This is a genomic window from Streptomyces sp. NPDC046716 (assembly GCF_040645755.1).
Taxonomy (GTDB): Bacteria; Actinomycetota; Actinomycetes; order Streptomycetales; family Streptomycetaceae; genus Streptomyces.
The window spans coordinates 109,929-154,534 of sequence record NZ_JBEYYU010000011.1 but is presented as its reverse complement, the minus strand read 5'-3'; the positions used below and the strand labels follow the sequence as shown (position 1 = coordinate 154,534).

Annotated in this window: 42 protein-coding genes and 2 tRNA genes (1 of these 44 only partly in view); 11 read left to right on the top strand and 33 right to left on the bottom strand. The window is 70.7% G+C overall.

Annotated elements, in window-relative coordinates:
- Positions 1 to 151 precede the first annotated feature (151 nt).
- Positions 152 to 1,414, bottom strand: coding sequence for a histidine--tRNA ligase (hisS, locus tag ABZ930_RS11690; RefSeq protein ID WP_361545332.1), 1,263 nt, complete (start codon positions 1,412 to 1,414; stop codon positions 152 to 154).
- A gap of 12 nt (positions 1,415 to 1,426) precedes the next feature.
- Entirely contained in the window at positions 1,427 to 2,137 is a 711-nt protein-coding gene (locus tag ABZ930_RS11685; protein WP_361545329.1) for an MBL fold metallo-hydrolase, read from the bottom strand.
- Between the two features lie 166 nt (positions 2,138 to 2,303).
- On the opposite strand from ABZ930_RS11685, the gene ABZ930_RS11680 reads away from it, so the two are divergent.
- Both ABZ930_RS11680 and ABZ930_RS11675 read left to right on the top strand, forming a co-directional pair.
- Positions 2,304 to 3,095 carry a peptidylprolyl isomerase gene (locus ABZ930_RS11680; RefSeq protein ID WP_361545326.1) on the top strand — a complete coding sequence of 264 codons (792 nt, stop codon included), beginning with the start codon at positions 2,304 to 2,306 and terminating at the stop codon, positions 3,093 to 3,095.
- Positions 3,096 to 3,231: 136 nt separating this feature from the next.
- Positions 3,232 to 4,464, top strand: a complete 1,233-nt coding sequence (locus tag ABZ930_RS11675; protein ID WP_361545324.1) for a DUF349 domain-containing protein — start codon at positions 3,232 to 3,234, stop codon at positions 4,462 to 4,464.
- A 293-nt stretch (positions 4,465 to 4,757) separates the two neighbouring features.
- Here the strand turns inward: ABZ930_RS11675 and ABZ930_RS11670 are convergent, their stop codons facing one another.
- The 15 genes from ABZ930_RS11670 to pgsA all read right to left on the bottom strand — a co-directional run bounded on the left by ABZ930_RS11670 (position 4,758) and on the right by pgsA (position 20,336).
- Positions 4,758 to 7,286, bottom strand: coding sequence for a RelA/SpoT family protein (locus ABZ930_RS11670; protein ID WP_361545321.1), 2,529 nt, complete (start codon positions 7,284 to 7,286; stop codon positions 4,758 to 4,760).
- Positions 7,287 to 7,456: 170 nt separating this feature from the next.
- Positions 7,457 to 7,996 carry an adenine phosphoribosyltransferase gene (locus ABZ930_RS11665; protein ID WP_361545318.1) on the bottom strand — a complete coding sequence of 180 codons (540 nt, stop codon included), beginning with the start codon at positions 7,994 to 7,996 and terminating at the stop codon, positions 7,457 to 7,459.
- Between the two features lie 155 nt (positions 7,997 to 8,151).
- Positions 8,152 to 9,285: a protein translocase subunit SecF gene (secF, locus tag ABZ930_RS11660; RefSeq protein WP_361545315.1), complete on the bottom strand. Its 1,134-nt coding sequence runs from the start codon at positions 9,283 to 9,285 to the stop codon at positions 8,152 to 8,154.
- Position 9,286: 1 nt separating this feature from the next.
- Complete coding sequence (secD, locus tag ABZ930_RS11655) at positions 9,287 to 11,053, bottom strand: protein translocase subunit SecD (protein ID WP_361545367.1); 1,767 nt, start codon at positions 11,051 to 11,053, stop codon at positions 9,287 to 9,289.
- A 142-nt stretch (positions 11,054 to 11,195) separates the two neighbouring features.
- A complete protein-coding gene (yajC, locus tag ABZ930_RS11650) occupies positions 11,196 to 11,705 on the bottom strand; it encodes a preprotein translocase subunit YajC (protein WP_361545312.1) in 510 nt (169 codons plus the stop codon).
- A 174-nt stretch (positions 11,706 to 11,879) separates the two neighbouring features.
- A complete protein-coding gene (gene ruvB / locus ABZ930_RS11645) occupies positions 11,880 to 12,959 on the bottom strand; it encodes a Holliday junction branch migration DNA helicase RuvB (protein WP_361545309.1) in 1,080 nt (359 codons plus the stop codon).
- A gap of 35 nt (positions 12,960 to 12,994) precedes the next feature.
- The gene (gene ruvA / locus ABZ930_RS11640) at positions 12,995 to 13,606 is read right to left on the bottom strand and encodes a Holliday junction branch migration protein RuvA (RefSeq protein ID WP_361545306.1); all 612 of its coding nucleotides are present in this window, start codon (positions 13,604 to 13,606) and stop codon (positions 12,995 to 12,997) included.
- Complete coding sequence (gene ruvC / locus ABZ930_RS11635; RefSeq protein WP_361545303.1) at positions 13,603 to 14,133, bottom strand: crossover junction endodeoxyribonuclease RuvC; 531 nt, start codon at positions 14,131 to 14,133, stop codon at positions 13,603 to 13,605. The genes ruvA and ruvC overlap by 4 nt, the downstream gene beginning before the upstream one ends.
- A gap of 104 nt (positions 14,134 to 14,237) precedes the next feature.
- A complete protein-coding gene (locus tag ABZ930_RS11630; protein ID WP_361545300.1) occupies positions 14,238 to 14,990 on the bottom strand; it encodes a YebC/PmpR family DNA-binding transcriptional regulator in 753 nt (250 codons plus the stop codon).
- Positions 14,991 to 15,064: 74 nt separating this feature from the next.
- Positions 15,065 to 15,688, bottom strand: coding sequence for a pyridoxal 5'-phosphate synthase glutaminase subunit PdxT (gene pdxT / locus ABZ930_RS11625; RefSeq protein ID WP_361545297.1), 624 nt, complete (start codon positions 15,686 to 15,688; stop codon positions 15,065 to 15,067).
- A complete protein-coding gene (pdxS, locus tag ABZ930_RS11620) occupies positions 15,688 to 16,536 on the bottom strand; it encodes a pyridoxal 5'-phosphate synthase lyase subunit PdxS (protein WP_361545364.1) in 849 nt (282 codons plus the stop codon). Before pdxS ends, pdxT begins: the two co-directional genes overlap by 1 nt.
- A gap of 207 nt (positions 16,537 to 16,743) precedes the next feature.
- The gene (locus ABZ930_RS11615; RefSeq protein ID WP_361545294.1) at positions 16,744 to 17,289 is read right to left on the bottom strand and encodes a hypothetical protein; all 546 of its coding nucleotides are present in this window, start codon (positions 17,287 to 17,289) and stop codon (positions 16,744 to 16,746) included.
- A gap of 313 nt (positions 17,290 to 17,602) precedes the next feature.
- Entirely contained in the window at positions 17,603 to 18,766 is a 1,164-nt protein-coding gene (locus tag ABZ930_RS11610; protein ID WP_361545291.1) for a glycosyltransferase family 4 protein, read from the bottom strand.
- A complete protein-coding gene (locus tag ABZ930_RS11605) occupies positions 18,763 to 19,677 on the bottom strand; it encodes a phosphatidylinositol mannoside acyltransferase (RefSeq protein WP_361545289.1) in 915 nt (304 codons plus the stop codon). The genes ABZ930_RS11610 and ABZ930_RS11605 overlap by 4 nt, the downstream gene beginning before the upstream one ends.
- Complete coding sequence (gene pgsA / locus ABZ930_RS11600; protein ID WP_361545286.1) at positions 19,674 to 20,336, bottom strand: phosphatidylinositol phosphate synthase; 663 nt, start codon at positions 20,334 to 20,336, stop codon at positions 19,674 to 19,676. Before pgsA ends, ABZ930_RS11605 begins: the two co-directional genes overlap by 4 nt.
- Before the next feature lie 271 nt (positions 20,337 to 20,607).
- On the opposite strand from pgsA, the gene ABZ930_RS11595 reads away from it, so the two are divergent.
- Positions 20,608 to 22,818 carry an elongation factor G-like protein EF-G2 gene (locus ABZ930_RS11595; RefSeq protein ID WP_361545283.1) on the top strand — a complete coding sequence of 737 codons (2,211 nt, stop codon included), beginning with the start codon at positions 20,608 to 20,610 and terminating at the stop codon, positions 22,816 to 22,818.
- Between the two features lie 168 nt (positions 22,819 to 22,986).
- Positions 22,987 to 24,735, top strand: coding sequence for a hypothetical protein (locus ABZ930_RS11590; protein ID WP_361545280.1), 1,749 nt, complete (start codon positions 22,987 to 22,989; stop codon positions 24,733 to 24,735).
- Here the strand turns inward: ABZ930_RS11590 and ABZ930_RS11585 are convergent.
- Entirely contained in the window at positions 24,680 to 25,435 is a 756-nt protein-coding gene (locus ABZ930_RS11585) for a hypothetical protein (RefSeq protein WP_361545277.1), read from the bottom strand. The genes ABZ930_RS11590 and ABZ930_RS11585 overlap by 56 nt on opposite strands.
- Before the next feature lie 49 nt (positions 25,436 to 25,484).
- On the opposite strand from ABZ930_RS11585, the gene ABZ930_RS11580 reads away from it, so the two are divergent.
- The gene (locus ABZ930_RS11580) at positions 25,485 to 27,047 is read left to right on the top strand and encodes a PLP-dependent aminotransferase family protein (RefSeq protein WP_361545274.1); all 1,563 of its coding nucleotides are present in this window, start codon (positions 25,485 to 25,487) and stop codon (positions 27,045 to 27,047) included.
- Positions 27,048 to 27,112: 65 nt separating this feature from the next.
- Here the strand turns inward: ABZ930_RS11580 and ABZ930_RS11575 are convergent, their stop codons facing one another.
- Positions 27,113 to 27,676 (bottom strand): HIT domain-containing protein, encoded by a 564-nt coding sequence (locus tag ABZ930_RS11575; protein WP_361545271.1) that lies wholly within the window; start codon positions 27,674 to 27,676, stop codon positions 27,113 to 27,115.
- Between the two features lie 67 nt (positions 27,677 to 27,743).
- Between ABZ930_RS11575 and ABZ930_RS11570 the strand changes: the two genes are divergently transcribed.
- Positions 27,744 to 28,424, top strand: a complete 681-nt coding sequence (locus tag ABZ930_RS11570; RefSeq protein ID WP_361545268.1) for a potassium channel family protein — start codon at positions 27,744 to 27,746, stop codon at positions 28,422 to 28,424.
- Positions 28,425 to 28,427: 3 nt separating this feature from the next.
- Here ABZ930_RS11570 and thrS read toward each other — a convergent pair whose 3' ends face one another.
- Complete coding sequence (gene thrS / locus ABZ930_RS11565) at positions 28,428 to 30,407, bottom strand: threonine--tRNA ligase (protein ID WP_361545265.1); 1,980 nt, start codon at positions 30,405 to 30,407, stop codon at positions 28,428 to 28,430.
- A 144-nt stretch (positions 30,408 to 30,551) separates the two neighbouring features.
- On the opposite strand from thrS, the gene ABZ930_RS11560 reads away from it, so the two are divergent.
- Positions 30,552 to 31,082, top strand: coding sequence for a DinB family protein (locus tag ABZ930_RS11560; protein WP_361545262.1), 531 nt, complete (start codon positions 30,552 to 30,554; stop codon positions 31,080 to 31,082).
- Here the strand turns inward: ABZ930_RS11560 and ABZ930_RS11555 are convergent.
- Both ABZ930_RS11555 and ABZ930_RS11550 read right to left on the bottom strand, forming a co-directional pair.
- Positions 31,079 to 32,296: a hypothetical protein gene (locus tag ABZ930_RS11555; protein WP_361545259.1), complete on the bottom strand. Its 1,218-nt coding sequence runs from the start codon at positions 32,294 to 32,296 to the stop codon at positions 31,079 to 31,081. The two genes, ABZ930_RS11560 and ABZ930_RS11555, sit on opposite strands and share 4 nt — an antisense overlap.
- Before the next feature lie 35 nt (positions 32,297 to 32,331).
- Complete coding sequence (locus tag ABZ930_RS11550; RefSeq protein WP_361545256.1) at positions 32,332 to 32,898, bottom strand: DUF4365 domain-containing protein; 567 nt, start codon at positions 32,896 to 32,898, stop codon at positions 32,332 to 32,334.
- 214 nt (positions 32,899 to 33,112) lie between these two features.
- Between ABZ930_RS11550 and ABZ930_RS11545 the strand changes: the two genes are divergently transcribed.
- Entirely contained in the window at positions 33,113 to 33,838 is a 726-nt protein-coding gene (locus tag ABZ930_RS11545; RefSeq protein WP_361545253.1) for a 3'-5' exonuclease, read from the top strand.
- 120 nt (positions 33,839 to 33,958) lie between these two features.
- Here ABZ930_RS11545 and ABZ930_RS11540 read toward each other — a convergent pair.
- The 9 genes from ABZ930_RS11540 to ABZ930_RS11500 form a co-directional block, all read right to left on the bottom strand.
- A tRNA-Val gene (locus ABZ930_RS11540) sits at positions 33,959 to 34,030 on the bottom strand.
- A 39-nt stretch (positions 34,031 to 34,069) separates the two neighbouring features.
- Entirely contained in the window at positions 34,070 to 34,519 is a 450-nt protein-coding gene (locus ABZ930_RS11535; protein WP_361545250.1) for an SRPBCC family protein, read from the bottom strand.
- 18 nt (positions 34,520 to 34,537) lie between these two features.
- A complete protein-coding gene (locus ABZ930_RS11530) occupies positions 34,538 to 37,303 on the bottom strand; it encodes a Tat pathway signal sequence domain protein (protein ID WP_361545247.1) in 2,766 nt (921 codons plus the stop codon).
- Between the two features lie 65 nt (positions 37,304 to 37,368).
- Positions 37,369 to 37,953: a hypothetical protein gene (locus ABZ930_RS11525; RefSeq protein ID WP_361545245.1), complete on the bottom strand. Its 585-nt coding sequence runs from the start codon at positions 37,951 to 37,953 to the stop codon at positions 37,369 to 37,371.
- A complete protein-coding gene (locus ABZ930_RS11520; protein ID WP_361545242.1) occupies positions 37,950 to 38,822 on the bottom strand; it encodes a carbohydrate ABC transporter permease in 873 nt (290 codons plus the stop codon). Before ABZ930_RS11520 ends, ABZ930_RS11525 begins: the two co-directional genes overlap by 4 nt.
- On the bottom strand, positions 38,819 to 39,793 hold the full coding sequence (locus ABZ930_RS11515) for a sugar ABC transporter permease (RefSeq protein ID WP_361545239.1): 975 nt from the start codon (positions 39,791 to 39,793) through the stop codon (positions 38,819 to 38,821). Before ABZ930_RS11515 ends, ABZ930_RS11520 begins: the two co-directional genes overlap by 4 nt.
- 14 nt (positions 39,794 to 39,807) lie before the next feature.
- Positions 39,808 to 41,097, bottom strand: a complete 1,290-nt coding sequence (locus ABZ930_RS11510) for an extracellular solute-binding protein (protein WP_361545236.1) — start codon at positions 41,095 to 41,097, stop codon at positions 39,808 to 39,810.
- Between the two features lie 245 nt (positions 41,098 to 41,342).
- Positions 41,343 to 41,414: transfer RNA gene (locus tag ABZ930_RS11505), tRNA-Val, on the bottom strand.
- A gap of 74 nt (positions 41,415 to 41,488) precedes the next feature.
- Entirely contained in the window at positions 41,489 to 41,932 is a 444-nt protein-coding gene (locus tag ABZ930_RS11500; protein WP_361545233.1) for a TIGR02611 family protein, read from the bottom strand.
- A gap of 190 nt (positions 41,933 to 42,122) precedes the next feature.
- On the opposite strand from ABZ930_RS11500, the gene ABZ930_RS11495 reads away from it, so the two are divergent.
- Positions 42,123 to 42,536, top strand: a complete 414-nt coding sequence (locus ABZ930_RS11495; RefSeq protein WP_004002642.1) for an SsgA family sporulation/cell division regulator — start codon at positions 42,123 to 42,125, stop codon at positions 42,534 to 42,536.
- Positions 42,537 to 42,789: 253 nt separating this feature from the next.
- Complete coding sequence (locus tag ABZ930_RS11490; protein ID WP_361545230.1) at positions 42,790 to 43,353, top strand: CGNR zinc finger domain-containing protein; 564 nt, start codon at positions 42,790 to 42,792, stop codon at positions 43,351 to 43,353.
- 18 nt (positions 43,354 to 43,371) lie between these two features.
- Here the strand turns inward: ABZ930_RS11490 and ABZ930_RS11485 are convergent, their stop codons facing one another.
- On the bottom strand, positions 43,372 to 43,572 hold the full coding sequence (locus ABZ930_RS11485) for a hypothetical protein (protein WP_361545228.1): 201 nt from the start codon (positions 43,570 to 43,572) through the stop codon (positions 43,372 to 43,374).
- A 131-nt stretch (positions 43,573 to 43,703) separates the two neighbouring features.
- Positions 43,704 to 44,153 (bottom strand): hypothetical protein, encoded by a 450-nt coding sequence (locus ABZ930_RS11480; RefSeq protein WP_361545225.1) that lies wholly within the window; start codon positions 44,151 to 44,153, stop codon positions 43,704 to 43,706.
- 177 nt (positions 44,154 to 44,330) lie between these two features.
- Here ABZ930_RS11480 and ABZ930_RS11475 point away from each other — a divergent pair, with 177 nt between their 5' ends.
- Positions 44,331 to 44,606, top strand: the 5' portion of a protein-coding gene (locus ABZ930_RS11475; RefSeq protein ID WP_361545222.1) for a DsbA family protein. 228 nt of this gene lie beyond the right edge of the window; 276 of the gene's 504 nt are visible here — the first part of the coding sequence; the start codon lies at positions 44,331 to 44,333; its stop codon lies beyond the right edge, outside the window.

Genomic DNA, 44,606 nt, shown 5'->3' with positions numbered 1-44,606 from the left:
CTGAACCTGGCGTTGATCGTCTTCAGCGGCTTCGCGCTGGTCGACGCCGCAATCCGGCCGGTGGCCTCTTCTCGCGCAGTTCCCCGCGCCCCTGAAGCGAGCTCCGCTCGCCCAGGGGCGCGACCAGCCCCCACCGGCCGTCAGCCGAACGTCAGGCCAACTTGGTGCGGAGAACCTCGACGACCTGGTCCACCGCGACAGCGGACTGGTCGCCGGACTCCATGTCCTTGAGCTGCACCACACCCTCGGCGAGATCCCGCTCGCCCGCGACGAGCGTGAAGCGCGCGCCGCTGCGGTTGGCGTTCTTCATGGCGCCCTTGAGCCCCTTGCCGCCGAACGAGAAGTCCGCCGAGATCCCGGCCCGGCGCAGCTCGGTCACCTTGGAGAACAGGACGCGGCGCGCCTCGTCGCCCAGCGGGACCGCGAACACGCTGGTCGTGGACGGGAGTCGAAGCTCCACACCCTCGGCCTCCAGGGCCAGGACCGTACGGTCGACGCCCAGCGCCCAGCCGACGGACGGCAGCGATGGGCCGCCGATCATCTCAGAGAGGCCGTCGTAACGGCCGCCGCCGCCCACCGCGGACTGCGAGCCGAGTCCGTCGTGGACGAACTCGAAGGTCGTCCGGGTGTAGTAGTCGAGCCCGCGGACCAGCTTCTCGTCGTCCTCGAAGGCGACGCCCTCGGCGACGAGCAGCTCGCGCACCTGCTCGTGGTACGCCTTGCACGCGTCGCACAGGTAGTCGCGCAGCGAGGGCGCGCCGACGAGCTGCTTCTGGACGTCGGCCCGCTTGTCGTCGAGGACGCGCAGCGGGTTGATCTCCGCGCGGCGCAGCGTCTCCTCGTCGAGGTCGAGGCCGCGCAGGAAGGTCTGCAGCGCCTCCCGGTACACCGGGCGGCACTCCTTGTCGCCCAGCGAGTTCAGCAGGATGCGGAAGTTCCGCAGGCCGAGCGAGCGGTACGCCTGGTCGGCCAGGATGATCAGCTCGGCGTCCAGGGCCGGGTCCTCGGCGCCGATCGCCTCGGCGCCGACCTGCGAGAAGTGCCTGTACCGGCCCTTCTGGGGGCGCTCGTAGCGGTAGTAGGAGCCCGAGTACCAGAGCTTGACGGGGAGGTTGCCCGCCTTGTGGAGGTTGGCCTCCAGCGCGGCGCGCAGCACGGAGGCGGTGCCCTCGGGGCGCAGGGCGAGCCTGTCGCCGCCCTTGGTCTCGAAGGCGTACATCTCCTTGGTCACGATGTCGGTGGACTCACCGACACCGCGCGCGAACAGTTCGACGTTCTCGAAGCCGGGCGTCTCGATGTAGCCGTAGCCGGAGTTGCGCAGCGGCGTGGAGATCGCGTCACGCACCGCGAGGTACGTCGCGGAGTCCGGCGGCAGCAGGTCGTACGTGCCCTTGGGGGCCTGAAAGGTGCTCACGGGAAGTCTTCGTCACATTCCTCGTCGGGGAGCCTCGGTGGAGGATCCCTGGCCGGCGGCCACCTGCCGCAGATACGGGTTGGTGGCGCGCTCCTGGCCGATGGTCGTCTGGGAGCCGTGTCCGGAGAGCACCACGGTCGAGTCGTCGAGCGGCAGGCACACGCGGGCCAGCGATTCGAGCATGTCGTCCATGGAGCCACCGGGAAGGTCGGTGCGTCCGATGGAGCCGGCGAAGAGCAGATCGCCCGAGAAGAACACCGACGGGACGTCCGCGGTCTCGGGCATCTGGAAGGTCACCGACCCCTTGGTATGGCCGGGGGCGTGCGCGACGCCGAAGTCGAGTCCGGCCAGCTCCAGCCGGGCGCCGTCGGAGAGCGTCCGCACGTCGTCGGGCTCCCCCACCGTGAGCTCGCCCATGAGCGGCATGCCGATGGTGCGGCCGATGCCCTTCTCCGGGTCGCTCATCATGTAGCGGTCCTCGGGGTGGATCCAGGCCGGGACGTCGTGCGCCCCGCACACTGGGACGACCGAGGCGACATGGTCGATGTGGCCGTGCGTGAGGACGACCGCGACCGGCTTCAGCCGGTGCTTCCTGAGCGCTTCCTCGACTCCCTCGGCGGCCTGGTGGCCCGGGTCGATGATCACGCACTCCTCACCCGCGGCGGGGGCAACCAGGTAACAGTTGGTGCCCCAGGCCCCGGCGGGGAACCCGGCAATCAGCACGATCGTCCTTCATGTGTCGTCGGAAGTGCCGTCGGAACGCGGAAATACAGCAAGACGGCAGATGAGAGCCTACCGGCGCTGCCGATTCCACAGCGAACCCATATACGGTACGGGGCACAATCAAGGGCCCAGTCATGGTCATACACACGTACGAGGAGAAGATCCGGTGGTCAGCAAGGATCAGCGGCAGCGTCAGCTCGCCCGGGAGAAGTTCCTGCGCCAGCAGCAGCGGCGCGAGGCCGCGCGACGCAAGGCGCGCACCCGCAACACCGTGATCGCCTCCGTGCTCGCGGTGGCCGTCCTGGGCACCGGTGGCGCGTACGCCGCCGGAGCCTTCAGCGGTGACGGCAAGAAGGACACCGCGGGCTCCGAGGCGAGCCCCAGCCCGAGCGCCTCCTCCACGGAGAAGCCCGAGCCGAAGATGGCCATCGACAAGAAGGCCACGTACACGATGGCGATGAAGACGAGCCAGGGCGACGTGAAGATCGCCATGGACGCGGCCAAGACGCCGCACACCGTCAACTCGTTCAAGCACCTCGCCGACAAGAAGTTCTTCGACAACACGAAGTGCCACCGGCTCACCACGTCCGGCATCTTCGTGCTGCAGTGCGGCGACCCGGAGGGCACCGGCGCGGGCGGCCCCGGCTACACGATCCCGGACGAGAACCTGGACGGGCTCGGCAAGGCGGGCAAGGACGGCTCGGTCACCTACCCCGCGGGCACGGTCGCGATGGCGAACACGGGCCAGTCGCACACCGGCGGCAGCCAGTTCTTCCTCGTCTACAAGGACAGCAAGCTGCCGCCGTCGTACACGCCGTTCGGCAAGATCGACGCGGCGGGGCTCAAGGCCGTGCAGGCCGTCGCGAAGGGCGGGGTGGCCGCCGGCGGACAGAGCGAGACCGATGGTGCACCGAAGAAGACCGTCAAGGTCAAGACTGTGACAGTGGAGAAGGGCTGACCTGTTCGCTGCCAAATTTCGGTCGCGCGGGATGCGGACAGCATCCCCGCCGGTCGCCTATGTTGGCCGTGACGAAACTGTGGACGATGCCCGGGGGCCCACGAGCCTCCCGCAGGCATCATGTGGAGGAGGCGCTGTGAGCAGCGACCCGTGGGGCCGCGTCGACGAGACGGGGACCGTGTACGTGCGTTCGGCCGATGGCACAGAGCGTGAGGTCGGTTCGTGGCAGGCCGGTTCTCCCGACGAGGCCCTTGCCTACTTCAAGCGCAAGTACGACGGTCTGGTCGTCGAGATCGGGCTCCTCGAGCGCCGGGTGCAGACAACGGACCTGTCCGCCAAGGACGCCATGACGGCGATCGGGCACCTGCGGGACCAGGTCACCGACGCGCACGCGATCGGCGACCTGGACGCGCTCGGCAAGCGGCTCGACAAGCTGGTCGAGTCGGTCGAGTCGCGCCGTGAGGAGCGCAAGGCACAGAAGGCCAAGCAGTCCGACGAGGCGCGGCACTCCAAGGAGGCGCTGGTCGTCGAGGCGGAGGAGCTGGCCCAGTCCGAGCAGTGGCGGGCGGCCGGTGAGCGGCTGCGCGCGCTGGTGGACACCTGGAAGGGTCTGCCGCGTCTGGACCGCAAGTCGGACGACGAGCTGTGGCACCGCTTCTCGCACGCCCGCTCGGCGTTCTCCAAGCGCCGCAAGGCCCACTTCGCTTCGCTGGACGCGCAGCGCGAGGAGGCCCGCAAGGCGAAGGAGAAGTTGGTCGCCGAGGCGGAGGCGCTGTCGAACTCGCAGGACTGGGGCGCGACCGCGGCCCGGTACCGCGAGCTGATGACGGACTGGAAGGCCGCGGGGCGCGCGCAGCGCGAGCACGAGGACGATCTGTGGAACCGCTTCCGCGGCGCCCAGGACGTGTTCTTCGCGGCCCGCAGCTCGGTCTTCGCGGAGCGTGACGCGGAGCAGGGCGAGAACCTCAAGCTCAAGGAGGAGCTGGCAGCCGAGGCCGAGAAGCTGCTCCCGATCGAGGACCTGAAGGCGGCCCGCGCCGCGTTCCGCTCGATCAACGAGCGCTGGGAGGCCATCGGCCACGTTCCGCGCGACGCCCGCCCGAAGGTCGAGGGGCGGATGCACGCCGTGGAGCGTGCCCTCCAGGAGTCGGAGGAGGCCGAGTGGCGGCGGACGAACCCGGAGGCGCGGGCGCGTGCCGCGGGTCTGACGGGGCAGCTTCAGGCCGCCGTCGACACGCTCCGGGGCCAGATCGAGCAGGCCCGCGCCCAGGGCAACAACGCCAAGGCCGACAAGCTCCAGCGGGAGCTCGACGGGCGTCAGGCGCTGCTGGACTCGGCGCTGAAGGGTCTCCAGGAGTTCGGCGGCTGACGCTCCGCTGACAGCTGGTAGTAGAGCGGCCCCGGGTTGATCCCGGGGCCGTTCTTCGTTTGGCACCGCAGCCTTGGGCAATCTGCCGCCATGGGCGGCAGGGTGGGCAAGGCGGCACCCCGGCGCCGGGCAGGCGCTCCAAGGGGCGGCCAGTACAGCGCCGTTCGCGGGTGCGCCCCGGTGGGGGCTGGTCGCGCAGTTCCCCGCGCCCCTGTCGGGGCTCGGGTGGAGCCGCACATCGATACCAAGCCCGCGCGCCCCCTGGCGGGGCGCGTCTCACCGGCGATGACCAGCTAGGGGCGCCGCGCCGAAGTCACCCGGTAGACGTCGTAGACGCCCTCCACGCCCCGGACCGCCTTCAGGACATGGCCCAGGTGCTTCGGGTCGCCCATCTCGAACGTGAAGCGGGACGTGGCCACCCGGTCGCGGGACGTCTGGACGGCCGCGGACAGGATGTTCACGTGCTGGTCGGAGAGGACCCGGGTCACGTCCGACAGCAGCCGGGACCGGTCCAGGGCCTCGACCTGGATGGCGACCAGGAAGACCGAGGACTGGGTCGGCGCCCACTCGACCTCGAGGATGCGCTCGGGCTCACGGGACAGCGAGTCCACGTTGACGCAGTCGCTGCGGTGAACCGATACGCCGCTGCCGCGCGTCACGAACCCGATGATCGGGTCACCGGGCACCGGCGTGCAGCACCGGGCCAGCTTCACCCAGACGTCGTCGACGCCCTTGACCACGACGCCCGGATCGGCGTTGGACCGGCGCTTGGAGCGGCCGCGCGAGGGCGGTGCGCTCTCGGCGATGTCCTCGTTGGCCGCCTCCTCGCCGCCGAGCGCCTGGACCAGCTTCTGCACGACGGACTGCGCCGTGACATGGCCCTCGCCGATCGCCGCGTAGAGCGAAGAGATGTCCGGGTAGCGCATCTCGTGCGCGAGCGTGACGAGCGAGTCACCGGTCAGGATCCGCTGGATCGGCAGGTTCTGCTTGCGCATGGCCCGCGCGATGGCGTCCTTGCCCTGCTCGATGGCCTCGTCGCGGCGCTCCTTGGAGAACCAGCCGCGGATCTTGTTGCGGGCCCGCGGCGACTTGACGAAGCCGAGCCAGTCGCGCGAGGGGCCGGCGCCGGATGCCTTGGAGGTGAAGACCTCCACCAGGTCGCCGTTGTCCAGCGTGGATTCCAGGGGCACGAGGCGTCCGTTGACGCGTGCTCCTATGGTCCGGTGGCCGACCTCCGTGTGGACCGCGTACGCGAAGTCCACCGGGGTGGCCCCGGCCGGCAGCGCTATGACGTCGCCCTTCGGCGTGAAGACGAAGACCTCGTTGCGCGACAGGTCGAAGCGCAGGGACTCCAGGAACTCGCCCGGGTCCTCGGTCTCCTTCTGCCAGTCGAGCAGCTGGCGCAGCCACGCCATGTCGTTGAGGTGGTCGTCCTTGCCGGTCGACTTGGGCGCGTCCGAGCGCACCTTGGAGGCGCCGGCGACGGCCTCCTGCTTGTACTTCCAGTGCGCGGCGATGCCGTACTCGGCGCGGCGGTGCATGTCGAACGTACGGATCTGGAGCTCGACGGGCTTGCCGTTCGGGCCGATCACCGTCGTGTGCAGCGACTGGTACATGTTGAACTTGGGCATCGCGATGTAGTCCTTGAACCGCCCCGGAACCGGGTTCCAGCGGGCGTGGACGGTGCCCAGTGCCGCGTAGCAGTCGCGGACCGTGTCGACGAGGACGCGGATGCCCACCAGGTCGTAGATCTCCGCGAAGTCCCGGCCGCGGACGATCATCTTCTGGTAGACGCTGTAGTAGTGCTTCGGGCGGCCGGTGACGGTCGCCTTGATGCGGGCCGCGCGCAGGTCGGACTGCACCTCGTCGGTCACTATGGCCAGGTACTCGTCGCGCTTGGGCGCGCGCTCGGCCACGAGCCGCACGATCTCGTCGTACATCTTGGGGTAGAGGATCGCGAAGGCGAGGTCCTCCAGCTCCCACTTGATGGTGTTCATGCCCAGGCGGTGGGCGAGCGGCGCGTAGATCTCCAGGGTCTCGCGCGCCTTCTTCTCCTGCTTCTCGCGCTTGAGGTACCGCATGGTGCGCATGTTGTGCAGGCGGTCGGCGAGCTTGATCACGAGGACGCGCGGGTCCTTCGCCATCGCCACGACCATCTTGCGGACCGTCTCGGCCTGCGCGGCCTCGCCGAACTTGACCTTGTCCAGCTTGGTGACGCCGTCGACGAGCAGGGCGACCTGGTCGCCGAAGTCCCGCTTGAGGGTGTCCAGGCCGTACTCGGTGTCCTCGACGGTGTCGTGCAGCAGTCCGGCCATCAGCGTCGCCGGGTCCATGCCCAGCTCGGCGAGGATCGTCGTCACGGCGAGCGGGTGCGTGATGTACGGGTCGCCGCTCTTGCGCTTCTGGCCGCGGTGCCAGCGCTCGGCGACCTGGTAGGCGCGCTCGATCTGGCGCAGCGTCGAGGTCTCGATCTTGGAGTCGTTGCTGCGCACGATCCGCAGCAGCGGCTCCAGGACGGGGTTGTACGGGTTCGAGCGCTGGACGCCGAGGCGCGCCAGGCGGGCCCGGACGCGGTTGGAGGACCCGGAGCGGGACGCCGGCTGGTTCGCGGCGGCACGGATGACGGGCGGCGGCGTGGCGCGCGGCTGCTCGGCGGCGGGCTCGGGGCGTGGCGACTCGGCCGCCTTGGTTCCGGGCGGCGGTGCGGGCTTCGCGCCGTTCACGGACGGGCCGCCGGTCGCGGACGTGCCGGATCCAGCCCCGCCCTGGGCAGCCTCGTGGTCGGTCGTGGCGGCGGTGAGTGGCTTGGCCTCGTCTGGCAACGGCGCTCCTCGTGCGCGACGGGTCCCCCGTTCAGGTCCCGGAGAGCCCATGGTATCGATCCGGCGCCCACCGAACATATTCGGCCGGTGGTGCAGCCTTGTACTGGAGAAACACCAGAGGCGGGCCCCGGATTCCTCCGGGCCCGCCCCGACGGCTGCGCGCAGCGGTCTCAGACCACCAGCAGGGTGTCGAGCGGGGCGCCCCGCAGCGCGGGCTCCAGGCGCGCGCGGCCGGGCAGGAAGCCCAGTTCCATGAGGACGGCGACGCCCGCGACCGAGGCGCCCGCGCGGCGGATGAGGTGCAGGGCGGCTTCCGCGGTGCCGCCGGTGGCCAGAACGTCGTCGATGACCATGACGCGGTCGTCGGCGCTGAGGTCCTCGGCGTGCACCTCGATCTCGGCGGTCCCGTACTCCAGCGCGTAGGACTGCGAGAGCGTCGCTCCGGGCAGCTTGCCCGCCTTGCGTACGGGGACGAAGCCGAGACCTGCGCGGATGGCGACCGGGGCGCCGAGGATGAAGCCGCGCGCCTCCAGGCCGACGACCTTGGTGGCGCCGTGCCGGACGCAGAGCTCGGCGAGCGCGTCGGTGAGGGCGGTGAACGCCGACGGGTCCGCGAGGAGCGGGGTGATGTCCTTGAAGAGGACGCCGGGCTCCGGGTAGTCCTGCACATCGCGGATGCGGCTGAGGAGCAGCTCCTTGATGTCGGTCATGTCTGCACCTCAGCGAGTCGTCGATGGAGTTGGCCGCGCCCGTTTTCGGTGGGTCCGCGCGGTCGTCAACCCTAGCAGTGGTCCCTGTCCGGAAATGACGCGGGCGCCAGGAGCGTCGCAGCTCCTGGCGCCCGTGCGCGTACCTGACCGGGAGGTCAGCGGCGCTTGCCCGAGGGGCGGCCGCGGCCTCGGTTGCGGGCCGGCTGGTTGCGCGGACCCGCACCGGCGGGGGCGGTGTCCTCCGGCTCGTCCTGTGCCAGCGGGTCCTCGGCCTGGTGGCCGACGACGGAGCCGGCCGGCTCCGCCTCCGCCTTGGCCGCGGCGGCGGCCCGCTTGGCGAGCACCCGCTTCTTGAGGGCCTTCATCTTCGGGTCGCGCTCCTTGAGGTCGGCGACCAGCGGAGTGGCGATGAAGATCGAGGAGTACGCACCGGCGGCGAGGCCGACGAAGAGCGACAGCGAGATGTCGTTCAGCATGCCGGCGCCGAGGAAGCCGCCGCCGATGAACAGCAGGCCCGCCACCGGCAGGAGCGCCACGACCGTGGTGTTGATCGAGCGGACCAGGGTGGAGTTGATCGAGCGGTTCGCGATGTCGCTGTAGGTCCAGCGGGTCTGCTTCTCGATGCCCTTCGTCTGCTCCTTGAGGGAGTCGAAGACGACGACCGTGTCGTAGAGCGAGTAACCGAGGATCGTGAGCAGACCGATCACCGTGCCGGGTGTGACCTCGAAGCCCACCAGGGCGTAGATCCCGACAGTGATGGTGATGTCGTGGATCAGCGCGATGAGGGCGGCGATGGCCATCCGCCACTCGAAGGCGATCGCCAGATAGATCACGACGAGGACCATGAAGATCGCCAGGCCCTGCCAGGCCTTGTTGGCGATGGTCTCGCCCCAGCTCGGGCCCACCAGGTCGGCGTTGATCTTGTCGGAGGGGATGCCCAGGTCCTTGGACAGCTCCTCCTTGATCTGGTCGGACTTGTCGGTGTCGATGCCCGCGATCTGGATGCGCAGGCCGCCGGTGCCCAGCTTCTGCACGACCGCGTCGTGGCCGCCGGCGGCCGCCTCCGCGTCCTTCTCCGCCTGCGAGGCGGAGACCGAGGTCTTGGGCGTCGTGAAGACGGCGCCGCCCTCGAACTCGATGCCCATGTTGAGCCCGCGCACCGTCAGGCCGAGGATGGCCGTGATGGTGATCAGGATCGAGACGCCGTACCAGATCTTGCGCTTGCCGATGAAGTCGTAGCCGACCTCACCGCGATACAGCTTGGCGCCGAGATTGCCGAGCTTCGACATCTCACGCCTCCTTCGGGTCGACGGGACCGGCGGAACGACGGGTGCGGCGCAGCGGCGGCTGGACCCCGAGGCGCTTCGGGTCGAGGCCGGACCACTTGTGGCCGGTGAAGAAACTCCCGCGCGCCAGGATCGTCATCAGGGGCTTCGTGAAGAGGAAGACCACGACGACGTCGAGCAGGGTGGTCAGGCCGAGCGTGAACGCGAAGCCCTGCACCTTGCCTACGGTCACGACGTAGAGCACCGCGGCGGCGAGGAACGAGACGAAGTCGGAGACGAGGATCGTGCGGCGGGCGCGCGGCCAGGCGCGCTCGACGGCGGGCCGCACGGACCGGCCCTCTCTGATCTCGTCCCGGATCCGTTCGAAGAACACGATGAACGAGTCCGCGGTGATACCGATGGCAACGATCGCACCACACACCGCGGGCAGGTTCAGCGCGAACCCGATGGCCGGGCCGAGGAGCGTCATCAGCGTGTACGTGAGGATTCCGGAGACCAGCAGCGAGGCCAGGGCCACCATCGCCAGGCCGCGGTAGTAGACCACCAGGTAGATGACGACCAGGGCGAGGCCGATGGCACCGGCGATGAGACCGGCGTGCAGCTGCTCGCCGCCGAGGGCGGCGGTCACCGAGGTGACGCTCTGCTCGTGGAAGGTGAGCGGCAGGGCGCCGTAGGACAGCACGTTGGCCAGGTCCGTGGCGGACTGCTGGTTGAAGCTGCCGGAGATCTCGGCGTTGGAGCTGAGCACGGAGCTGACGCTGGGCGCCGAGACCACGTCACCGTCGAGGACGATGGCGAACTGGTTCATCGGCTGCTGCTGGTCCTTCAGCTTGGCCGTCGTCGCCGCGAACTTCTTCGAGCCGGAGCCCGTGAACTCCATGTTGACGACCCACTGGCCGCTCTGCTGGTTGATACCGGCCGAGGCCTTCTTGACGTCCTTGCCGTTCACCTCGGACGGGCCGAGCACGTACTTCGCCCACTGGCCCGACGAGTCCTTGCCACAGGCGACGACGGTGTCGGTCGGCTTGGCGCCCTCGTTGACCTTCGTCCGGGCCGCCGAGTCGGTGCAGTCGAGGTCGGTGAACTTCTTCTGCAGCGCGGCCGTGGCCGGGTCGGCGGAGGCGCTCGCGGACGGCGTGGAGGAGGCCTTGGCCTCGTCGCTCGCGGACGAGCTCGGCGTCGCGTCGGCCTTGAGGGCGTCGGTGACGGCGCGGCCCTGCGAGGTGGCGGTGGCGGACGGCGTCGCGGAGGACGACGAGTCGGTGGCCTTGTCGCCGGAGCCCGCGCTCGCCTTGTCCGTGGGCTTGCCGCTGGAGGAGGCGCTCGGGGACGGGCTCGACGAGGGGTCTGCCGTCGGGGAGCCGGCGGCCATCGTCAGGACCGGGCGGAAGTAGAGCTGAGCGGTCGTGCCGACCTGCTCGCGCGCCTGCTTCTCGTTCGTACCCCGGGGGATGTTGACGATGATGTTGTCGTTGCCCTGCGTCTGGACCTCGGCCTCGGAGACACCCAAGCCGTTGACACGGCGGTTGATGATGTCCGCCGCCGTGTTCATGTTGGTCTTGTTGATCGCGTTCTTGGGCTGGCCCGGCTCGGTCTTGGCCTGCAGGGTGATGCTGGTGCCGCCCGCGAGGTCGATGCCGAGGCGGGGGGTGAACGTGCCGGAGATGAACATCCCGCCGACGAGCGCGACCATGACGATCACGATCAGGCTCAGAGCACGGCCCGGCTTGCTCTGGGCACCTGCCCCTCGGCTCTTTTTAGGTGTGGCCACCTTCTCGTACTCCCTCTCCATCCGTCCGGCATCGGGGATGCGTGCCCGGACGGCCATGAAATGGTCGAGAATCCGCGCGCGTCACGCACGAACCGGAACCACGGGGGACGCAAGCGGTACGTCCCCCCGGCTCCGGTCGTGACTACTTCGCGTCGGACTCGCCGTCGGTCTTCTTCGCCTCGGCACCGGTCTCGGGGGCCGCGTCGGCCTTGGGGGCCTCGGCGGTCTCGTCGGCCGTGTCGACAGCGTCGGCTTCGTTCTTCTTGCCGAGGTCGATGCGCGAGTCGTCGGCGGCGGTCTCGTCGGTCTCGGTGAGAGAGGACGCGTCGTCCGGCACGACGGCGTCGTCGGTCAGCTCGTCGTCGGCGTCGGGGCCGTGGACGATGCGGTTGTACTCGTCGTCGGTCAGGACGGCGCCGATCGCGTTCTTCGCGAACATGAGGTGGACGCCGGGGCCCGCGTCGAGGAGGACCGTGTCCTCGTTGACCTCCTTGACCGTGGCGTACATGCCGCCGATCGTGCGGACGCCGGAACCGGGCTGCATGTCATTGCGCATATTCGCGGCCTGCTGCTGCTTCTTCTTTGCAGACCGGGTCATCAGGAACATGGCCCCGATGAGCACGATGAACGGGAGGAGGGTCACGAGACTCACGGGTGGGACTTCCTTCATACGACCGCATGAGATGCGCGGCCTTGTCGGGGGTGTGGTGTCGGCCGTCGGCCCTGATTCACAAGGACGACGTCGGCGGAGTCTAAGCGAGTCCGCCATCTGGGAACAACGCTCAGCGTGGCACCGGGGTTCCAGCCTCGGCGAGGATGCGCGCCGTCACGCCCCGAACAGGTCCGCTTGTCCGCTTGCACCGGGTTTCCCCTGGGGCGCGGTGAGTCCCAGGTGCGCCCAGGCCGCGGGAGTGGCGACCCGGCCGCGCGGGGTGCGCGCGAGCAGACCTTCCCGGACGAGGAAGGGCTCCGCGACCTCCTCCACGGTCTCCCGCTCCTCCCCCACCGCCACGGCGAGGGTCGACAGTCCCACGGGACCGCCGCCGAACAGCTTGAGCAGGGCCTCCAGGACGGCCCGGTCGAGCCGGTCGAGGCCGCGGCCGTCCACCTCGTAGACCTTGAGGGCGGCGGCGGCGACGTCCCGGTCGATGTGGCCGTCGGCCTTGACCTGGGCGTAGTCGCGGACGCGGCGCAGCAGGCGGTTGGCGATGCGCGGGGTGCCGCGGGAGCGTCCCGCGATCTCGGCCGCGCCCGCCGGGTCGATCTCCACGTCGAGGAGTCCGGAGGAGCGGTGGATGACCCGCTCCAGCTCGGCCGGCTCGTAGAACTCCATGTGCGCGGTGAAGCCGAAGCGGTCGCGCAGCGGCGGGGGCAGCAGGCCCGCGCGCGTGGTGGCGCCGACCAGCGTGAACGGCGGCAGTTCGAGCGGGATGGCGGTGGCGCCGGGGCCCTTGCCGACGATGACGTCGACGCGGAAGTCCTCCATCGCCATGTACAGCATCTCCTCGGCGGGCCGGGACATCCGGTGGATCTCGTCGAGGAAGAGGACCTCGCCCTCCTGGAGAGAGGAGAGGATCGCGGCCAGGTCGCCGGCGTGCTGGATCGCGGGGCCCGAGGTGATCCGGATCGGGGCGGCCATCTCCGCCGCGATGATCATGGAGAGGGTGGTCTTGCCGAGGCCGGGGGCGCCGGAGAGCAGGACGTGGTCGGCGGTGGCGCCACGCGCGCGGGCGGCGCGAAGCACCAGGTCGAGCTGTTCCCTGACCTTCTCCTGGCCGATGAACTCGTCCAGGTCCTTGGGGCGCAGGGCCGCCTCGACGGCCTGGTCCTCACCGTCGGCGGACGCACCGACGAGCCGGTCGGCAGCCTGCGGGGCGGCTTCGTCGGTCGTCTCGTCCCAGTTCATGTGGTGTGCCTCGCGTTACGGGTGGTCTACGGGGATCAGCGGGTGCGGTTGAGCGTCTGAAGGGCCGCCTTCAGGAGCTGGCCGACCTGCGGGGTGCCCTCCGCCGCCTCGGCCTGCGGGGTGACGGCGGCGACCGCCTCGTCGGCCTCACGGGTCGCGTAGCCGAGGCCGATCAGGGCGGCGTGCAGCTGGTCGCGCCAGCCGCTGGTGACGGCGGCGCCGATCGCCGGGCCGCCGGTGCCCAGCGGCTCGCCGAGGCGGTCCTTGTACTCGAGGAGGAGCTTCTGGGCGCCCTTCTTGCCGATGCCGGGGACGGCGGTGAGGGCCTTCTCGTCGCCGGTGGCGACGGCGCGGCGCAGGGCGTCGGGGCTGTGCACGGCGAGCATGGCCTGCGCCAGGCGCGGGCCGACGCCGCTCGCGGTCTGCAGCAGTTCGAAGGTCTGCTTCTCGTCGTCGTCCGCGAAGCCGTAGAGCGTCAGCGAGTCCTCGCGCACGACGAGCGAGGTGGCGAGCTTGGTCTGCTGGCCGACCCGGAGCGTCGACAGGGTGTTCGGCGTGCACTGGAGGGCCATGCCGATGCCTCCGACCTCCACGACCGCGGCGTCCGGGGCGAGTGCGGCGACGGGGCCGCTGACGAAGGCGATCATGCGGTTCGGCCTTTCGATGCGTGCAGCGCTACGGCTTGCTGCAGTCGGTTCTGCGCGGGGGCGCGCCAGATGTGGCAGATGGCGAGGGCCAGGGCGTCGGCGGCGTCGGCCGGCTTGGGCGGCGCGTCGAGCCGGAGCAGCCGGGTCACCATGGCGCCGACCTGCGCCTTGTCGGCGCGGCCGCTGCCGGTGACGGCGGCCTTGACCTCGCTGGGCGTGTGCAGGGCGACGGGGATGCCGCGGCGCGAGGCGCACAGCATGGCGACGGCGCTCGCCTGGGCGGTGCCCATCACCGTACTGACGTTGTGCTGGCTGAACACCCGCTCCACGGCGAGGACTTCGGGCTCGTACTTGTCGAGCCACTGCTCGATGCCCTGCTCGATGCCGACGAGGCGGTGGCCCAGGTCGGCGTCGGGCGGGGTCCGTACGACGCCGACGCCGCGCATGGTGAGCGGCCGGCCCGCGACCCCCTCGACCACGCCGACACCGCACCGGGTCAGCCCCGGGTCCACGCCCAGTACGCGCACGCCTCGCCCCCACTTCGATCGCCTGTTTGTGCAGGCTATCGGGTGCCACTGACAAAGCGGCGGGCCGACGGGGTGTGTCCCGTCGGCCCGCCGCTGGTGTCACGTCAGGCGTCGACCTTCTCCATGACCTCGTCGGAGACGTCGAAGTTGGCGAAGACGTTCTGCACGTCGTCGCTGTCCTCCAGCGCGTCGATCAGCTTGAAGATCTTGCGGGCGCCGTCCTCGTCCAGCTCGACCTGCATGGTCGGGACGAAGTTGGCGTCGGCCGAGTCGTAGTCGATGCCGGCGTCGACCAGCGCGGTGCGGACCGCGACCAGGTCGGTGGCCTCGGAGAGGACCTCGAAGGCCTCGCCCAGGTCGTTGACCTCTTCGGCGCCCGCGTCGAGCACGGCGCCCAGGACGTCGTCCTCGCTCAGCTCGCCCTTGGGGACGACCACGACGCCCTTGCGGTTGAACAGGTACGACACGGAGCCCGGGTCCGCCATGTTGCCGCCGTTGCGGGTCATGGCGACGCGCACGTCGGAGGCGGCGCGGTTGCGGTTGTCGGTGAGGCACTCGATGAGCACCGCGACACCGTTCGGTCCGTAGCCCTCGTACATGATCGTCTCGTAGTCGGCGCCGCCGGCCTCGAGGCCGCCGCCGCGCTTGACCGCGGAGTCGATGTTCTTGTTCGGGACCGACTGCTTCTTCGCCTTCTGGATGGCGTCGTAGAGCGTCGGGTTGCCCTCGATGTCGGTGCCGCCCATGCGCGCCGCGACTTCGATGTTCTTGATCAGCTTCGCGAAGAGCTTGCCGCGCTTGGCGTCGATCACGGCCTTCTTGTGCTTCGTCGTAGCCCATTTAGAGTGGCCGGACATCTGCCTGTCTCCTTCGCGTAACCAACCTCATGAACGAACTCCCCGGGCAGCAGCGCGGGGGGACCCCGCAGATCCTACAAGGATCCCGCCGCGTCGTTCTCACGGACCATGTCCACGAACAGGGCGTGGAGCCGGTGGTCGCCCGTCAGCTCCGGATGGAAGGACGTCGCGAGGGCGTTGCCCTGGCGGACGGCGACGATGTGCCCGTCGTGCTCGGCGAGGACCTCCACCTCCGCGCCCACGGACTCGACCCAGGGGGCGCGGATGAAGACGCCCTCCACAGGATCCCCCTCGACGCCGCGCACGTCGACCGCCGCCTCGAAGGACTCGTTCTGCCGTCCGAAGGCGTTGCGGCGCACGATCATGTCGATGCCGCCGACGGTCTCCTGGCCCGAGCGCGGGTCGAGGATCTTGTCGGCGAGCAGGATCAGGCCCGCACAGGTGCCGTAGACGGGCATCCCCGCGCGCACCCGCGCGCGCAGCGGCTCCATCAGGCCGAAGAGGTGGGCCAGCTTGGAGATGGTGGTGGACTCGCCGCCGGGGATCACCAGGCCGTCGACCTCGGCCAGCTCCTCGGGGCGCCGCACCTCCCTGGCCACGGCGTCGGCCGTGGCCAGGGCGATGAGGTGTTCCCGTACGTCGCCCTGGAGCGCGAGGACGCCGACGACGGGCGTGGCATCGCTGCCGGGAGAGGTCATCACCAGCCCCGGTTCGCGTAGCGCTCGGCCTCAGGGAGGGTGTCGCAGTTGATGCCGACCATGGCCTCGCCGAGGTTGCGGGAGGCGTCCGCGACGATCTTCGGGTCGTCGAAGAAGGTGGTCGCCTTCACGATGGCGGCGGCGCGCTTGGCCGGGTCGCCCGACTTGAAGATGCCGGAGCCGACGAAGACGCCCTCGGCGCCGAGCTGGCGCATCAGGGCGGCGTCGGCCGGGGTCGCGACACCGCCGGCGGAGAAGAGGACCACCGGCAGCTTGCCCAGCTCGGAGACCTCCTTGACCAGCTCGTAGGGGGCGCGCAGGTCCTTGGCGGCGGCGTACAGCTCGTTGTTGTCGAAGCCGCGCAGCCGGGCGATCTCGTTCTTGATCTGGCGCAGGTGACGGACGGCCTCGACGACGTTGCCGGTGCCGGCCTCGCCCTTGGAGCGGATCATGGCCGCGCCCTCGGCGATGCGGCGCAGGGCCTCGCCGAGGTTGGTGGCGCCACAGACGAACGGGGTCGTGAAGGCGAACTTGTCGCTGTGGTTGACCTCGTCGGCCGGGGTGAGGACCTCGGACTCGTCGATGTAGTCGACGCCGAGCGACTGCAGGACCTGGGCCTCGACGAAGTGGCCGATGCGGGACTTGGCCATGACCGGGATCGAGACGGCCTCGATGATGCCCTCGATCATGTCCGGGTCGGACATCCGGGCCACGCCGCCGTCCTTGCGGATGTCGGCCGGGACCCGCTCGAGGGCCATGACGGCGACGGCGCCCGCGTCCTCGGCGATCTTCGCCTGCTCGGGGGTGACGACGTCCATGATGACGCCGCCCTTGAGCTGCTCGGCCATACCGCGCTTGACGCGGGCGGTGCCGGTGGCGGTGGACTCGTGGGACTGGGTGCTGACGGACACGGGTGACCTCACTCGGTGAACTCTGTGAAGAGGGCTTGTTGCTGCACCGAGGAAACCCCTGCGGACCAGGCCACTACAAGGGCCAATGAGAAGCCGGTGGCTCCTTCTGCCTGCGATCGGCAGGCCGGTCGTGCGGCGGGCGGGTCAGGCGGTGGCGCGGTCGGCGAGGGCCACCGGAGGCTCGTCGTCCATCTCGAACGCCATCGGGAACGGCGCGTGGCCCGCGAGCCGGAACCAGCGGACTGTGCGGTGGCGGCGCAGGGCGCGGGCCGCGCGGACGGCGTCGTTGTGGAAGCGGCGGGCCATGGGGACCCGGCGCACGGCCTGGGCCAGCTCCTCGGCGGCCTCCTCGCCACCGGGGGCCTCCCGGACCGCCTCGACCTGGTCGGGCTCGTTGAAGACCGCCCTGAGCGCCTGGCTGAGTTCGCTCTCGGCGACCTCGCGCTGTTCCTCCTCGGCCTGCCGGGCCGCGTGCGCCGCCTCGTACAGCACGATGGAGGCGGCCGGGTCGAGCACGCCGGACGTGGCCAGTTCCTGGGCGACCGAGGCGCGGCGCAGGAGTTGGGCGTCGAGGGCGGCGCGGGCCGCGTCGATACGGGCGTGCAGGCGGTCCAGGCGGCCCGCGGTCCAGCTCAGATAGAGCCCGATCGCGAAGAGGGCTACGGCGATCCAGATCAGGGTGGCGGTCACGGGCGGAAAGGCTACCGTCGGCGCGGGGCGTCACCGTGCGGGCGGCTCTGCGCGGGGTGCTGTTCGGTTCGGGCTTGCGTGCGGCGGTGGGTCGTCGGGTGCGGCTCTCGTCGTGGCTGTTCGCGCAGTTCCCCGCGCCCCTGAGAACGAGCTCCGCTCGCCGTCAGGGGCGTCCACCGTGCGCCGACGGGCGCCACCCTCGTCGCGGCTCCCCGCGCCCCGAGAACAAGCTCCGCCCGCCACCAGGCGCCGCCCTCGTTCGCGGCTCCCGGCACCCCCGAGAACAGGCTCCGCCCGCCACCAGGCGGGGTCGTCAGTCGCGGGCCAGGCCGAAGCGGGACCTGAAGCGGCCCATTCGTTCGTCCTCCGCGACCGCCGCCGCGCCCTGGGTCACCGTCTCGTACACGGACAGGATGTCGGCGCCGACCGTCGACCAGTCGAAGCGGCGTACGTGCTTGCTGCCGCGTTCGCGCAGTTCGGTGCGGCGCTGGGGGTCGCCGAGCAGTTTGAGGGCCGCTCCGGCCAGTGTGTCGGCGTCCTCGTTGGCGAAGAGTTCGCCGGCCGCGCCCTGGTCGAGGACCTGGGCGAAGGCGTCCAGGTCGGAGGCGAGCACGGGAGCGCCCGCCGACATCGCCTCGACCAGGATGATGCCGAAGGACTCGCCGCCGGTGTTCGGGGCGACGTACACGTCGACGCTGGCGAGCAGCCGCGCCTTGTCCTCGTCGCTGACCATGCCGAGGAACTCGACGCGCTCGCGCATCTCCGCGGGGAGCGAGGCGACGGCCTCCTCCTCGTCGCCGCGGCCCGCGACCAGCAGCCGTGTCTGCGGGCGTTCGGCAAGGATCTTCGGCAGCGCCTTCATGAGGACGGGCAGGCCCTTGCGGGGCTCGTCGATCCGCCCGATGAAGCCGAGGGTGTCGCCCTGCCACTCCGGCTTCGGCTCGGCCCGCGCGAAGAAGTCGACGTCGACGCCGTTGGGGATGACGACCGCGTCGCCGCCGAGGTGTTCGACGAGAGTGCGGCGGGCGTACTCGCTCACGGCGATGCGCGCGCTGATCTTCTCCAGCGCGGGCTGCAGGATCGGGTACGCCGCGATCATCGCGCGCGAGCGGGGATTGGACGTGTGGAAGGTGGCGACGATCGGACCCTGCGCCGCCCAGCAGGCGAGCAGCCCGAGGGACGGCGACGCCGGCTCGTGGATGTGGATCACGTCGAAGGTGCCGTCGTGCAGCCAGCGGCGTACCCGCGCGGCGCTCAGGAACCCGAAGTTGAGGCGCGCGACCGACCCGTTGTACGGGACGGGCACCGCGCGGCCGGCCGAGACGACGTACGGCGGCAGGGGGGTCTCGTCGTCCGCGGGGGCGAGGACGGAGACCTCGTGTCCCAGGGCGATGAGGTGCTCCGCCAGATCGCGGATGTGGAACTGGACGCCGCCCGGCACGTCCCAGGAGTACGGGCAGACGATTCCGATCCTCACGCCGGCCGCTCCTCGAAGTCGGTCAGATCCGCCAGCCACAAGCGCTGCAGCATGTGCCAGTCCTCCGGATGGTCGGCGATCCCCGTGGCGAAGGCATCGGCCAGCGCCTGCGTCATGACAGACGTCTTCTCGGCGCGGGTGCCTGTCTCCGGCACGTCGATGGGCGGGTGGACGCGGCCGCGCATGACCGCCGAATCGTCGTACCAGAGGGTGACCGGCAGCAGCAGCGCGCCGGTCTGCTGGGCGAGCATGGCCGGGCCGGCCGGCATCCGGGTCTGCTCGCCGAAGAACTTCACCTCGACGCCCGACGAGGACAGGTCCCGGTCGGCGACCAGGCAGACGAGGCCGCCCGCCCGCAGCCGGCGCGCCAGCGTGCCGAAGGCGGCGCCGCCGGTGTGCGGAAGCACCTCCATGCCGAGGCCCTCGCGGTAGGCGACGAACCGGTCGTAGAGGGTCTCCGGCTTGAGCCGCTCGGCGACCGTCGTGAAAGGGGTCTCCAGCTTCGTGGTGACCCAGGCGCCCGCGAGGTCGTAGTTGCCCATGTGGGGCAGGGCGAGGACGACGCCCTTGCCGGCGGCGAGGCCGTCGACGAGGTGGTGGACGTCCTGGGGCGCGAAGCCGTTCCTGATGCGGTCCTTGCTCCAGGTGGGGAGCCGGAAGGACTCCATCCAGTAGCGCAGGTACGAACGCATGCCGGCCTTGGACAGCCGTGCCAGGTGCTCGGGGCTCGCGTCGGGCACCACGCGCGCGAGGTTGGCCTCCAGGCGGAGCACGCCCTTGCCGCGCTTCTTCCAGACGGCGTCCGCGATGGTCCGGCCCAGGCGGCCGGCGACCGGTTCGGGCAGCTTCTTGACCCCGGCCCAGCCGAGCCCGTACAACGCGTCGGTGATCCGTTCCTGCGCGCCGCTCACGAGGCGGTCTCCTCCTGGGCCGACGCGGCCGCCTCGGCCTCGGCGGACTCGCGGCGCACCGTCACCACGCGCTGGATCAGCGTGACGAGGCTGCCGACCGCGACGATCCACAGCGCGACGGGCAGCAGGTACTGAATGCCGGGCACGCCGAACTTGTGCAGACCCGCGAAGCCCGCGGCCACGAGCGTGATGACGAGCCGCTCGGCGCGCTCGACCAGACCGTTCACGGCGACCGGCAGGCCGATCGATTCTCCACGAGCCTTCGTGTAGGAGACGACCTGGCCGCTGGCGAGGCAGAAGATGGACACCGCGCACAGCGTGATGTCGTCGCCGCCGGCCGCGTACCAGAGCGCGAGACCGCCGAAGATGGCGCTGTCGGCGACCCGGTCGAGCGTGGAGTCCAGGAAGGCGCCCCAGCGGCTGGAGCGGCCGAGCTGGCGCGCCATGTTGCCGTCCACGAGGTCCGAGAAGACGAACAACGTGATGACGACCGTGCCCCAGAAGAATTCCCCGCGCGGGAAGAAGACCAGCGCTCCCGCCATCACTCCGGCCGTGCCGAGGAGTGTGACCGTGTCGGGGCTCACCCCGCGACGGATGAGAAACGCGGCGAACGGTGTGAGGACACGCGTGAAGAATGCACGCGCGTACTTGTTCAGCATGGCCTTCCCGAGGGTCGGTGCCGCGCGACCCCTCTGGCCACCGGCTGGCCCATCGTAGCCACGCGCGCCCGGATAAGGCCGCCGGGCCACCACGCGCGCGTGCGATCTCGTACGACGTATGGACGCACCGTGACCGGAGTGGAAAGCTCGAAGGCACCGCGGGCGTCGCCGAAGCCGCCTCCCAACACGCGGATTCGCGTGTCCGCCTGCCGTGACCACGGCCCCGACGAGGGCCACCTCACCGTGGATATGAACCGGGAGGCAAGGACACATGGGCGACAAGGCGAACGGACATCCCGGAGCCGCCGGCAGGGCGACGACGGCCGACCATCCCGCGTCCGTACGGAATGTGGTGCTGGTCGGCCACAGCGGATCGGGCAAGACGACCCTGGTGGAGGCGCTCGCACTGACCGCGGGCGCGGTGAACAGGGCGGGCCGGGTCGAGGACGGCACGTGCGTCTCCGACTACGACGAGATCGAGCACCGCCAGCAGCGCTCGGTCCAGCTCTCCCTCGTCCCGGTGGAATGGGGCGGCTTCAAGATCAATCTTCTGGACACCCCCGGCTACGCGGATTTCGTCGGGGAGCTCAGGGCAGGTCTGCGGGCCGCGGACGCGGCCCTTTTCGTCGTCTCGGCGGCGGACGGGCCCGAGACCATGGCCGGGGCCACCCGGATGGTGTGGGACGAGTGCGCGGCGGTCGGCATGCCGCGGGCCATCGTGGTGACCCACCTGGAGGCGGCGCGGGCCGGCTTCGAAGACGTGACCCGTGCCTGCGCCGAGTCCTTCGGCGGCGACGACCCCGACGCCGTGCTGCCCCTGTACCTGCCGCTGCACGGCGCGCCGGGCGCCGACGGGCGCGCGTCGGTGACGGGGCTGATGGGGCTGCTCTCCCGGCGGCTGTACGACTACGCGTCGGGCGAGCGCAAGGAGTCCGAGCCCGACGCCGGGCAGCTGCCGCGGATCGAGGAGGCCCGCAACCGGCTCATCGAGGGGATCATCGCGGAGAGCGAGGACGAGACCCTGATGGACCGCTATCTGGGCGGCGAGGACGTCGACGTGAAGACGCTCGTCGAGGACCTGGAGCGGGCCGTGGCGCGCGGCGTCTTCCACCCGGTCCTCGCCGCGGCCCCGGCCGCCGAGGGCGGACGGCAGGGCATCGGGACGGTCGAACTCCTGGAGCTGGTCACGGGTGGTTTCCCGAGTCCGCTGGAGCGGGCGGCGCCGCCCGTGGCGACGCCCGGCGGCGCGGCCCGCGCGATCCCGTCCTGCGATCCGGACGGCCCGCTCGTGGCGGAGGTCGTGAAGACCGCCTCCGACCCCTATGTCGGCCGGGTCTCTCTCGTCCGGGTCTTCTCCGGCACCCTGCGCCCGGACGAGACGGTGCACGTCTCGGGGCACGGGCTCGCCGACCGCGGCCACGAGGATCACGATCTGGACGAGCGGATCGGGGCGCTGTCGGCGCCGTTCGGCAAACAGCAGCGGACCCTCACGCACTGCATCGCGGGCGATCTCGCCTGCGTGGCGAAGCTGAACCGCGCGGAGACCGGCGACACCCTCTCCGCGAAGGACGACCCGCTGCTGATGACGCCGTGGGACATGCCGGACCCGCTGCTGCCGCTGGCGATCCAGGCGCACAGCAAGGCCGACGAGGACAAGCTGTCGCAGGGCCTGTCGCGGCTGGTCGCGGAGGACCCGACGATGCGGCTCGAACAGAACCAGGACACCCATCAGGTGGTGCTGTGGTGTCTGGGCGAGGCGCACGCGGACGTCGCGCTGGAGCGGCTGCGCAGCCGCTACGGCGTCCAGGTCGACGTCGTCGCGCACAAGGTCTCCCTGCGCGAGACGTTCGCGGGCCGGTCGGCGGGGCGCGGCCGCCATGTGAAGCAGTCCGGCGGGCACGGGCAGTACGCGATCTGCGAGATCGAGGTGGAACCGCTGCCCGGCGGCTCGGGCATCCAGTTCGTGGACAAGGTCGTCGGCGGGGCCGTGCCGCGGCAGTTCATCCCGTCCGTGGAGAAGGGGGTGCGGGCGCAGGCCACGAAGGGGGTCGCCGCCGGGTATCCGCTGATCGACGTGCGCGTGACACTGCTCGACGGCAAGGCGCACTCGGTGGACTCCTCGGACGCGGCGTTCCAGACGGCGGGGGCGCTCGCGCTGCGGGAGGCCGCCGCCGACACCCGGATCCATCTCCTGGAGCCGGTGGCCGAGGTCCAGGTCCTGGTCGGCGACGACTACGTGGGGGCCGTGATGAGCGACCTGTCCGGGCGGCGCGGCCGCGTCGTCGGCACCGAACAGGCCCCGGGCGGCCGCACTCTCGTCCGGGCCGAGGTGCCGGAGATCGAGATCGGCCGGTACGCGGTCGACCTGCGCTCCCTGTCGCACGGCACGGCCCGCTTCAGCCGCCGGTACGCCCGGCACGAGCCGATGCCCCCGCAGATCGGCGACCGGATCCGCGAACAGGCCGGCGACACGGCTCCCTAGCCGGGGAACGGCCGGCCCCCGCGACCGCCGACATCCCGCTTGGAGGGACGGATGTCGGCGGGGGCCGTTACGCTGGTCGACGATCAACATCATCAAGCCGATGAACCGATCAACAGGTGTGCGGGGCAGGGAAGTCGGGAAGAGCCGCAGCAGCGACGACATGCGGCGATGGGGGCGGCAGTGGCGGACGACGCATTCGATTTCAGGCCCGGGGCCCAGGTCCCGCTGCAGGGTTCCGCGGGACAGACCGCGGCGACGTTCGCCATCGCCTCGGCGGCGTACCGCGACGACCCGGCGGTCAAGATCGAGGAAGCCAACAACGACTGGCACAAATCCGAGATGAAGAGCGGCAAGTCGTCGCTGTTCGCGCCCAATCTCGGCGAGGCGTTCTCACGCGCGGTGCAGCTGCGGATGCTGGGCGGCGGCCGCAAGCCCCTGATCCAGTCCTTCGGCACCGAGCCCCAGGTCGTCGTCGAGCACTGTCTCGCGGCGAACAACATCCGGCGGCAGCGCGACCGTCTGCTCACGCTCATCACCGTGGTCTTCGGTTTTCTGTTCCTGCCCGGATTCCTGCTGTGGCTGGCCGCGTTCCAGATCCGCCAGCGCAACCAGGCGGCGGTGGCGCTGGCCGAGAAGGAGGTCAAGGAGGCCGCGGGCAAGGGCGCGGGGGCGCAGCGCGAGGCGAAGAAGCACGAGCGCGCGGCGCACGGCCGGGCGGCGATCGCCACGACGATCATGGCCATCGTCGGCGTCGGCATCGTGATCCTGCTGATCAAGCTGCCGTTCGGCGGTTTCTGGGCCTGGTACCTGCGGGCGTGCTTCGTCGCTCCCGTGATCGGCGCGTTCTGGGCGCGGCGGGTCTGCGAGCGGACCGCGCAGGATCTGCGCGACCGGTGGGACGGGCTGCTCTCCGGCGGCGGCATCGGCGCGAAGATCCCGGAGGCGGTGCCCGGCAGCCCCGGCGAGACCGCGGCCGAGCAGCTGCGCCAGAGCCTGGCCAAGCTGACCGCGGAGCAGCAGTCGAACACGGTCTTCTACGCGGGCCCCAAGGGCATCCTGGGCATGGGCACCCGCTGGGGCAGCTGGCAGCTCGCCGAGGACCTGGTCTCGCGCGAGCCCGGCAAGGAGATCCACCCGTTCCGCAGCTGGGACGTCATCCGGGTGATCCACGACCAGCTGCGGATGCTGGAGCGGGGCCCGCTGCACACGGGCGGCTTCCCGACCCCGTCGATCAAGCACTGGATCGTCACCCCGGTCGGGGAGAACGCGAAGGCGGTGGCCCGCCCCACGGGCGAGGACGTCGAGGCGTTCCAGATCAAGCAGCACGAGATACAGCGGATCTGCAACGAGCAGCAGTTCGGCAGCGGCGACCGGCACTACCTGGGTGTCCAGTTCACGCTCTGGGACGGCCAGTTGGTGATCACGATGCTGATCACGGTGACGGTGCTGCACGAGACGCTGCGCATCGAGGTGACCGGGCACGCGCTGGGCCCGGTGCACTCCCTGTTCACGTCGAAGCCCGAGGGCAAGACGAAGACGGTCGCCAAGTCCATACGGTTCTGGGAGACGACGGACAAGTCGCTCCCGCTGATCGAGGCCGACGACGCCGTCCGGATCGCCGTCCGCGCCCCCTTCTCCTACTACCCGCCGCTCCTCGACTACCTGGGCGGCAGCCTGGTCCTGCCCGAGCCGTTCGGACTGCGGCACGCCTGGGCCGACCAGCCCTGGCGGCACCGCTTCATGGCGGACGACGCGCTGCGCACCGCGACCCCGGTGCTGCGGGTGGTGCACGCCGCGGCCCTCAAGGTCCTCGATGAGCACGGCGTGGACACCGAGAAGTTCGGCAACCGCTCCGGCGTGCTCAGCGGCCTGGTCCAGGACCCGTCTCCGCGCAAGGCCGACGTGTACGACGCGTAGCGGCGGCGGCGCGGTCAGGACCCTGGTCGCGCCGCTCGCGGTACGTGAACCGGGGCATCCAGTACTGCGCCACCGGCCCCACCGCCACCGCGTAGAGCACCGTGCCGACGCCCACTCCCCCGCCGAGCAGCCAGCCGGTGGCGAGGACCACGATCTCGATGGCGGTGCGGACGGCACGCACGCTGCGTCCCGTCAGGGCGGTGAGGCCGGTCATCAGGCCGTCGCGCGGACCGGGCCCGCAGCGGGCGCCGACGTAGACGGCGATCGAGAGCCCGTTGAGGAGGATCCCGGCCGCGAGCAGTGCGGCGCGGACCGGGAGCGCGGGCCCCGGGGGCAGCAGCCACAGTCCCAGGTCGCAGGACCAGCCCACGGTGAGGATGTTCGCGAAGGTGCCCAGAGTGGGCCGCTGGCGCAGCGGGATCCACAGCAGCAGGACGGCCACGCCGATCAGGTTGGTGAGCGTGCCGAAGCTGAGCGGGACGTGGCGGGCGAGCCCTTCGTTGAGGACGCTCCACGGCGCGAGGCCGAGGCCCGAGCGGATCATGAGCGCGACGCTGAACCCGTACAGGAACAGGCCGGCGACGAGCTGCGGCAGCCGGCGGGCGGGCCGTTCGCGCAGCGGGAGGTACGACAGGGACATCAGCTCTCCGGAGACGGGGCACGTGCCGCGGAAGGGCGGCTTCAGGGCCAATGCCGTCACTCTGTAGATTGATTGGCCCGACATGCAGGGCCAATCGCAGGAGAATGGTGTGGTTTCCGGTTCCGAGGACGCCTCCGGGCACGCCGAAGCCGCCGGTCCCGGCGCCCGGACACCCCGGACCGTCGGGGCCCGCCGGCTCGCCGCGCTGCTGCCCGACCCGGCGCAGGCCAGGCCCGCCTACCGTCATCTGGCGCACGCCATCGGCGAGTTGATCCTCGACGGGCGGCTCGCGCTGCATGTGCGGCTGCCCGCCGAGCGGGAACTGGCGACGGCGCTCGGCACCAGCCGGACCACGGTCACGGCCCTGTACGACCTGCTGCGCGAGAGCGGGTACGCGCACAGCCGGCAGGGCTCCGGCACCTGGACCGCGCTGCCCGCGGGCCATGCCGCGAAGGGCGTCAGCCGGCTGCTGCGCCCCGAGGACACCGCGATCGACCTGGCCAGGGCCGCCGCCGCGCTGCCCGGGCAGATCCTCGCCGACACCCTCACCGAGATCGCCCCGCGGGCGGCCGGGCACGCGGGCACCCTGGGCTACCACCCGTACGGGCTGCCGGAGTTGCGGGCGGTGATCGCCGACCGGTTCACGGCGCGCGGTCTGGCCACGACGCCCGAGCAGATCCTGGTCACCTCGGGCGCCCAGCACGGTCTGTCGCTCGCTCTGGCCCTGCTGGCGAGGGCCGGGGACCGGGTCATGGTCGAGAACCCGTCCTACCCGAACGCCCTGGAGGCGCTGCGCCGCGGCGGGCTGCGCACGGTGTCGGTCCCCGTGACGGAAGGACCCACCGGCGAAGGCGAAGGCGACGACACCGACGGCACCGACGGCACCGACGGCACCGACGGCTGGGACGTCGAGATCGTCGAGTCGACGCTGCGCCGCTCCGTGCCGCGGCTCGGCTATCTGATCCCGGACTTCCACAACCCCACGGGCCGGCTGATGCCGCCCGCCGCGCGGGCCCGGGTGCTGGCGGCCGCGCACCGCTCCGGGACCTGGCTGATCGTCGACGAGACCCTGGCGGAGCTGGCGCTCGACGCACCGGCTCCGGCGCCGTTCGCGGCGCACGGCACGGCCGAGGCTGCGGGCAAGGTCGTCACGACCGGGTCCCTGAGCAAGACGCACTGGGCGGGTCTGCGGATCGGCTGGCTGCGCGCCCCCGCCCGTCTGGTGACGGAGCTGGCGGCGCAGCGCGTGGCGACCGACATGGGCGGTTCGGTCGTGGACCAGCTCCTGGCGCTCGCCCTGCTGACCAGGACGGACGATCTGCTGCCCGGCCATCTCGACCGTCTGCGCGAGAACCGTGCCGCGCTCACCGGGGCGCTGCGCCGGTACACGCCCGGGTGGTCGTGGCGCATCCCGTCCGGCGGCCTCTCGCTCTGGGTCGACCTGGGCGCGCCGGTCTCCTCGGCGCTGGCCGAACGGGCGCTCGCGCACGGGGTGCGGATCGAGGGCGGCGGCTACTTCGGTACGGATCCGGGCCTGTTCGAGAACCGGCTGCGCATCCCGTTCACCCTGCCGCCGGACACGCTCTCCGAGGCGGTGCAGCGGCTGGCCCGCGCGCTGGCCGAGGAGCCCGGCCCGGCCGCTTCGGCGCACCGGCCGCACTGGATCGCGTAGGGCACGGGAACGGGCGGACCCGGGTCACCCCGGATCCGCCGTCAGGCACGGAAACGACGGATGTGTCAGGCGGTCGGCCACGCCTTGGCGAGCGCGGTCCGGGTGTCGGCGAGCATCTGCGGCAGCACCTTGGTGTGGCCGACGACCGGCATGAAGTTTGTGTCGCCGCCCCAGCGCGGGACGACGTGCTGGTGCAGGTGCGCGGCGATGCCGGCGCCGGCGACCGCGCCCTGGTTCATGCCGATGTTGAATCCGTGCGCCCCGGAGGCGGCCCGCAGCGCGGTCATCGCGTGCTTGGTGAAGACGGCCAGCTCGGCGGTCTCCGCGTCGTCGAGGTCGGTGTAGTCGGCGACGTGCCGGTAGGGCAGCACCATCATGTGCCCGCCGTTGTACGGGTACAGGTTGAGGATCGCGAAGACGTGCTCGCCGCGCGCCACGATCAGCGCGTCCTCGTCGGTCTTGCCGGGAGCGGCGCAGAAGGGACAGCCGTCGTCGGCTCCGGGGCCCGTCGGTTTGCCCTCGCCCTGGATGTAGGCGATGCGGTGCGGGGTCCACAGACGCCCGAATCCGTCCGGTTCACCCACTGGACCGACCTGCTGCTCCGGCTCACTCGTCATGAAGTGCAGCATATGGCGTGACCTCGGGACAGCGTGTCGCCGGGTGGGATACCGGGTGGCCGCACGCGATGCTGTGCGGATGACGGACAGCCCTCTCGCCCGCTGGGAGCGGTACAACGGCGCCGTGCTCGCCGTGGCCTCCCTGCTCTACCTCGCCAGTTACGCGGTCAGGGTCCTGGTGCACGACCTGCCCGCCACCGTACGGAATCTGTGCCTCGCCGTGACGCTCGCGTCCTGGGCCGTCTTCGCCGTCGACTACGGGGTGCGCCGGCGGCTCAGCGGGCAGCGCTGGCCGCGCTTCGTGCGCAAGCACTGGCTGGACACGGTGGTGCTGGTGCTGCCGCTGCTGCGTCCCGTGCAGATCGTGCAGACCTACGAGACGGTGCAGGCCCACCACGACAGGCCGCGGCTGGGGCTGCACGCGCGAGTGATCGCGTACGCGGGTGTGTCGGTGACCCTGCTCGGCTTCGCGGGCTCGCTCGCCCTGTACCAGCAGGAGCGCACGGCGCCCGGCGCGGACATCCTCACGTACGGCGACGCGGTGTGGTTCACCTGCACGACGCTGTCGACCGTGGGCTACGGCGATCTGGCGCCGGTGACCCCGCTCGGGCGGCTCATCGCGGTGGGCGTGATGGCCTGCGGTCTGGCGCTGCTGGGCGCGGTCACCGGCACGTTCTCGTCGTGGCTGCTGCAGGTCTTCGCGCGGGAAGGGGAGAGGCCCCCGGGGAACTCCCCGGGGGCCTCCGACGGCAAGGACTGAGGATCAGACCTGCGCCCGCTCCTCGACGACCTTCGCGATCTTCGCGATGGCCTCGTCGACCGGGATGCCGTTCTCCTGCGAGCCGTCGCGGTAGCGGAAGGACACCGAACCGGCGTTCATGTCCTCGTCGCCCGCGATGACCATGAAGGGCACCTTGGCCTTCTGCTGGTTGCGGATCTTCTTCTGCATGCGGTCCGAGGAGGCGTCGACCTCGACGCGCAGACCCTGGGCACGGGCCTTCTCCGCGAACTCCTGGAGGTACTCCACGTGCCCGTCGCCGATCGGGATGCCGACGGCCTGGACCGGGGCCAGCCACGCCGGGAACGCGCCCGCGTAGTGCTCCAGGAGCACGCCGAAGAACCGCTCGATCGAACCGAACAGGGCGCGGTGCAGCATGACGGGCTGCTGGCGCGAGCCGTCCGCCGCGGTGTACTCCAGGCCGAAGCGCTTGGGCTGGTTGAAGTCCACCTGGAGGGTCGACATCTGCCAGGACCGGCCGATGGCGTCCTTGACCTGCACCGAGATCTTCGGGCCGTAGTACGCGGCGCCGCCCGGGTCGGCGACCAGCGGAAGGCCCTGCTTCTCGGCGGCCTCGCGCAGCGCCTCGGTGGCCTCCGCCCAGTCCTCGTCCGAGCCGATGAACTTGTCGGAGTCGTCGCGGGTGGACAGCTCCAGCTCGAAGTCGGTCAGGCCGTAGTCGCGCAGCAGGTCGAGGACGAAGGTGAGCAGCTTGTCGAGCTCCTCGCCCATCTGCTCCTTGGTGCAGTAGATGTGCGAGTCGTCCTGGGTGAAGCCGCGCGAGCGGGTCAGGCCGTGCACGACGCCGGACTTCTCGTAGCGGTACACGGTGCCGAACTCGAAGAGCCGCAGCGGCAGTTCGCGGTAGGAACGGCCGCGGGACTTGAAGATCAGGTTGTGCATCGGGCAGTTCATCGCCTTGAGGCGGTAGTTCTGCTCGTCGAACTCGATCGCCGGGAACATGCCCTCCGCGTAGTGCGGCAGGTGGCCCGAGGTGTGGAAGAGGCCTTCCTTGGAGATGTGCGGGGTGTTCACGAACTCGTAGCCGGAGACCTCGTGACGGCGCCGCGAGTAGTCCTCCATGACCTTGCGGATCACGCCGCCCTTGGGGTGGAAGACCGCAAGGCCCGGGCCCAGCTCCTCCGGGAAGGAGAACAGGTCCAGCTCGGCGCCCAGCTTGCGGTGGTCGCGCTTCTCGGCCTCGGCGAGGAAGTCGAGGTAGCCCTTGAGCTCGTCCTTGGTCGGCCACGCGGTGCCGTAGATGCGCTGGAGCTGCGGGTTCTTCTCGCTGCCGCGCCAGTAGGCGGCGGCCGAGCGCATCAGCTTGAACGCGGGGATGACCCGGGTCGACGGCAGGTGCGGGCCGCGGCAGAGGTCCTTCCAGCACAGGTCGCCGGTCTTGGCGTCGAGGTTGTCGTAGATGGTCAGCTCGCCGCCGCCCACCTCGGCGTCCGCGCCGTCGGCGGCCTGCGCCGCGTTGCCCTTCAGGCCGATGAGCTCCAGCTTGTACGGCTCGTCGGCCAGCTCGACGCGGGCGGCCTCGTCGGTGGTGACCCGGCGGGAGAACTTCTGGCCCCGCTTCTGGATCTCCTGCATCTTCTTCTCGACGCGCTTGAGGTCCTCGGGGGTGAACGGCTCCTTGACGTCGAAGTCGTAGTAGAAGCCGTCCTTGATGGGCGGGCCGATGCCCAGCTTGGCGTCCGGGAACAGCTCCTGGACGGCCTGCGCCATGACGTGGGCGGTGGAGTGCCGCAGGATGTCGAGACCGTCCTCGGAGGAGATCTCGACCGGCTCGACCTCCTCGCCGTCCTGCACGGCGTACGCCAGGTCCTTGAGCTCGCCGCCGACACGGGCCGCGACGATGCTGCGCTCCCCGGCGAAGAGCTCGGCGGCCGTAGTGCCCGGCGTCACCACGCGCTCTTCCCGCTCGGAATCGCGTTGGATGATCACACGGACGTCAGACACCGGTCTTCTCCTACCTGAAGATGGAACGCCGCGCCATTACCTGTGACGCGCGCAGAAGCGATCGTACCGAGTCACCGGGGGCGCTCGCGAAACGGTTAACCGGTCGACGAGCATCGACGCGGGCCCGCGCCTAGCGTGGGCGGCATGGCACTCCCCTGGAACACGCTCCTCGCCGACCAGCTGGACTGGCACTGGCGGCATCAGCTGCGCGACCGGCTGGCCGGCCTCACCGACGACGAGTACTTCTGGCAGCCGGTGCCGGACTGCTGGACCGTGCGTCCGGGCCCCGACGGCCGCCTCACCATCGACTGGGCCTTTCCCCCGCCGGACCCGGCGCCCGTCACCACGATCGCCTGGCGCCTCAACCACATCCTGGTCGGCGTGCTCGGCATGCGCAGCGCCTGGCACTTCGGCGGCCCCGCCGTGGACTACGCGACGTACCCGTACCCGGCGACGGCCGCCGAGGCGCTGGACCGGCTCGATGTGGAGGTCGAGCGCTGGCTGGCCGGGGTGCGCGGCCTCGACGAGGAGGCCCTCGAGCGGCCGTGCGGCGAGGAGGGCCCGTACGCGCAGGCGCCGATGGCGGGCCTCGTCCTGCACATCAACCGCGAGATGCTGCACCACGGCGCGGAGATCGCCCTGCTCAGGGACCTGTACGCGCACAAGTTCGGCTAGTCGTCGCCCGCGCACGCCTCCTCGAAGAAGTCCAGGTTCTCCTGGAGCGACTTCATCAGGCGGTCCCGCTCGGCCTCCTCCACCTGGACGGGCACGACGCCGCTCGCGCCGGTCAGCCGGCGGAAGCCGCCGCGGCTCTCCAGGCGTCCGTGCACCCGGATCGGCAGGCCCACCAGGTGCGCGTGGCCCGCTATCCGGTACGCCTCCTCGTCCAGCGTCATCCGCACGTGCGGCACCTCGGCGCCCGCGATGACGCGCAGCCGCACCGTGCCCTCGCCGCGCGGCCCGCTCCGGGCCAGGCGCACGACGGTGCCGGTGACGCGGACCGAGACGGCGGGCTCGGCGTGCAGGTAGCGGGCGCCCGCCGCCCGCAGCACGTCCAGGTCGCCGGGGGAGAACTCGACGGGGTCGTCGCCGTCCGTGCACTCCTCGGGCACCCCGGCGCCGGGCGCCCACGCGACGCCGACCCGCGCGCCCTCCGTACCCCGCACCAGCGCGACCAGCGCCTCGGTCAGTTCATGGCTCACCCCGGCCCCGACGGCGCCGTCGAAGGCGTCCATGCCGCCCGTCGCCCGCCGGTAGTCGATGGCCTCGCGCACCGCGTACAGCGCCTGGTGGAGGCGGACGGCGAGCGAGCGTCCCACGGCGATCGGGAGGAACGCGGTGAGGCGGCGGCCGCCGGGCGCCTCCTGGACGAGCACCTGTTCCAGCGCCGCGGCGGCGGGCCTGCGGTGCCGGGCGCCGTAGTACCCGGCGCGTCCCCGCGCGGCGAGCGCCCCGGCGAGCAGCATCCGCCGGGCCGCGGAGCGCAGTTGTTCCTCGACCACCCAGGCCGAAGCGCCCGCGGGACCGGCCGGCACATCGCGCCACCAGCGGATCTCGTCGCTCGGCACGGCGAGCGAGACCAGCACCTCGCGGGCGGCCGGCGTCCCGCTGCGCTCCAGGGCGACCAGCACCTCGCCGAGCAGTTCCCCGGCGTCGGGGAAGGCCCGGCTCTCCGGCACGAGGAGGCTCGTGCGGGCGCCGGGGCCGGGCAGCGTCCAGCGGGCGTAGCGCCCGGCCGCGCCGCCGCGCCGCTCCCAGCCGTGCCGGTGGAGCAGGGCGCTGAGCACGGCGGGGTCGACGTTCTCCGGCTCGGGTCCGGCCGGCTCCACGGGGTGGGCGCGGACCGTGCCGAACGGACGTACGGGGTCGTCGATCGGGCGATGCTGCATCTCGAACTCCCTTCGTACCGGGCTCGTCTGCCCGGTCAGGGCCGCCCGCCCGTCCCGACCCGGGTCATGATCTCGCACAGCGCGCGGTCGTCGAAGATCCGCGCGGTCGGGATGCGGACGGTGGTCCTGCGCCTGCCGGTGACCGGGTGTCCGGCGAGGTTGGTCCAGTAACAGCAGTGCCGCAGGTCGAGCCGGTCGTGACTGGCGCGCAGCCAGTCGTGCTGGGAGCGCGGCACGAGCATCACGACGAGGATCTTGTGCACCGAGACCGGGGTCCGGGCGAGCTTCTCCAGATGGGGGTTGTCGAGCGTGAAGGAGAAGGCCGGGCCCGGTGGGTTCGGCGCGACCTGATACGTCGCTTTGAGCTGCACTTTGATGGTGACTTCGTCGTCGACCGTGTGCCCGGGGGCGCTGTGGCTGACGTGCCAGTCGATGCCGTTGTCGGGAAAGGGCTGCGAGAGCGAGCACCCGGCGGCCGCGGCCACCGCGTGCAGATAGCCCACCTGGAGGGTCTCCATGCAGGCGGTGGTGGCGAGTGTGCCGCGCGACGGTGCGAACCGCTCGGGCAGCAGCCCGCCCTGTTCGGGCTGCGCGAGCGCCATGGTGCAACTGGCCTTTCGGAAAGATGAATCCCCGCCGGGATCAAGAGTTTGATCAAGCCCGGGTCAATGGCACCCCGCTGAACTGCCATGACTCGTATCTGTGTTGTCACCGCTCGGCGTACGACGCAAACGGCCCGGGTATCACCGGAACGGGCAGGGGACCATACGTCGACATGACGTCATCTGCCGTACGTGAAGAAGGAGTTGATGGCACATGACGTGCTGGTACGAAGGCCCCCTGGCGGCCTTCGACACGGAGACCACGGGTGTGGACGTGGAGAGCGACCGCATCGTGTCGGCGGCGCTCGTGGTGCAGGACGTCGCGGGCTCCCGTCCGCGGGTGTCCCGGTGGCTGGTCAATCCGGGGGTGCCGGTGCCGCCCGGCGCGACGGAGATACACGGCCTGACCGACGGGCACCTGCAGCGCAACGGCCGCTGGCCGGCGCCGGTGATGGAGGAGATGGGCCGCGCCCTCGCCGAGCAGGCGGCGGCCGGGCGCCCGCTCGTCGTGATGAACGCCCCCTTCGATCTGACCCTGCTGGACCGGGAGTTGAAGCGCCACCGCGCCTCGTCCCTCACCCGGTACCTGGAGAACCGCCCGCTCTGCGTGCTCGATCCGCGGGTCCTGGACAAGCATCTCGACCGCTACCGCAAGGGCCGCCGCACGCTGACGGATCTGTGCGCGCACTACGAGGTCGAGCTGGCCGAGGCGCACGACGCGGCGGCCGACGCCCAGGCGGCGCTCGACGTGGTCCGTGCGGTGGGCCGCCGGTTCGCGACCCGGCTCGAACGCCTCTCCCCCGCCGAGCTCCACACCCTCCAGGCGGTCTGGCACGCGGCCCAGGCGCGCGGCCTTCAGGCCTGGTTCGCCCGCTCGGGCACTCCGGAGGCGGTGGACCCCGCGTGGCCGCTGCGACCGGAACTGCCCGCCGCGGCCTGACCTTCTCCCGTCCGCGTGGGGCTCGTCCCCGTCGGGCGGATCCCTGGCACAGCCATGCCCGCATGCGCGCGGACAACAGAAAACCGGCCCGCCGAATCGGCGGACCGGTCATTCTCCGGGTGGGCGATACTGGGTTCGAACCAGTGACCTCTTCGGTGTGAACGAAGCGCTCTCCCACTGAGCTAATCGCCCGGGAACGCGTTGAACAATACAGGTCGCGACGCCCTGTGTTCAAACCGGTCGCAGCAGGGCGGTCAGGCCGCGTCGGCCGCCGCGCATCATCCATGCGTGATTGGCGAGGAAGACGGGCCGTCCGGGTACGGCGAAGCGCCGCATCAGGGGTCTGCGCACCTCCACCTCCTGCTCGTAGACGGCCCGCGTGCCGCCGAACGGGCGGGCCCGCAGCGTCCACCGCGCCCACCCGTCGAGGTCCCCGCTCAGCCCGATCTCCAGGACCCCGCCGGCCGGGTCGTGGCGCCGCTCGCGGGCCACGACCGTCAGCTCGTAGGGCAGGAAGGACCGGAAGACGGCGACGCCGCTGATGTCGTTCAGCGGCGTCACCGACCGCACCTGCGGCCACCAGGCCGGATACTCGTCGGCCTTCTCCAGGACCGCGAACACGGCGGCCGGCGGCGCGGGGAGGAGCCAGACACTGCGGAAGCGGTAACGGTTCCAGTCCATGAGCCGAGTCTGCCGGGATCAGGGCATTTTGTCCCCGAGCAGGGCGAGGTTCTCGATGGCGGCGAGCCCGTACAGGGCGGTGTCGTTGGTGTAGACCCAGTTCGCCTCGGTTCCGGCCACGAGCGTCACGGGCCCGTCGACCTTCTCCGTCTTCCACGGCGAGGACTCGGTGTAGCCGTCGCTCTTGTAGAACTTCTCCCAGGCGCGGGCCGCGAGCTTCTCGTCGCCGGTGCGCACCGCGGCGTACGCGTCGAGCCGGGAGTGCCCCTGGAAGAGCAGCAGCGAGCCGAAGTTGGTGCCGTAGCGGGCCGCCTGTTCCGCCTTGCTCGCGTTGAAGTAGCGGCAGTAGTCGTAGTAGGCCTCCTCGAACTCCGGCATGTCGACGAGGTCGATGAGCTCGGCGCACAGTTCGTTCAGGCCGAAGACCGCCGACAGGTGGGAGACGCCGACCACCGGCTCGTCGGCGATCGCGAACTTCCCGGTGTCGAGGTCGTAGAGCCCGCTGCCCTGCACGAATCCGTTGGGCTGCGCGGCGATCGTCTCCATCGTGGACAGGACGCGGTCGCGCGCCTTCTCCCACGTGGGCCCGCGCCGCTCCCACTCGGTGAGCCAGGCCGAGACGAGCCCGCTCCAGTCGGTGCCGAAGCCGATGGACAGGGCGTTGCGGTCGGGCACGTAGTCGGTGTCGGTCCTGACCTTGCGCAGCGGGTCGAGCACCAGGAACGTCTCGTCGGAGTCGACGTTGGCGTGCATCAGGTCGCCCACACGCTCGTCGCCCGTGAGGAAGTAGTAGTAGCGGCGGTACGTCGTATTGGCGATGCGCTGCTGTTTCGCGGAGTCCGCGTAGTGCTGCACGCCGTGCCGGGTGCCGAGGCCGGCCCACTTGCCGAGGTGGTAGACGTCGACCTCGCCGGTGTGCCGGGTCATGGCCTCGGCGAAGCGGAAGATGTCGGCGCGGCCGGAGCGCAGATAGGCGAGCCACAGCCAGATGTCGGGCGAGAGTTCGGAGTTGTCCCAGGCGTAGCCGCCGACGTCGTAGCGCCACTGGTGGCGGGCCGGGTCGTAGGAGTGCATGACGTCGCCGTAGTCCCAGAAGCCGTACCAGCGCCGCATCTCCACCTGGTCCTTGTAGTAGGTGAAGAGGAAGTCGAGGTGGTCCTCGATCTTGGCCTTGGCGGGTGTGGAGCGGTCCGGTTCGGCGTACAGGCCCGGGCCGAAGACGCCGGCCCCGATGAGCTGCTTCGGCGGCGCGGTGAGCTGGGGCAGGGTGCGCACGGCCTCGATCTGCCGGGCGAGCGCCTCGGGCGTCGGGGTCGCGTCGTTCGCCCAGAACAGCAGTTCGCTGGTGCGCGCGATGCCGTACGGGGTGCCGAATCCGGGCTCGTAGTCCTCGTAGGTGATGTTGAGGCCCTCGAGCTGCTCCGCGTACGTGTCCTGGTCCATGCCGTCGTGGTAGAAGCGCAGGTCCATCGGCTGCGCCTCCGGCGACCAGAGCCACAGGGTGACCTCGGCCTCGTCGGTCTGCGCGCCCCGGATGTCGAGCCCGGCGGGGTGCTTCTCCCAGAAGTCGCGCAGGCCGAAGGAGAATCCGCCGCTCGGTCCGCCGAGGTAGCCGAACCCGTCGGCCCGGCGCCCGCCCCCGGCCGCGATCCAGCCGTGCCCCTTCTTCGTGCGCTTGCGCAGGGTGAACCCGTCCGCCGACAGCTGCGACAGGGTGTAGTCGCCCCACTCGGGGATGTACTGGAGCCGGGTCGTAACGCGCTGGTCCCAGGTCGAGGGGTCGGGCAGCTTCTCCCCCGCGAACTGGGCGGCCTGCACGGCCGCGCCGGGGTCGCGGCGCAGCCCGGTGATGCCCTGGACGGCCTCCCGGATCATGCCGGTGCCCTCGCCGCCGATCCGGATGTGCCGGTCGTACGCCGCGTCGCGCATCGGCACGGTGAAGCGGACGCCGAGCCCGCGGATGAAGTCGCCGGACGCCTTGCCGGGTTCCTGGGTGCCGTCGTAGGTGATGGTGTGCACCATGCGGAAGGACTCGGCGCCGGCGTAGAAGTAGAACCGGACGGAGAACGGCAGCCACCTGCGCTTGCCCCTGCGGTGCTTGCCGTCGACGCGGACGACGGCGCGCACGGGCCCGTCCTGCTCGACCTCCGTCTCCTCGATGACGCTCTCGAACCGCTCGTAGGTCGCGGCGCCCTGGTCGCCGTCCTCGATCTCGCCCTGGCGCAGCAGCACGAGCCGCCCGTCCTTGGCGATCTCGGTGGAGCCGCGGGTCACGGTCTTGACCAGGCTCGATCCGCTCCTGCCGAGCTTCGTCACGACGACGCCGGTGTCGACGGTGACGGTCCCGCCGCTCGTCGCGACCCGGACCTTCTTCTCGGGCGCGGCGGCCTGCCCGGCGGCCAGGGTGAGTTTGCCGTCACCGGCGCCCGGGCCCACCGCGTGCGCGGTCCACTTCAGCGAGCCGTCCGGCCACTGCGCCAGCGGCCAGGTCTGGACGGGCACCTTCTTGCCGTCGGCGTCGGTGAGGGCGAACTCCTGCCCCTTGTCGTACGCGCCCTTCGGCCACGGCACCCCGACGGTGGAGCCGGGGGCGGCGCCGAGTCCGCCGTCCTCCAGCCAGCCGAGCGTGACGGGCCCGGCGCCCCGTTCGGCCGGGCCATCGGCGGCCGGCACGGCCTGTGCCTGCCTGTTGCCGAGCGCCCAGCTGAACTGGGCGGCGGCGCCGGCGACCGCGGCGGCCTTGAGGAGGGATCTGCGGGGGAACCCGGGAGAGACGGGGGACATCGTTGTTCCTTTCCGTGCATGCCAAAGGTGCTGTACGAGAAGGGAGTTCACTGAGGCGAGAGGCGTCAGCGGGTGGCGCGGCCGCGTTCCTCCACGGCGACCGCGGCCGCGATGAGGATGCCGAGCACCGGCACGGCGAGCGGCGGGACGAACCCGGCGCACAGGACCGTGACCGCGATCCCGCACACCAGCAGGAGGGAGCCGCCGGGACCGCGGACGGTGCGCCGCGCGGCCGCGCCGAGCAGCGGCCGCCAGGGCGTCCCGGGGGTCCAGACGGCGGCGGCCCGGAGCACCGCGACGGCGCACGCCAGGAGTGCGAACAGGCCGACGGCCGCGGCCACCCGTCCGCCGGGCAGCCCGGCGCGGGCGACGCGCAGGTCGATCCAGACGGCGGCCCAGGCCGCGACGCCCGCGACCCCGACCAGCCAGCCGTGCCGTACCGCGCAGCGGAAATCGGCGACGAACTCGCGCAGGCCGCCCCGGTGCCCGGTGAGCTGGCGGCGCAGGTGCCGGGCCCCGGCCGCGAAGGCGGCCGGAGCGGTCACGACGGGCAGCGACGCGAGCGCGATCCACACCCCGGTGAGCAGGCATTCGGCGAAGACACCGAACCCGGCCCGGCGCCGGGACTCGATGGGGGCGGCGCTCCTCACTTGAGCCCCGAGGTCGCCATGCCGTCGATCAGGTACCGCTGGAAGGCGGCGAAGAACGCGATGACGGGGATCAGCGCGACCAGCGACATGGCCACCTGCCCGCCGTAGTTCGAGATGCCCTCCTGGTCGCGGAACATCATCAGGCCGAGGGAGACGGTGTACTTGCTGGGGCTGTTGAGATAGATCAGCGGCCCCATGAAGTCGTTCCACGCGTTGATGAAGGTGAAGATGGCGCTGGTGATGACGGCCGGCCGACTCAGGGGCAGCACGATGGACCAGTAGGTCCGCAGATGGCCGCACCCGTCCAGCTTGGCGGCCTCGTCGAGCTCCCTGGGCAGCCCGCGCATGAACTGCACCATCAGGAAGACGAAGAAGGCCTCGGTCGCGAGGAACTTGCCCGCGACGAGCGGCACCATCGTGTCGATGAGTTCCAGCTTGCGGAACATCACGTACTGCGGGATGAGCAGCACGTGGTACGGCAGCAGGAGGGTGCCGATCATCAGCGTGAACAGCAGGTTCCGTCCGGCGAACCGGATCTTGGCGAAGGCGTAGGCGGTCAGCGAGCTGGAGAGCACGACTCCGGCCACGGCGAGGCCCGAGTAGGTCAGCGAGTTCAGGAAGAAGCTGCTGATCGAGATACCGGAGATGCCGTCGGCGAGCCCGGAGAAGTTCGAGACGATCGGCTCGGCCGGGAAGAGGTCGAGCCCGCCGATGATCGTCCTGCTGGGCTTGAACGAGGCGCCGATGACCCAGATCACCGGGTAGAGCACGACGGCGAGCACCAGGAGTGCGCCGAGGTGCCAGGCGTAGGAGCCGAAGCGTCGCCGCTCACCGGCCGCGCGGACAACTGGCGTGCTGACACTGGTCACTTGGCGGCTCCCGCGCTCTCCGCGCCCTCTTCGTAGTGCACCCATTTCTTCTGCGACCAGAACAGGACCGCCGTGACCAGCGCGACCGCGACCACGAGCGTCCACGCCATCGCGGAGGCGAAGCCCATCTGGGACTCCTTGAAGCCCTTCTGGTAGAGGTAACAGGTGTAGACGAGCGTGGCGTCGGCCGGTCCGCACCGGGTGTCGGAGACGACGTAGGCCGAGCCGAACACCTGGAACGCGTGGATGGACTCCAGCAGGACGTTGAAGAACAGCACCGGCGAGATCATCGGCAGCGTGATGTTCCAGAACCTGCGGAAGGGGCCGGCGCCGTCCATCGCCGCGGCCTCGTACAGCTCCTGCGGCACCTGCTTGAGCCCGGCCAGGAAGATGACCATGGGAGCGCCGAACTGCCAGATGCTCAGGGCGACCAGGGCGTAGATGACGTAGTCCGGATTGCCGATCCAGCCGCCGACGTCCAGCCCGAATATCTTCTGCGTACGGTCCACGACGGCGTCGTCCGAGAACAGGGCCCGCCATACGAAGCCGACCGACACGCTCGCCCCGATCAGCGAGGGCATGTAGAAGGCGGCCCGGTACAGCCCCTGACCGCGCCGCTTCTGGGCGAGCAGCAGCGCCACACCCAGCGCGAGCAGCAGTTTCAGCGGCGTCGCGACGACCACGTACTTCAGTGTGACCTGCACCGACTTCTGCCAGCGGGGGTCCTGGAACATGGTGGTGAAGTTGTCCAGGCCGACCCACTGCGGTGGCGTGAACAGGTTGTAGCTGGTGAACGCGTAGTACAGCGAGGCGATCATCGGCCCCGCGGTGAGCAGTACGAATCCGGCGATCCACGGCGACATGAAGAGATAGCCGGCGAGGTTCTCGCGGCGCCGCCCGCGCCGCCCGGCGACCGGAGCGGCGGGCCGCTTCTTCGCCGGGCGCACGGGCGCTTCCTTGACGAGCGTCATGGCGGTACGTCCCCTCAGCCCGCGAACGCGGCCTTGGCCTCGGAGAACAGCTGCTTCGCGGCGGCGGCCGGCTTGGTCTTGCCCTGGGCGACCTCACCGCCCAGACGCAGGAAGGCGGCCTCGGTCACATCGGCGCCGGACGGGTGCGGGGTGATCTTCCCGAGGACACCGGCCTCGGCGACCTCGTCCTCGTAGTCGGCGATGCCCTGGCTGGTCTTGTCGGCCGGCTTGTACGCGTCGTACTGCTCGGTGGTGGCGAGGATGCCGCGGTCGTAACCCATGATCTTGCCGACCTCGGGGTCGTGGACCATGAACTCGATGAACTGGGCGACCTCCTTGGGGTGCTTGGTGCCGCTGAAGGCGCTCAGCATCAGGGAGCCGAGGTACTGGCCCGTGTCCTTGCCGTCGGTGGTGGGGATCGGCGCGAGCCCGTAGTCGGAGTCGCCCTCGCCCTCGTAGCGCACGGAGAAGTTGTCCCAGGTGAACTCGGACGCGGCGAGCCCCTTGGAGAGGCCTGAGGCGGGCTTGGCCTGCTCGATCTTCTTCGGGTCGGCGACGAGCCCGGACTTCACGCGCTTGAGGCCGTCGGCCCACCACTGCGTCAGATCGTCCTCGGTGAAGCCGAGTTCGGTGTCGGTGAAGAACGCCTTTCCGTTCTGCCGCAGATACAGGTCGTAGAGGTACATGATGCTGAAGTAGCCGGTGTCGCCGGCGATTTTCTGGGTGTCCTGGATCTTCTGCAGGGCCTTGAAGTACTCGTCCCAGGTCCAGCCGAACTCGGGCGAGATCCCTGCCTTCTTGAAGACCTTGAGGTCGATGACGAGCGACATGGTGTTGGCGCCGACCGGAATCCCGACCTGCTTGCCGTCGTCCACCTGACCGGCTGTCAGGACACCGTTCCGGAAGTTCTTCAGACTCAGATTCCCCGCGTCCGCCTGGGACTTGAGGTCCATCAGCACACCGCGCTTGTCGTACTTGCGCAGGAACGCGACCGAATTCTGGAATACGTCCGGCGGATTACCGCCGGAGGCCTGCGTCTGGAACTTCTCCCAGAAAGCCTCGTAATCGGTGAATTCGGGCTTGATCTTGATCTTCGGGTACTTCTTCTCGAAGAGCTTGATGGTCTTCTGGATGGCGACGGCCCGCGGCTCGCCGCCCCACCAGGCGTACCGGAGCTCCACCGGCCCACCGCCCGAGCCGCCGTCCCCGCCTCCGCAGCCGGCCGCCGTCAGGCCGAGCGCCGCGACCGACGCCCCCGTGACCTTCAGCAGGCCACGCCGGTCAAGATCCCTGTTCCTAGGCACAGTTCGCCCCTCCACCTGCGCATTGAATCGTTTTAGGTAAGCGCTTGCCGGGCAAAGGTAGAGACGGCACGGAGGCGCGTCAACGGTTCCGGCAAAGATTCGATCGAAGCGCTTCGAAAACGCATGTGAAGGGGCGCGCGCCAGGTACTGAACCGTTGCGCGGCTGTCCGACCGGCCGGACGGCCGCGCACACGAAAACGCCGAGGGCCCCGGAGACTGATGTCTCCGGGGCCCTCGGTTCCGGGTGGGCGATACTGGGTTCGAACCAGTGACCTCTTCGGTGTGAACGAAGCGCTCTCCCACTGAGCTAATCGCCCGGGCGCAGGAAGAACATTACCCCATGTCAGGGGGGTCCCGAGACCACCCCGCGCCGCCCCGGATCAGCTCCGGGTCACTGCTCGATGTTCCACGGCATCTCCAGGCCGAACTTCCACACGTAGATCCCCACGAACACGGCGATGATCACCAGACCGACGGTGGTCAGGATGATGTTCCGCCGGCGCACCTTCGGATCGAGCGCCTTCTGCGTGGCCTCGGTGACCTTGCGCTTCGTCCAGCGGAGCACGAGCTGCGCCCAGACGAACTCGGTCGCCCAGATCGCCATGCCTCCGAAGATCACCAGCCAGCCGGGGCCCGGCAGCGGCAGCATGATGATGCCCGCGACGACCACCGCGAGCCCCACCACGAAGACACCGACCTGCCAGCTCAGGTGCAGCGCCCTGCGGGCCTGGATGAACTCCGGCGCCCGCGAGCCGAGCGGCTTCGGCCCCGGCTCGGATCCGGTCTCGTCGGTGGCGGCGGCCGGACCGCTCGCTTCGTCACTCCCCGTATTCATACAGCCAAACCTACCGGATTGATTCACGTCACTGGAATGGCCGTTCCCGCACAAGAAAGACTCCGCCGTACGAGCTACCTAAACACGCTTAAAACCCTCAGAGGGGTTTACAACGGCACCGTAGGTGGCATGTCGATTTCGCCGACGTGCGAATCCCCGAGCGCACACTGAGCGAAAGGCCCTGGCGCTTATGAACACCACGGTCAGCTGCGAGCTGCACCTGCGCCTCGTTGTGTCGAGCGAGTCCTCACTGCCTGTACCCGCAGGACTGCGGTATGACACGGCCGATCCGTATGCCGTGCACGCCACCTTCCACACCGGAGCAGAGGAGACGGTCGAGTGGGTTTTCGCCCGCGATCTCCTCGCCGAAGGCCTTCACCGGCCGACCGGCACCGGAGACGTCCGAGTCTGGCCGTCCCGCAGCCACGGGCAGGGCGTTGTCTGCATCGCCCTGAGCTCCCCCGAGGGTGAGGCCCTGCTCGAAGCCCCGGCGCGGGCCCTCGAGTCCTTCCTGAAGCGGACGGACGCCGCCGTGCCACCCGGCACGGAGCATCGTCACTTCGATCTCGACCAGGAGCTGTCGCACATCCTCGCGGAGAGCTAGCCGCGAGACGGTCCCCGCGCCGGTACCCAGCCGGCGTCAGGCAGTGCGAGGGCGCCCCGTGCCGTCCACTCGGGGAGACGGCACGGGTTCAAGCACAGCAGGACAACCGCATATGGCAGACAGCCGGGCCGCCGCCGTGGGACCTCCCACGGCGGCGGCCCGGGTGCGCTCCGTGCCCTGTCGACAGGTCCAGGCGCTAGGCTCGGCCAGCATCGGCGGGCGCAGGCCCGACCCCCAGGCCAGGGAGCGAATCGTGCTGATCACCCACGACACCCGGTGTGCGCTCGACACCGTGGTGGATCTGGTGAACACCGCACCGGACGACGCCGCCGGCACGGCCGACCGGCTCACCGATGTCCCCGCGCTCGAAGTCTTCGTACGAAAGAACGAGATCAGCGATGTGGGGACGGTCGCGGAGCGTGACCTCGCCGCGGTGCGTGCGGTGCGTGACCGGTTCGCCGCGGTCTTCGCCGCGCCCGACCCGCGCGCCGCGGCGGAGCTGATCAACGACCTGATCGCCGCCGCCGGCACCACTCCGCGCCTGACCGACCACGACGGCTACGACTGGCACGTGCACTACTTCGCGCCCGGTGCGTCCGTCGCGGACCACCTGGCGGCCGACTGCGGAATGGCTCTGGCCTTCTTCGTGGTCGCCGGGGAACAGGAGCGGTTGCGGCGCTGTGACGCGCCGGACTGCCGGCACGCGTTCGTCGATCTCTCCCGCAACCGCTCGCGCCGCTACTGCGACAGCCGCACCTGCGGGAACCGGCTGCACGTGGCCGCGTACCGGGCACGCCGCAAGGAGGCCGCGGGCTGAGCCCGGGCAGCGCGCCGCTCACAGCAGCAGCAGGTCGTGCAGCGCGGCCAGCAGGAGCAGACAGCCGATCACCGAGAGGAAGATCATCAGTGGTGGCTGGGAGAGCGCGAAGAGGCAGCCGCGCGGTGTGTCGGGGTTCGGGGTCACGGGGACGGGTGGCGGGGCCTCCCGGTCCTTCTCTGCGGTCAGCTGTTCGTCCAGCTGCGGTGTGTCCAGCATCTCGTCGTGATGATGACGCAGGCGGACGGCGCCAGGGGGCCAACATGCGTGGTATCACGGGCAGTTCGCCGGATCTTGTGACCACGCACACGATCATCTGAACGAATGCGGGAAGCTCGTCGTACGTGCGTTCAGATGCCGTGCTTCTTCAGGATCGCCTCGATGTCGCTGAAGTCGTCGGCCCCGCCGGACCGCGCCGCCGGCTTCTGCTGCGCGGCGGGGGCGGTGCGGGTGCCCGGGCCGAGCGAGGGGGCCGACGCGTCCGGGGCGGCCGCCTCACGCCGCTCCGCCCTGGCCGCCGCCCTGCGCTCCTTGCGGGTGCCCCCGGAGCGGCGCTCGACCGCCCGGGTCCCCATGAACATCAGCCAGGCCGCGCCGAGCACGCCGAACCCGGCCCACGCGGTCGGACTGAACGCCGTGTCCACCACCCACTGCACCGCGCCGGTCATCACGAGACCCAGCGGGACGAGGGAGTAGGCGGCCAGCCGGGCGGCCGCGAGGAAGCGCTTGCGGTACGCGGTGACCGCGGCGATACCCAGGCCCGCCACGGACACGGCGGAGCAGACGGTCTCGGCTATCATCCGGTCCTCCTGGGCTCGGGCAATCGGTCGGCATCGGGGCTGGTTCGCCCCTTCCATCCTGCACCGTCCCCGGGGCCCGGGGCCACGGCCGGGACGGACCTCAGGGAGATCTCCGGGTCCCGTCTCCTCCGCAGGTCCGAGTGGGCCCGAACTCCGCGGGCCTGGGAGACTGGGCCCATGAACGCCCCGAACCCGGCCCCCGTCCTCGACGTGTGGTGCGAGCTCCAGTGCCCGGACTGCCGCACGGCCCTGGACGACGTACGCGCCCTGCGGGAACGCTACGGCGACCGCCTCCAGATCCGGCTGCGGCACTTCCCGCTCGACAAGCACCCGCACTCCTTCGCCGGGGCACAGGCCGCCGAGGAGGCGTTCGTGCAGGGCAAGGGGTGGCCGTACGTGGAGGCGGTGCTCGGCCGGGTCGAGGAGTTCGCCGCGAAGGGCGAGCCGTTCCTC

What these genes read in the sequence shown, in the direction of transcription:
- ABZ930_RS11495 (WP_004002642.1), top strand. Translation starts at nt 42,123, where the DNA reads ATGAACACCACGGTCAGCTGCGAGCTGCACCTGCGCCTCGTTGTGTCG.
- ABZ930_RS11500 (WP_361545233.1), bottom strand. Translation starts at nt 41,932, where the DNA reads ATGAATACGGGGAGTGACGAAGCGAGCGGTCCGGCCGCCGCCACCGAC.
- ABZ930_RS11545 (WP_361545253.1), top strand. Translation starts at nt 33,113, where the DNA reads ATGACGTGCTGGTACGAAGGCCCCCTGGCGGCCTTCGACACGGAGACC.
- ABZ930_RS11590 (WP_361545280.1), top strand. Translation starts at nt 22,987, where the DNA reads ATGGGGGCGGCAGTGGCGGACGACGCATTCGATTTCAGGCCCGGGGCC.
- ABZ930_RS11550 (WP_361545256.1), bottom strand. Translation starts at nt 32,898, where the DNA reads ATGGCGCTCGCGCAGCCCGAACAGGGCGGGCTGCTGCCCGAGCGGTTC.
- ABZ930_RS11485 (WP_361545228.1), bottom strand. Translation starts at nt 43,572, where the DNA reads ATGCTGGACACACCGCAGCTGGACGAACAGCTGACCGCAGAGAAGGAC.
- ABZ930_RS11530 (WP_361545247.1), bottom strand. Translation starts at nt 37,303, where the DNA reads ATGTCCCCCGTCTCTCCCGGGTTCCCCCGCAGATCCCTCCTCAAGGCC.
- ruvA (WP_361545306.1), bottom strand. Translation starts at nt 13,606, where the DNA reads ATGATCGCCTTCGTCAGCGGCCCCGTCGCCGCACTCGCCCCGGACGCC.
- ABZ930_RS11480 (WP_361545225.1), bottom strand. Translation starts at nt 44,153, where the DNA reads ATGATAGCCGAGACCGTCTGCTCCGCCGTGTCCGTGGCGGGCCTGGGT.
- ABZ930_RS11570 (WP_361545268.1), top strand. Translation starts at nt 27,744, where the DNA reads ATGACGGACAGCCCTCTCGCCCGCTGGGAGCGGTACAACGGCGCCGTG.
- ABZ930_RS11560 (WP_361545262.1), top strand. Translation starts at nt 30,552, where the DNA reads ATGGCACTCCCCTGGAACACGCTCCTCGCCGACCAGCTGGACTGGCAC.
- pdxT (WP_361545297.1), bottom strand. Translation starts at nt 15,688, where the DNA reads ATGACCTCTCCCGGCAGCGATGCCACGCCCGTCGTCGGCGTCCTCGCG.
- pgsA (WP_361545286.1), bottom strand. Translation starts at nt 20,336, where the DNA reads ATGCTGAACAAGTACGCGCGTGCATTCTTCACGCGTGTCCTCACACCG.
- ABZ930_RS11515 (WP_361545239.1), bottom strand. Translation starts at nt 39,793, where the DNA reads ATGACGCTCGTCAAGGAAGCGCCCGTGCGCCCGGCGAAGAAGCGGCCC.
- ABZ930_RS11555 (WP_361545259.1), bottom strand. Translation starts at nt 32,296, where the DNA reads ATGCAGCATCGCCCGATCGACGACCCCGTACGTCCGTTCGGCACGGTC.
- ABZ930_RS11630 (WP_361545300.1), bottom strand. Translation starts at nt 14,990, where the DNA reads ATGTCCGGCCACTCTAAATGGGCTACGACGAAGCACAAGAAGGCCGTG.
- ABZ930_RS11595 (WP_361545283.1), top strand. Translation starts at nt 20,608, where the DNA reads ATGGGCGACAAGGCGAACGGACATCCCGGAGCCGCCGGCAGGGCGACG.
- ABZ930_RS11535 (WP_361545250.1), bottom strand. Translation starts at nt 34,519, where the DNA reads ATGGACTGGAACCGTTACCGCTTCCGCAGTGTCTGGCTCCTCCCCGCG.
- secF (WP_361545315.1), bottom strand. Translation starts at nt 9,285, where the DNA reads ATGTCGAAGCTCGGCAATCTCGGCGCCAAGCTGTATCGCGGTGAGGTC.
- ABZ930_RS11665 (WP_361545318.1), bottom strand. Translation starts at nt 7,996, where the DNA reads ATGACCGACATCAAGGAGCTGCTCCTCAGCCGCATCCGCGATGTGCAG.
- ABZ930_RS11575 (WP_361545271.1), bottom strand. Translation starts at nt 27,676, where the DNA reads ATGCTGCACTTCATGACGAGTGAGCCGGAGCAGCAGGTCGGTCCAGTG.
- pdxS (WP_361545364.1), bottom strand. Translation starts at nt 16,536, where the DNA reads ATGGCCGAGCAGCTCAAGGGCGGCGTCATCATGGACGTCGTCACCCCC.
- ruvB (WP_361545309.1), bottom strand. Translation starts at nt 12,959, where the DNA reads ATGAACTGGGACGAGACGACCGACGAAGCCGCCCCGCAGGCTGCCGAC.